The following is a 57,671-nucleotide window of genomic DNA, read 5'->3' on the forward strand; positions in this document are numbered from 1 at the left end:
AAGCATAGTGATATGTTTAGCGGACAGATACTAATCGGTCGAGGGCTTAACCACAAGGGTTTTTAAAGAACGTAGGGAAACACAATGATATAAGCTTTTATGTCTATAGATTTAGGAAGTGTAGTTGTAAAGTCTGGTGGCGATAGCGGAGGGGACACACACGTACCCATCCCGAACACGACCGTTAAGCCCTCCAGCGCCGATGGTACTTGGGGTGAAGACCCCTGGGAGAGTAGGACGTTGCCAGGCAATGAATATCCATAAAAAGCACTTATGATAGCAAACTAGCATTGTTATCATAAGTGCTTTTTTGTACATTACAATTAGCTGCACATCATGAAAAAATTTAAAAGATAGTTTTTAGTATTTATAGAAATTACTTATGGTATATAAAATTTAATAATACAAAGAGCTAATTATTAAGAAAAAACCGTTAAAGACAGCTGAGATTGCTATTTTATGAAAAGTAGGAATGCAAAGCAATATAACATGAAAATTTTTCATTGGACGAAACTATGATGCAACTTTATTATTAGTATTGAGTTAAAAATGCTAGATTACAAAAGGGGGATTGAGAAAGTGAAAAAGACATTATATCTTACGGTTTTATTAGCTGTTTCAATTGCATTAATCTTTACAGGATGTGGACAAAGCACAACGACAAATCCTGAAGGTGAAGAAATTCCATTTAACTACATCTCGACGTCAGAGTTTAGAGCTATGATTGATGCTGGTGATCTTGAGTCAGGAAAAATTATAGCTGTTTGCTCACAAACAGAAGCAGAGTTTGCTGAATCTAGTGTTCCAGGAGCTATCGTTACACATGCAAGACCTTTAGAGACGGCAGATGACTTTGCTAAGTTAAATCCAGCTCTAGAAGCAATAAACACGTCTGATGCTAAAGTTGTAATCCTTTGTCCGCGTGGCGGTAGTGGAGCTACGAGACCGTTTGAGTATTTCATGGAAAATGGTGTAGACACTGATCGTTTACTAATTTTGCAAGGTGGAGTAGAAGCATTCGCAATAGATTACCCAGATTATGTAGTAACTCAATAGCTTAATAAGAATAATAGTGCAGTTGCTCAATTTTGAGTGACTGCCTTTGTATTTCTAAAGAACATTTACATCTCAAGTACATTGATAAAATGTATAGTACGGAGGTTGTATTTAGATAATAAGCATGATAAGAACAAATAAAAGGATTATTATCGGAGGTGCAATCATGCTATTATCTTTGCTTGCATACTTAATTGGAGAGACCAATATACCAGATACTTCATATCAAACAGTTGATATTGAACTAGCCAAAGAGCTATTAGAAAGTGGAGAATATACTTTAATTGATGTTAGATCTCAAAGCGAATATGATGACGAACATATTATTGGAGCGCATTTGATACCCTGTGAGGAGTTAGAAACAAGAATAAACGAGCTAAATAAAGACAAGAATTATATGATTATCTGTAGAAGTGGAAATAGAAGTAAAAAAGCTTGTATGATTCTTGCTGCATATGGTTTTAAAAATATTTTGAATATAGATGGTGGTATAAAAAAATGGTATAATACAAATGAGAAGGTATCCAAGCATTAACAATGGGGTACCTTTTTATAGTATATATCGTTTAAATGGATGAATTTATAAATATAATGGGATAAGGAGAATAAAAGGAAATGAAAAAATCGTTGGTGTTTTTTATTTTAATAATACTCAGTATGACGGCTATAGTGGGATGTAGCTCCGTATCATATAAAAACGTCACATCAGACCAAGCGAAAACATTACTCGAAGATAGTACTTATATTCTACTAGATGTACGTACAACAGAAGAATATAGAGATAATCATGTCCCAGGATCGATTTTAATACCTGTACAGGAATTAGAGCTACGACTAGATGAGTTAGATAAGGATAAAAAATATTTAGTACTTTGCCGAAGTGGGAACAGAAGCGTAACTGCAAGTGAGATTTTAATCGAACATGGTTTTGGGTATGTATATAATGTGATGGGAGGAATAAACCAATGGTAGGTAAAGCCAATGGCATCAAGTTTAAGTTAAGTGTATTGTTTGTTGCTGTTGCCCTAATTGTTACAGGATGCTTTGGTGAAAATAATAAAGATGTAGACGCGCAAGAAGCTAACTCGTTAATGGAAAAAGAAAATTATGTGATGATAGATGTAAGGACACCAGAGGAATTTGCAGAAGGGCACGTGCCTGGTTCAATAAATATACCTGTTGGTGAGATTGAAGAGAGACTTGATGAATTAGATAGAGATAAGAGCTACCTTATGATGTGTCGTGTGGGAGTTCGTAGCGAGCGAGCTAGAGATATACTGGTTGAGAATGGTTTTGGAAATGTCTATAATATCAAGGGTGGCATCATAGAGTGGCCCTATGAGTTAGAACAATAGGAACAAATATATAAAAGCTAATTGAAGGTGTAAAAGCATGCAAACATATAAATTTATAAGTAATAACATAGAGTCGACCTTATTGATTGGCTCGGATCTTGGTCAATTATTACAACGAGGTGATGTGATTACCTTGACTGGAGATTTGGGGGCAGGCAAGACGACGCTAACTAAAGGGATTGCGCAAGGGTTAGGCATTAATGCTCCAGTTAGCAGTCCTACATTTACTATAATTAAAGAATACCAGCAAGGTCATATACCGCTATACCATTTTGATTTATATCGCTTGGGTGAGAGCGCACTTGATGAGGATCTAGGTTATGAGGAGTATTTGTATGGTGACGGTGTCTGTGTAATTGAATGGTCACAGTTTATCGCCGAGCTATTACCAGAAGACTGTTTAAATATAACAATAAACCATAGAGGGTCAGAGGAATCAGAGCGCGAAATTCAATTCTCATTTAAAAGTCAAAGATGGGAACCAATTATAAAGGAGTTAATGAATAAATGTGGTATTTAGCCTTTGATACGTCTACGCAGGTGCTTTCTGTTGCTCTTGGCAATGATGAAAGTGTAGTAGCGGAATATACAACAAATATAAAGAGGGATCACTCATCTCGGCTTATGCCTGCAATTGAGTCGCTAATGAAGGAAGCAAACATAGCAACAAAGGATTTATCAGGAATTATTGTAGGTAAAGGACCAGGATCATATACTGGACTACGTATTGGTGTTTCGACCGCTAAAAGTATGGCCTGGGCACTTAAGATTCCATTAGCAGGAGTCTCGAGTCTTTCTCTTATAGCTAGAACTGGCAAGTATTTTGGTGGTTTGATAGTTCCTTTAATAGATGCCAGGCGTGGACAAGTATACACTGGATTATACGGTATGCAGAACGAGCAGTGGACATCAATGGAACAAGACCGAATAGTACTAATGAAAGACTGGTTAGAACATTTGCAAGCAAATTATACAGGGTACAAGCTGTTATTTGTCAGCACCGACATTGAACTATACCGTGAGATGATTGAATCTGCCTTTGATTCAGAGAAGTATAAAATAGCAAAAATGGCCAGTCAATATAGTCGTTCTGGTGAACTCTTGGAATTAGGTATACCAATGCTAGATAATAATCAAATCCAAGAATCAAAGTCATTTGCACCTGAGTATCTGCGTTTAGCAGAGGCAGAGCATAACTGGCTCAAACAACAAAGCAAACTGTAAATGGGTTGAAGAAATGGAAGCCAACAATACTACTAAAATTAAGCATGAATATATATGTCGTTATATGGAAATGCGTGACGTCGATGCTGTCCATGAAATTGAAGTGGAAGCATTTACTTTGCCTTGGAGTAGGGCAGCCTTTGTGAGTGAATTATTAGATAACCGCATGGCTAAGTATTTTGTGGTTGAGAATTCAGAAGGCTATATTGTAGCTTATGCTGGGATGTGGTTTGTTCTGGATGAGGCGCACATTACTACAATCGCAGTAAGAAAGAGCTCGCGCGGGCTAGGGCTTGGCAATCTCTTGGTAGAACGGATTATTGCAGAGACACTGGCACTTGGTGGCACACAACTGACACTTGAGGTGCGAGTTTCTAATGCTGCAGCCATAGCCATGTACGAAAAATTTGGCTTTAAAGTCCATGGATTACGAAAGAAATACTATTCTGATAATCAAGAGGATGCATTGATTATGTGGGCGGTGATTGACGGAGATGAGTAATAAAAGCATAGCTAATAAACAGCATAATTCAGTGACGATACTAGGTATTGAAACAAGCTGTGATGAAACCTCGGCAGCAGTAGTCGTCAATGGTACTGAAGAGCTGTCGAATGTGATTTCATCACAAATCGAAATTCATCGACGCTATGGTGGTGTTGTGCCTGAGGTTGCTTCACGCAGGCATATTGAGAACATTCTATACGTGATTGATGAAGCGCTAGAAAAGGCAGGGAAAGCATTAGATGATATAGACGCGATTGCCGTAACACGTGGTCCAGGGCTGGTCGGTGCTTTGCTTGTGGGTGTTTCTGCAGCGAAGGCGATTGCCTTTGCTAAGAATAAGCCGCTAATAGGAGTTCATCATATTGCTGGACATATCTATGCTAATCAGCTTATTACTGAGGTTCAGCCTCCGTACTTGAGTTTAATCGTGTCAGGTGGACATACAGAGCTTGTGCTGGTTAAGGCAGATGGTCAATACGAGATTTTAGGTCAAACCCTTGACGACGCAGTGGGAGAAGCCTTTGATAAAGTAGCACGGACCTTAGAGCTTCCTTACCCAGGGGGGCCGCAGATTGATAAATTGGCACAGCAGGGTAGTACTTCAATCGATTTTCCGAGGGCATGGTTAGAGGAAGGGTCATTAAACTTCAGCTTTAGCGGACTGAAATCGGCTGTTCTTAACTACTTAAACCAATCCAAGCAGAAAGGCATAACAATTGCTCCTGCTGACGTAGCTGCTAGCTTCCAGGCCGCAGTAGTAGATGTTTTAGTTGGAAAGACTAAGCTCGCCATGGAGCATACAGGCATGAACAAGTTGATTGTTGCTGGCGGTGTAGCGGCAAACTCTGGGCTGCGCCAAGCCCTGCAGGAAACAGCTAAGGAACAGGACTGGCAATTACATATACCACCAATCCTATACTGTACAGACAATGCTGCGATGATAGCAGCAGCAGCCTATCCTTTATACCTAAAAGATGATTTTGCTGATATGAGCTTAAATGCGACAGCGTACTTACCTTTATAGATAAGTACGCTGTTTTTCTAGCTCTAGTGCTGCTTGCTCCCATTTTTCCATTAAAGTATCAAGTTCGAATTGCTTATTAGAAAGCTCTTCCTGTAGCTTCGCCACTTCAACATGGTTATCAAAAATCTCAGGATTGCATAGCTGTTTTTCTAAGTCCTCAATCTCTACCTCGGTTGTTTGAATATCGGCTTCGAAGGAATCATATTGTTTTTGCAGCTGTCTCTCTAGATTACGACGACGTTTTAGCTCTTCATGGGTTTCCTTTTGCTGAGCCGTTTTCTGTTTGGTTTCTTCTAGCTGCTGTTTTTCCTGGTGGTTTTTCTCAAGATAATAGTCATAATTACCAAGATAAGACTTAAGCTTATCGCGGGTCATATATATTACTCTCGTAGCGATCTGATTAAGGAAATATCTATCATGGGAAATGAATATCATGGTCCCATCATAGCTTAGGAGTGCTTGTTCTAGTGCTTCCTTAGCAGGTATATCAAGATGGTTTGTCGGCTCATCTAACAACAATAGGTTATCCTGGGCTAGCATTAGCTTCGTTAGTGTCACACGGGCTTTTTCACCGCCGCTGAGGGATGAAATGTGCTTGTCTACGTCTTCGCCCACAAATAGAAATTGCGCTAATGCAGAGCGAATCTCGGTTCGCGTCATATGGGGAAAGTCATCATGCACTTCTTCGAAGACGGTATTTGTTTTGGTTAAATCAGCCTGTTCCTGGTCGTAGTATCCGATTTGTACGTTACTACCATGTGTTATTTCACCTGCTGTAGGTTTTAGTTGTTCGGCAATAAGCTTTAGTAGCGTAGACTTGCCAGTACCATTTGGCCCGATGATAGCTATGCGTTCTCCTCGCTCTATCTGTAAGTTTAAGCCTACAAATAGATAACCAGCTGATGAGTCAAAAGTGATACCCAAGTTTTTTATATCTAAGACTATGTTTCCAGTGCGCTTTTTAGCGCGAAAAGAGAAAAAAGTTTCGTTTTGTTTAGTTGGTGAATCTAGCAGCTCCATATTTTCAAGCTGCTTGCGTCGACTTTTAGCTCGTGCTGATGTAGAGGCTCGTGCAATGTTTTTTTGTATAAATTCTTGCGTTTTTGCTATTTCTTCGTGCTGCTTTAGGTATAATTGCTCCTGCTCTAATAATCGCTGTTCTTTTGTAGAAAGATAATAGTGATAAGTGCCAGGATAAGCTGTTCCTTTGTTGTTATCTATTTCATACACTACATTGATAAATGAATCTAGGAAATAACGGTCATGGGAAACAACCATAAGTGCACCTGGGAAGTCTTTAATAAACTGTTCTAACCACGTTAAGGCATCGATATCGAGATAGTTAGTAGGCTCATCGAGTAAAATAATATCAGGCTGGGACAATAATATTTTTGCTAAAGCAAGTCTCGTCTTCTGACCACCGCTACATTGGTTTATAGTCATTTCTTTATAGTTAATATCTGAAAAACCTAAACCAGCAAGTACGTTACGGATATCTGCTTCAAGCTTGTGTCCACCTGACCGTTCAAAGGCTTCCTGAAGCTCGCTGTATTCCGCCATTATGGATTCTAAAGCCTCTGGGTCATCAGTACACTTGCCCATTTCTATTTCAAGTTGTCGAAGTCGCTGCTCCTGCTCGTGTAAAGTAGCAAATACAGATAGCATCTCATCCCAAATAGTAAGACGCGAGTCTAAGCCACTATCCTGAGCTAAATAGCATAATACTTTTCCTTTGGTTATTTGCACTTCTCCACTATCTGCAGGAAGCTTGCCAGCTATAATTTTTAGAAGTGTCGATTTACCTGCTCCATTAGGACCGACGACACCAATTTTATCTTTAGCTTGAACTTGTAAGCAAACTTTGGTTAAAATAGGTGTAACACCGTAAGACTTACTTATATTAATCGTTTGTAGAATAATCAAGGGTAACACCTCTTAAAAAAGATATATTCGATAGTAATCATATCAAAGTTTATTTGCAAACAAAAGGTGGTTTTGTTGATGAGACTAGAAAAGCGTAATCTAAGAAATGAAATGCTCTTGAAACGGAAAAAGATAAAAAAAGATTTGCGCGAAAAAAAATCTCAACAAATTTTTAAGAATCTTGTAAATCTTGATGAAGTTAACGCTGCGAAGCGCATAATGGTCTATGTTGACTTTCAAGAAGAGGTTCAAACAAGGCAGTTTATTGAGTATCTGTGGTCAAAAAATATTGATGTTGTTATTCCTGTATGTAAACCTAAAAATAGACAACTAAATCCGTCTCTATTGTATAGCTTTGATGAGCTTGAACCTGGCACCTTTGGTGTTCTTGAGCCTAAGAAGGAAGCTATCAGATACGTAGATCTCGACACCATAGATATAATTATTGTACCTGGACTAGCATTTGACCGACATGGTGGTAGGATTGGTTATGGTGCAGGTTATTATGACCGCTTTTTCGAGCGCACTCCTAATGCTCAGGTCATTGGTATCGCATATGATGAGCAGTTGGTTATGAAAATACCGATGGAGGATCATGACAAGCGTATTCCATTGATTATTACGGATAAAGAATTTATACAAGCTAAATATTTTTTGTAGGTTATTAGACAAAATAACCCCTGCATATGAATGTTATAACTTCAAATATAGGGGGGCAGGGAAATGTAATGAAAAAGTCCTGTCAGGTTTGTCAACGAGCTGGCAAAACGTCATCAAGCTATATCACGCGTCAAACACTTAAGGTTCGATTATACAGAATTCGTGTTGAAGTATCTGAAGGTTCACAAATAATTTTAGTGTGTACTAAATGTTTACAGAGGCAGCAACTGAATGGACGGACAATTAGCGGATATGATAGGGCTGTGAGCGCGACGTAAGTCGTGCTTCTAGCTTTTAATAACACATAGAAATTTATAATAAAGATTTAAGATAGAATAGGCACTTATACTAGGGGGAAAAGCAATGAATATTAAAGAGTTAAAGTTGGACAAGACGGAAGAGCTTGAAGTAATTCGCATTAAGGACGGAGAGGAACCAGATCCGTTTGATGACCAGCTAGCAGTAGAATACCCTGTTACCATCTTTTTTAATGACCAGGAGTTAGTAACACTGTTGTGTACACCGACCTATTTAGAGGAATTAGCTATTGGTTTTTTAAATTCTGAGGGTATGATTCGCTCTTATGACGATATAGCCTCTGTCGAGCTGGACTCAGAAAAAGGACTTATTTATGTCAAAACAAAAAAGAAAAAAGCATTGACGGAGAAGTTGTTTGCAAAGCGGACAATTACTTCTGGTTGCGGAAAAGGTACAATTTTTTACAACGTACTTGACTCCATGCGCGCGAATAAAATAGAGCGCCCTCTAGATATCACCTCTGAACAAGTAACGTCTCTTATGACGGAGCTACAACAGAACTCAATGATGTTCAAGGAAACTGGTGGTAATCACGCGTCCTCACTGTGTGATCCGACAGGAATGGTCGTTTATCATGAAGATATAGGCAGGCATAATGCAGTAGATAAAATTGTCGGCCATTGTGTAAAGCATAATATTAATATTGAGAACAAAGTGTTAGTTACAAGTGGACGAGTTTCTTCAGAAATACTTTTGAAGGTTGCTAAATTAGATATTCCAATGATTATTTCAAAATCAGCTCCAACTACCCTTTCTGTACGCTTGGCTAGAGAACTTGGCCTAACCCTAGTGGGATTTGTGCGTGGCCGCCGTTTCAACATCTATGCTAACGGTTGGAGGCTTACAGATGTACATGTAACTGACCACGATTCAATAAAAATTAAAGAAAGTATCCTTGACGAGATTAATAAACAAGTAGAAGATAAAGAGGAATAGGAAAGAGAATACGAATCAGTCATAACGAAAGGTATAATAGAGTTAATATGAGGTGCTAATATGCTTAATGGAGTTATATTATCTGGCGGTTTAAGTAAACGGATGGGACAAGATAAGGGTTTGCTTATGCTTGATGGTAAAACAACGGTAGAACGCTTGTATGAAAAAATTGCACCCCTTTGTCAAAGGGTGATTCTAGTTACTAATAAGCCCGATTCATATAGAAGCTTACTTAATAAAATGCCAAAGGCTACAATTATCACAGACGAAATCAAGCAATTAGGTCCACTAAGTGGAATTCACGCTGCCTTAGGTGAAACGGATATGGACTACAATCTAGTAATCGCCTGCGATATGCCCCTTGCTAATCCAGAGTGTTTTCTAAGCTTTGCAAAAAATCAGTTAGACTCAAAAAATGAGCTAATAATTGCCCGTACAGCTGATGGTAGACTGCAGCCCTTACATGCGATTTATCACAAAAGCTGCCGTAGCCAGATTGAACAAATGCTAACTAGTAATAATCTGCGAATTAGTTCCTTAGTTGATTATGTCACTAGTAAAATAATAGAAATTCCTACAAAAGAGCAAGAAATGTTTATGAACATGAACACCCCTGAAGAGTACAACGCGGCACTGGCTAGCACCAAATAACTAGTGAATAATATGAACAGAATTAGAAACATGCTTGTTTTTATTGTAATCCTATTGTAAAATAAATATCATAACTGCATGTCTCCGAGCTCTTTTGCCTAAGGTTTACTACGGTAAATTTGCCGATAGGGTTATACTGGAAACGGTATAGCCTCCCCATTGGAAAGGAGATACGGATGTAAGTAAGATACCCGTATATCCTTTGGGTATCTTTTTTTGTACTTATTACTTAGTTTTTGTACTTAATAGAAATAGAGAGGAGTATTCTCATGACTGCATTAATCGATAAGTTTGGTCGTAAGCATGACTACATGAGAATTGCCGTAACTGACAGATGTAATCTGCGTTGTCAATATTGCATGCCCGAGGAAGGGGTAAAAGCCCTAAATCATGTCAATATTCTAAGCTTTGAGGAAATTCTTTCTGTCGTAAAAGTTGCAGCAAGTTTAGGGGTTAGAAAAATCCGCTTAACGGGCGGAGAGCCACTAGTACGCAAGGATTTAGAAAAATTGATTTTTATGATTTCGCAGGTAGAGGGTATTGAAGATATAGCGATGACTACTAATGCTATCCACCTAGCAGAGCGTATTGATGACCTACAAGCCGCAGGCTTAAATCGCGTAAACATAAGCCTAGATTCATTAAACGCTGATAAATTCCGTGAGCTGACACGGGGTGGTGACCTTGATAAGGTATTAAAAGGCGTTGAAGCGGCAATCGATAGAGGTTTAGAACCAGTGAAGGTGAATGCTGTCGTTATCAAAGGCTTTAATGACGATGAAATAGCAGACTTTATCCGTTGGACTATTGATACACCAATTCAAATGCGTTTTATAGAATATATGCCAATTGGAGATTCGTTAGTTTGGAAGGACGGTTATTTTCCGCTTGAAGAAGTCCGTAAAATTGCCGAATCAATAGCTCCAGTTATCGACGTAGTAGGTGTTAAAGGTAATGGGCCAGCGAGTGTATTTAAGCTTGCAGGTGCAGCAGGTACAGTTGGTATTATCCACCCAGTAAGTCAGCATTTTTGTTCAAGTTGTAACCGTTTGCGCTTAACGGCAGATGGTAAGCTTAAGCCTTGTTTATTCTGGCAGAAAGAGGTTGATATTCGCCCGTATATCCATGACGAACAGCAGTTAGATAATGTATTTAGAGATGTATTAAATTTAAAAGAGGAAAAGCACCAAATGACAGAGGAGCTGCAGGGAGAGAAAAGAACAGTTCGAAAAATGTCGCAAATTGGTGGATAAAGTTTATAGCTGGAAAGGGGATAAATAATGGAATTAACGCATTTTAACGAGCAGGGTAGAGCAAAGATGGTAGACGTTTCCGAGAAGAAAACTACTAAACGCACAGCTACAGTCAGTGGCAAAGTCATCATGAAACCAGAAACCCTAGCGCGCATTAAAGAAGGTAAAATAGCAAAGGGAGATGTTCTTGCAGTAGCACAGGTTGCAGGGGTTATGGCTGCAAAGAAGACATCAGATCTTATACCAATGTGTCACCCATTAGCTTTAACAAGTGTAGATATATCCTTTGATACAGATAAAATAGAAAACACCATATACCTGGAAGCGACGGTAAGTACTCTAGGTGTAACGGGAGTAGAGATGGAAGCACTAACGGCAGCATCAGTTACAGCATTGACTATTTATGATATGTGCAAAGCAATTGATAAAGATATGGTCATTACAGATATTCAGCTAGAAACTAAAACTGGTGGTAAGAGTGGAGACTATTACCGAGGAGAGGGGAAATAGTAATGCAAAGAGGGAAAATTAAAGCTATTTCAATAAGTGATCGTAAAGGTATGCGTAAGACAAACGTAGAGCAGGTAGAAATTCGTCCAGACCATGGAATCGTAACTGATGCTCATGCAGGTGACTGGCATCGTCAGTTGAGCTTACTAGCCCAAGAGAGTATTGAAAAGATGGTAGAGATGGGCTTGACTGTTAAGGCTGGGGACTTTGCAGAAAATATTACTACAGAAGGCGTTGACCTATTAGCGATGCCTGTAGGTACTCGTGTGCGTATGGGTGAGACGATTGTAGAGATTACGCAAATAGGTAAAGAGTGCCACACCCGTTGTGCGATTTACTACCAGGCTGGAGACTGTGTAATGCCGAAGGAAGGTATTTTTGCGATTGTACTTAAAGGCGGAGTACTTCATGTCGGCGACGAAGTAGAGGAATTACCAGCAGACTACCTACGTGTAGGTGTTTTAACCGCAAGTGATAAAGGATCTAAAGGTGAGCGTGAAGATCAAAGTGGCCAGGTTATTAAAGACATGATTGCTAAAATAGGCGGCCAAGTTGAGAAATATGATGTGGTTGCTGATGAGCAGGAAATCCTTGCTAATACTATTAAACAGTGGGTTGACGAAGATAAGCTTGATCTAATCTTAACCACTGGCGGAACAGGGTTAGGGCCAAGGGATGTAACTCCAGACGCAACATTAGAGATAATCGAAAAGCAAATCCCTGGCATAGCTGAAGTAATGCGTATGCGTTCACTAGAAAAGACAGATCGTGCCATGTTGTCTCGTGCAGTAGCAGGAACTAGAGCTCAAGCAATGATAATTAATCTACCAGGTAGTCCTAAGGCCGTTGAGGAGTGCCTAGAATCTATTATTGATACATTGTCCCATGGAATTAGAATTTTACAAGGGAAAACGGGAGAATGTGCTAGAAAGTAGAAAATTGCTAGAAAGTAGCTAGGAATAAGCTAGAAAGTAGGGAAGCAATTGCGTGAGATAAAAACAAAGGACGCTATTGGACAGGTATTAGCCCATGATTTGACGAAAATCGTTCCTGGAAGATTTAAAGGTCGTGCCTTTAAAAAAGGCCACATCATTCGTCAGGGTGATGTTGAAGAGCTACTGTCCATGGGTAAAGAACATATCTATATTTTAGAAATAAAAGAAGGACAGCTTCATGAGGATGATGCGGCAATGCGTTTAGCTAATTGCCTAAAGGGACCAAATATTGAGCTGTCTGAGACATCTGAGGGTAAGGTTAATATTTTAGCAGGTATAAATGGGCTGTTAAAAATTAACCGCGAAGCAATTATCGCCATGAATACGGTTCCAGATATTGCGATTGCAACACTCCATAGTAATCGAGTAGTTAAGCAGGGGGAAAAGCTTGCTGGAACCCGCGCTGTACCGTTGGTTATAGAAGAAGAAAAGATAAGAACCGTCGAGACAATCGCCGACAACTTTGCACCAGTAATTTCTGTTATGCCGATTCGTTCTTTAAAGATAGGGATAATAACTACAGGCTCAGAGGTGTATAAGGGACGTATTCCAGATAAATTTGGCCCAGTGGTCAAGCGTAAAGTTGAAGCATTAGGCTCCAAGGTCATTGATCAAATCTTTGTACCTGACGATGTCAAGGAAATCCAGTCTGCAGTTAATAAATTAATCGATGTCGGTGCGGAGCTGATTATTACGACTGGAGGCATGAGTGTTGATCCTGATGACCGTACTCCAGGTGCTATTAAAGGCTTAGGAGCTGAACTAATCACATATGGAACCCCTGTATTGCCTGGGTCGATGCTATTACTTGCATATCATCGAGGAATACCAGTAATGGGCTTGCCTGGCTGTGTTATGTATGAAAAGTCAACGTCCTTTGATCTTATATTACCAAGGGTTTTAGCAAACGACCCAGTAAATCGCGAAGATATTGCTGAGTTAGGCTATGGTGGTTTGTGTACGACTTGTGATCCGTGCGTGTATCCACACTGCTCATTTGGTAAATAGGACAATAGAGGAGTTAATAGGATGTATAAACAATATATTTCTGTTGATGAAGCATTACAAGAAATCATTAACCACACACCGAGGGCAAATACGGAAATAGTTCCATTGGATCAAGCTGTTGGACGTGTCTTAGCTCGGGATGTTGTTGCGGACACACCTGTGCCATCCTTTGCTAAATCACCCTTAGATGGCTTTGCGGTACGTTTTGAAGATGTAAAAACAGCAACAAAGGAGAATCCCGTAGCGCTTACTGTGGTTGAAGAAATCCCAGCTGGTCACCTACCTAAAGTGACATTAACTTTAGGTCAAGCAGCTCGTATCATGACAGGTGCCCCATTACCAGAGGGTGCTGACACAATTATTAAGTTTGAAGACACATCATTAGTAATGTCAGAGAAACAACACTACGAAGCATGTGGTGATAAAGTCACGATATTCAATGTCCCTAAATCAGCTGGTAATTACGCTGAAATTGGAGAGGATATTAATAAGGGTGATGTCATTCTAAATGCAGGATGTGTTATAGAGCCCGCTGTGATTGCTGTACTGGCTACCTTTGGCTATGCCCATGTAGCAGTTTACACTCGTCCATCAGCGATAGTATTTGCAAGTGGTGATGAGCTGGTTAATGTAGATGATGATCCTATGCCAGGTAAGATTCGCAATAGTAATAGCCCAAGTATAGCAGCGCAATTACAGCTTTGGGGTGCTAATGTAGATGTAGGCAAGATTGTACAAGACCAAGAAGAAATCATTGCTGCCACACTAATACACGCGTTACAGCGTTATCAATTAGTTGTTACTACTGGCGGTGTTTCTGTAGGTGATTATGATGTGATGAAGGACGTTTTTCAGAAGATAGGTGCGGAAATTATCTTTTGGCGTGTCAATATGAGACCTGGAACACCAATGGTAGTTGCGAAATGGGATGATAAGCTGATTATTGGACTTTCAGGAAATCCTTCCGCTGCTTACATTAGCTGTGAATTGTTCGTCAGAGCCTATGTATATAAAATGCAGGGGCGCTTTGACTTCTGGCGTGAGCCTGTGACTGCAACGTTGGTTGAAGATGTCGGCAAAGCAGTTAATCAAGATAGATACCTAAGAGCAGTTGCAAATATAAATCAGGCGGGTAATTTAGTGGTAAAACCACTGGCAAAACAAAAGTCGGGCATATTAGGTAATATGATAGATGCAAATGCATTAGTATATGTTCCAGCAGACGATAATAAAATCTATAAAGGCGATCAAGTCAAAGTGATTTTACTAAAAGCGCCGAAGGGAGAGTCTGTTAATGACTGAGCCCATCTGCCATAAGGATGGTATACCGATTTTCTCTTTTGCTGGATTTTCTAATAGTGGCAAGACAACTTTAATGTGTAAGATTGTTAGCGCACTCAAGGATAAGGGTTATCGTGTGGCGACGGTTAAGCACGATGGACACGATTTTTCAATGGATCAGCAAGGCAAGGATACCTGGAAGCATCGTGAGGCTGGAGCGGATGTTGTGGCAATCACCTCTGCTAGTAAAGTTGCCATCATAGATTATCGAGCATATGAAAGAGAAAAACAATTGCTACAGGTTCTTTCCTATATTGAAAATGTTGATATTATATTAGTAGAAGGATTCAAAAATGTGCCGATGCCTAAGATATTCGTAGTTCGTGAGCAACAACAGCTCGAACAAATGGACAAAATACCGATGATCGAAGGAGTTGCCACAGATTTTTTGCTTGAACAGCAAAGGCTACCAGTGTATGATATAAATAATGTACAAGCAATGGCAGAGTATATTATTAAACGTTGTAATTTAGCATAGAATGATACAGCGGATATCCAATGGACTTGAATAACAGATTTAACATGTGTATACATTGGATTATACGACGTTAGATGGAGGTTAGTCTGGTGGCTGATCAAAGAATTCCTCAGGTAACGGCGAAGCGCCTACCGTTATATTATCGCTATATGGAAAAACTACAGGCATCAGGTAAACAACGAGTTTCTTCAAAGGATATAAGTGAAGCACTTCAGATTGACCCAGCAACTATCCGCAGAGATTTCTCCTATTTAGGGGAGCTTGGTAAAAAAGGCTATGGGTATAACGTCAATTATCTATTGAATTTTCTAAAGGACTTTTTAAAGCAAGATGTTATATCAAATGTTGTCTTGGTTGGAGTCGGCAATTTAGGAACAGCTTTACTTAATTATAGTTTGTATAAGAATAATAGTACTAAAATTGTTGCAGGTTTAGATACCGATAAACAGAAAATAGGAACTGTTATCAATGGTGTGCCGATACACCACATTTCTGAACTAGATAAAATTTGCAAAACACATAAGGTTGAGGTTGCGATTGTAACCGTTCCAGCGGCATATGCCCAAAATGTAGTCGATCAGTTAGTAATGGCGGGAATACGTGGGATTCTTAATTTCACACCAGCTAGACTCTACGCACCTAGTGAAGTCCGTGTGCATCATATAGACTTGACAGTAGAGCTGCAATCCCTTATTTACTTGTTAAAACATAATGAAGATAAGGACAGCTTGCTAGAGATAACTGATTAAAAATACATCAAAACAAAAACATCAAAAACAAAAAAACAACAAACGGAGGAATAAAACATGATAGGAAACATTGGTGTACCTGGATTAATTCTAATTTTAGTAATCGCATTAATCGTTTTTGGCCCTAATAAATTGCCTGAGCTTGGCAGAGCAGTAGGACGTACTTTGAAAGAATTTAAGGGAGCTACAAAAGATTTAACTAGTAGCTTAGATGACGAGGACGAGAAGCCAAGACCTAAGAAAAAAGTTGTAAAAGAAGAAGAGACAGTTGTTGAAGCTAAAGAAGATACAAACGAACAAAAGTAAACAGATATAAAACGCATGATGTAGAAAGGTCGTTGCCCCATGTCAGTTCAAGATCAATCTCTTACACTTGTCGAGCATCTTGCAGAGCTTAGAAACCGCCTAATAATAACATTCGCTGTTTTTATAGTCGGTATGGTTATTGGTTTTGTATACGCTAAACCGATTATAGAGTTTATTATTCGTGATATGCAGAACATGCATGTATTCAGGCCTATGGATACATTACGAGTGTATTTACAAATTGCTGTATACTTCGGTATAGTGGTCGCATTACCAATGGCACTTTACCAGGTCTGGGCATTTGTCAAGCCTGCTCTGACACCAGAAGAGCGCAAGAATACAGTATGGTTTATCCCAGCTGCAGTTATGTTGTTCATGGTTGGTTCCGCCTTCGCATTTTTTGGAATTTTCCCATTGATGTGGGGTTTTCTTGAAGGATTTACTGAGAGTATGGAAAAAGTCGAGAGTACAATTGGACTTCAAGAGTATATAGGTTTTATTGTTAACTTAGTGGTTCCATTTGGTCTATTGTTTGAAATGCCAATCGTTGTAATATTCTTGACTAAACTAAGGGTAGTGAATCCGCCTAGACTTAGAAAGCTTAGGAAGATGGCCTATTTAGCTTTAATATTAGTTGCGACCATGATTACGCCAGCTGACTTTATCTCCGCGATTGCGGTATTTATTCCATTGATTGGTCTTTATGAAATCAGCATTTTGTTGTCAGGTGTTGTCTATAAAAAACAATTAGCTAGAGAAGCTGAATTTGAAGCTGAATATGCTGATGATGAAGACGATGAAGATGATGACGAAGATGATGACAATGGTAACGATGAAGATACCAGTAAATCAACGGAAAACGTAGTAGGGAAGCCAGAATACAAGCAAGATAAGCAAGATAATTCAGAAGAAGATAAAAAATAGCACTTAAAAGATATCGAACAGAATTATAATAGAGTTTTATGTATGTGTAAGGAGCCTGATTTAATTGGCTCCTTTTGCTTTTTTTACTTTAAATAAGTTATGGTAGTTTCCAAAAAAACTACTAGTGATAGCGTTGCATTTACTATACTTATGTGCTATTATATCAATTAAGACACAGCTATATGTATAAATAGATATATGGTATATGTATAATTAGATACAAGGCATATGCTCGAACAGACATAGGGAGGGGAATAAACATGTCACGTTTACAATCTGTCGAAGAGTACGTTACACCAGTAGACACTATCAATCCTTTAAGAGTAGAATCGTATACAGAAAAAGATGAAATAGTAGAAGTGCTAAGAAGCTATGCTGTGAAGAATAGAATTGCCTGTGGGAGATTACGTAAAATTGCAAAGGAATTAGGATTGCCTAGTAATAAATTAGGTGCCCTTGCCAAAGAATATAATATTAAAATAGTTGCCTGTGAGCTTGGCTGTTTTTAATGATTTATAGGAATAATCATATATATAATTAAGTAGGTGACATTGTGAGGAAAGTATATTTGGACAATAGCCCACGTTTTGATGCACTGGATCAGTGGCTAAAAGCGTGTGCTTTTTCTATTGAAAAAGAGATTATAAATGTAGAAGATGCATTACATCGAGTGACATCCGAAGCGGTGTATGCACACAATTCAAATCCAAACTTTCAGGCCTCGGCTATGGATGGAATTGCAGTAAAAGCCTATAAGACATACGAAGCATCAGAGACAAACCCAGTCCAACTTGAAAAAGACCAGGACTTTACTCCAGTAGACACAGGAGATCCAATTCCTGATGAATTTGATGCCGTTATCATGATAGAGAAGGTAAACTATACAGATGATGGACATGCAATCATTCATCATTCTGTCGGTCCAGGACAGCATGTACGTGCAATTGGCGAAGATATAGTAAGTAAAGAGCTTATCATTACAGCAAATCATCAAATTCGCCCGATTGATCAAGCGGCTATGTTGGCAGCTGGGGTTTTAGAGGTTAGTGTTTTAAAAAAGCCGAAGGTTGCAATTATTCCAACGGGTGATGAAATTGTAAAGCCGAAAAAAGACCCAGCCCGTGGAGAGTTAATTGAGTTTAATAGTACGATATTTAAAGGCTATCTTACAGAGTGGGGTGCCGAAGTAACGGTCTTTGATATCGTCAAAGACGAACTACAGATAATAGAACAAGCTCTTGCACACGCAGCTAATGAGCATGACTTAGTAATCATAAATGCTGGTTCGTCAGCGGGTACAGAAGACTACACTGTGCACGCCATTAAGAATATTGGCGAAGTTATCCTGCATGGAATTGCTACGAGACCTGGTAAACCGACAATCCTTGGTAAAATTGCTGATAAGCCCGTGCTTGGATTACCAGGATACCCAGTATCAGCATGGTTATCTTTAGACTGGTTTGCAAAACCGATGGTTTACCATCTGCGCAAGCTTGTGCCGCCAGAGCGACCAATCTTAACAGGAATTTTATCGAAACGCGTAAATTCGGTATTTGGTTCAGAGGAATTTGTGCGAGTAAAAGTAGGATATGTTAACAGTAAATTGATAGTGACACCAATCGGAAGTGGTGCAGGTGTTGTAATGTCACTAGTATTAGCTGATGGCTTGATAACGATTCCACCTGAGCTTGAAGGATACGATGCAGGTACAAAGATAGACGTAGAGCTATTAACGTCCCCTGAGCTTATTAAAAACACTATGGTTGGTATAGGAAGCCACGATTTATCAATTGATATCTTAGTTGATGAAGCGAAGCAACGCTACCCTAAAACCCGTGTCTCTTCAGCCCATGTAGGCAGTATGGCAGGCTTAATGGCGATAGAGCGCGGCGAATGTCACTTTGCTGGTGTACACTTATTAGATGCAGAAACTGGCGAATACAATCGCTCTTATGTTGACAAATTTGTAAAAACTACTCCAGTGAAGCTTGTACATTTTGTCTATCGCCAGCAAGGGTTTATTGTAGCCAAAGGTAATCCTAAGGGTATTGAGAAAATAGAGGATTTAATTCGCGATGATATTGTATATGTAAACCGCCAAAAAGGTGCGGGTACGCGGATGTTACTGGACTATATGTTAAGAAAACACCGAATATCAGCAAGTCAAATAGCTGGATACACACGGGAGATGTTCACCCATAGCTCAGTAGCAGCCTCGGTAGCTTACGGAGCAGCCGATTGTGCAATGGGAATACGTTCAGCGGCAGAGGCTATGGACTGTGATTTCATACCACTATACGAAGAACAATACGATTTCGTCATGACAGAAAGCTTCCTAGATAGTGAGCAAGGTCAAATGTTTATGGAGTTAATTAAAGATCCAACAGTACAAAAGCGTATAGAAAGCTTAGGCGGATACTCTTGTCGAGATACTGGTAAGCTGAAATAGAGAACTACATTTTTACACCTGGAGCAATCTAGGTGTTTTTTGGCGCATTAGAATTTAATGTGCTTCCTAAGCTGTGCATGTTTACATCAACTACATTTTGGCAATCATTAGATAAAGAAAACTTAGTTCAGTAGAAGCGTTCTTACATGTTTACTAGTGTAGAATGTTTAAAATCGCAAAAAAAGCACATATAAAGAGAATTTTCAAGATAATCAGACATATGTTTAAAAATCGAGAAAAAATAATTTGATAAAATACATTTTTTTAGTTGCATTTTTTTGGGCAAATGACTATTATAATAATCGTTAGCACTCACTAATTAAGAGTGCTAACAACTAAATATAATAAAATTTAAAAATATCTAATATTTCAAGGAGGTTTTTTTCATGTTAAGACCTTTAGGTGATCGAGTTATCATTAAGGTTGTTGAGCTCGAAGAAAAAACAGCAAGTGGTATTGTATTACCAGATTCAGCAAAGGAAAAACCACAACAAGGTGAAGTTGTAGCTGTTGGAAACGGACGCATCGAAGATGGTAAGCGTGTTGAGTTAGATGTGAAAGTAGGAGATCAAGTTATCTACTCAAAATATGCTGGAACAGAAGTAAAGCATGACAATCAAGAATACCTAATCTTACGTGAAAGCGACATTTTAGCAATCGTTGAGTAAGCTTAGCTTTAAGTATTAAAAGTAATAAAAACACATATAATCGTAGTTCATACTTAGGTAGATTGAATTTTTTAGACAATTGATAAAGTGAATTTTTTTGAGACTTTTAATGATTAATATTATTTTAGGAGGTTTTTATTGATGGCTAAGGACATTAAGTACAGAGAAGATGCGCGTCGTGCTATGCTTCGTGGTGTAGACGCTTTAGCAAATGCAGTAAAAGTAACTTTAGGGCCAAAAGGTCGTAACGTAGTATTAGAGAAGAAGTTTGGTTCGCCACTAATCACTAACGATGGTGTAACAATCGCTAAAGAAATTGAGTTAGAAGACGCATTCGAAAACATGGGTGCACAACTAGTTAAAGAAGTTGCTACTAAAACAAACGATGTTGCTGGTGACGGTACTACTACGGCAACAGTATTAGCGCAAGCTTTAATCCGTGAAGGATTAAAGAATGTTGCTGCAGGAGCAAACCCAATGGTAATCAAGAAGGGTATCGAGAAAGCTACTAAAGCTGCAGTAGAAGAAATTCAAGCAATTTCTAAGAATGTAGAAAGCAAAGAATCAATTGCTCAGGTTGCCGCAATCTCAGCTGCTGACGAAGAAATCGGTCAAATCATTGCAGAAGCTATGGATAAAGTAGGAAACGACGGTGTTATCACTGTAGAAGAATCTAAAGGTTTCGCTACTGAGTTAGAAGTAGTAGAAGGTATGCAATTCGACCGTGGATACATTTCTCCATACATGGTAACAGATACAGATAAGATGGAAGCGGTTCTTGACAACCCATACATCTTAATTACAGATAAGAAAATCAACAACATTCAAGAAGTACTTCCAGTACTAGAGAAGGTTGTTCAACAAGGTAAGCCACTAGTAATTATCGCTGAAGACGTTGAAGGTGAGGCTTTAGCTACTCTAGTAGTTAACAAATTACGTGGAACATTCAACTGCGTAGCAGTAAAAGCTCCAGGATTTGGTGACCGTCGTAAAGCTATGTTACAAGACATCGCTGTCTTAACAGGTGGAGAAGTAATTACTGAAGAAGTAGGTTTAGATCTTAAGACTGCAGATGTTACACAGCTTGGTACAGCTCGTCAAATTCGCATTACTAAGGAAAACACAATCGTAGTTGATGGTGCAGGCAATGCTGACGAAATCGGTGCCCGTGTAAAACAAATTCGCATGCAAATCGAAGAGACTACATCTGAGTTTGATAAAGAAAAATTACAAGAGCGCTTAGCGAAATTAGCTGGTGGAGTGGCTGTAATTAAAGTAGGAGCTGCTACAGAGACTGAGCTTAAAGAGAAGAAGTTACGTATTGAAGATGCTCTTAACTCAACTCGTGCTGCAGTTGAAGAAGGTATCGTAGCTGGTGGTGGTACTGCATTAGTTAACGCTATCAAAGCAGTAGAAAAACTTGAGTTAAACCCAGAAGAGCAAGTAGGTGTACGCATTGTACTTCGCGCATTAGAGGAGCCAATCCGTCAAATCGCTAGTAACGCTGGATTAGAAGGATCAGTAATCGTAGAGCGCATTAAGAACGAGAAAGTTGGCGTAGGACTTAACATAGCAACTGGCGAGTGGGTTGACATGGTAGAAGCAGGTATCGTAGACCCAGCGAAGGTTACTCGTTCAGCATTACAAAACGCTTCATCAGTAGCGGCACTTCTATTAACAACAGAAGTTGTTATCGCTGATAAGCCTGAAGAGAACAAAGGCGGCGGAATGCCAGGTATGGACGCAATGGGCGGCATGGGTGGCATGGGTGGAATGGGCGGCATGATGTAATCTAGGCTCACTAAGCCTAATGCATCAGGCATCTATCCTAATGAAAGCCTATAATTAACAAGATAATAACAATATATAAAACGCAAGAAGCTTCTTATAGGTTCAACAGAACTTGTAAGAAGCTTCTTTTTTAGGATTTACGCTACTTTTCGATTATTAACCAACCAATATGTAAATAAAATCATAGCTACAAAAGTAAGTGTAGTAAGTGACATAGACATAATTTTGTATACTGAAACATCTGATGTACCAATTGGATCATCGGGATGCATGATGCGTCCGACACTAGGGCGAATAAAGAATATGACTACTGCAATTAAAATGTTAGCGACACTAGCCACCTTTAGACCCTTATCCCATATAATTAATTCTTTACCTACAACTAACGCTAAAACAATAAGTACAAAAACTGTTAGAGGTTCGGTTAGTATAATCTGCCCCCAAGCAAGCTGCATTGCGTATATCGATATAGCAACTGACACAGCCCATACTACGATTGTCACCCTTCCTAGCAGTAGAGACCAATAACCAAATACCTCAGCATCTTTTTTCATTGATCGCAATGTTAAATAAACAAGTCCAAGAAAAGCTGATAAGTAAAATGAATATATGCCAGCATAGCTTAAGGATACATGGAAGAATACGTATTTAATAACATGTCCAAGTGTTTTTTCTGCTGGTGTAAACCAAAGGATTAAGCCTGCAATTACCGCATAAATAGTAATTATTAATGTACCTCGATTTAACAATGAATTCATAAATTGTTTCCTTTCGACTAAATAAATGATGATTTTATATTATACGTTTTCATAATATCAGAAAAGGCATCATTATTCACTTGTCAGATGAAAATTATTTAGTTTGAGGAATCACACCACGACAAGTAAAGATGACTTGAATTCTCATATATAGATAAATTAACAACGCATGCCTCCCTATGGTGGTGTGTAGATTTATTAATGGTTTTAGGCGGCGTAAAAACAAAAGATCACATTCACACCTAGAGCATGATTTTTTGTAACAAATGTCATGCTCTCTACATATTGCGTCGACTACGTTTATAGGTCGCCCTGGCCCACTACATCCTGGTCCGCACCATCTATAACCAGGAAACACACAAAATTTAAATGAAGGCAAATTGGTTCTTTTTCCACGCATTTTCTTCTCCTCCAAACATATCAACCATATTTACTAGTATATGAAAACTTCATGGATAGGTACGGGCATATGTAATAGCGAGAAACAAAAACACAACTATGTACTTTTTCATTCGTAAAGAAAACTTTAACGTTATATAAAGTTTATTTTAGATAGACTTAAGATAGGTTTTAGATGCGTATTTTAAAATAGGATTAAGTGGTGCTTAATAGTATTCAATATTATCTAAAGAAAACTTAAGTTGTCTTTTAGAGGGGGATTTTGAAAATGAAAAAGATGCTTATTGTTTTAATGATTGTTTCACTAACATTATTAAGTTTAATCGGTTGCTCATCAAGTAAATATGCCAATTCACAAACTGAGGAAGAGATGAGAGAACAAATACGTGCTGAGTTGGAAGCACAACAGCAAAGCCCATCAAACACAACCATGAATCAAGATACTGAGTATATGGATAAAGTATTTCAATTTATTACAAGTGAGTACCCAGAATATACAAGAGAAGACTTTGACAAATGGGATTATTTTTCACTTGATATAACCTGTGATGGCACTGATGAAATCATTTTATCGACTACTTATTGGGATGGGAAGCTTGAGCGTGCCATTGTAATAATGGATGACCAAGGTCAGTTATCAGAAATACCTTCCTATATTCCTTTAGCAAAGTATGAGAATAACTTTGAAATGAAAGATGGATTTTTGGTTCATAAAACTAAATCAGGTGGACCTGGGGCTCATTATTATCATATGAATCTTTATATACATCACGATAGTTACAGTTATCTACTAAACACACTCGATTCCTCAATATTGATTGAAGAAACGGTTTCAGCTCCAATGGAAGATTATCAAACTAAGGGCGAAATAAAAGGTACATTAAAAGACTTTGTCATTGAATATACAAAAACAGACAATCAAACAGATGTTGAGGAAATCATAGCGAAAGATAGTTACAGATTTGACACAGGAGTATTATTTTTCTGGAAGAAACCAATAAGTATTTCTAATACAGCTAAAAATTTTGAACAAGTGTTCAATGGTAACAATTTATATGAGACAATTGAATACTTTTATAACAACCTATATCAATTTGATGATAATTCAAGGGAAGATTTCAGTATCAAACTAATGAATGCTATCGATCAAGATTTGCTGAAGATATTACCAATGGGTGACTTACCATATATTTCCGACGATGCGTATAATATTGCAACTAACGAGCTTGATCTTTCTATGATTGGTGAGTATGCAAAGGACAGCCTTGAATATATTAACAACAGCAGAGTGTATCAGTTAGCAAAATTATTTTATGCAGATGATGGTGAAGTTGTTGAAGGAGGCATTGGTCTTACTTTTGATTATTGGACGTTTCAAATGCTAAAACCAGCACTGAATTATGCTTATCCAGATCGACACTCACCATTTGAGTATAATGATCTGCACCCAATCATTGCTCCGCATTTCATATTCTATTCAGTAGAGCAAGTGGAGAACACGCATATTGGTTATCTGAATATCCTAGTGTATAGTTATGATGATGTAAAGAAGCTCGAAGGAGCAAACACATGGAAGGATATTCTGTTGCTGCCAGTAGAAGTTGTCGGATATTAGTAAGGCAAAAATGCTTTTAAAATATATTCTACAAGAAAATAGAGGGGGATTTAAAAAATGAAAAGAATACTAATTGCTTTGATGATTGTTTCACTAACATTTGTAAGTTTAATTGGTTGCTCATCAAGTGAGGACGCCAGCCAGAAATCAGAAGAAGACCTAAGGGCCGAAGTTCAAGCTGAGTTGGATGCTGAAAGAGCAGCGGAAGCAGAAGCGCGTGCAGAACTGGAAGCACAGATAAGAGCAGAGCTTGAAGCTGAACAAAAAAAGGAAGAACCAGCGTCCCAGCAACCAGCACAGCAACCAGCTCAGGCAACACAACCAACACAGCCAGCACAACAGAATCAACCAGAGCCAGCACAACCAAAACCAGTTGTCCCGAACCTAACTGGCTTTACTAATGAAACTATTAAAGGTAAAACGATTAATCATAGTAACCATACTGCTGTGATTATCCCTAACTATCTATATTATGGGGCAAATGCCAATGCCCTAAGTAGAAGACCTTTTAAAACTGGAGTAGCTGAAGGTTGGGAACCGCCAGTGGTGCCAGTTGCATTTTTTGGTAAAGCAGAGAATGTACAGGTAACCCACAACACTATAGACTTGATTCCACCTTATGAAGAAGAGCCTTATCTAATATGGGATATTGGGACACTAGAAAATACCATCCTAGATGTACAGTTCCTTGTAGCATCTGAAAGAGATAGTTATGTAATAACGGGAAAAGTCAAAACTAGCACAGGGGCTTATTCAGATTTTAAATTTAGAATTGGTCATATAGCTGTGGAAGATGGTTTTATATTCCATGTAGAAGATGATGTTATCCTATTTAATTAAAAATACCAGACTAATGATAGATTTAACTAGATGAAAAGAGGGGATTGCATTGAAAAAAATACTAATTGCTTTAATGATTGTTTCACTAGCATTAGTAAGTCTAGTTGGTTGCTCATCGAGTGAAGACGCTAGCCAAAAAACAGAAGAAGAATTGAGGGCTGAAGTTCAAGCCGAGTTGGAAGCTGAAAGGGCAGCGGAAGCAGAAGCGCGTGCAGAACTAGAAGCACAGATAAGAGCAGAGCTTGATGCTGAACAGAAAAAGGAAGAACCAGCACCTCAGCAACCAGCTCAATCAGCCCATACTCCATCAACTGTGTATCAACTTAAGCAATTATCTAAAGGTGATCGAGTCGGTCCATTTATCGTTGAAAGTAGTAATGTGACAAATGACGAATATGGTGTGGTATTCAGTGGGGTTGTCACTCTATCTGCTAAAATAATAGAAGACGAAATGTCTGGTGGTGTAGCTTTTAGTCGTACTGACTCAGAAAACACAATTATGATTGACTTTGGAAATGGTGTAACCAAGGATGTTTTGGGTGGCGGGGGTTTTGCTGATGGTCATCATCCAGGTTTAAGTGAGTCTACCAAGTTTACTATTGAAGGTTTCATGATAGGTGGCAATTACTATTATGGTGAGACAAATGTTATTTATAAAGGCCCGACGGCAAGCTCTAGTAATAATCAAGGGAGCACAGGCTCGAATCAAGGCAAGCTATCAGGATACACTGCTGAGACAATCAATGGTACACATATAAACTTTAGCGACTACTATGCAGTGATCGTACCAAGGTATGAAGGTGGGGTAAACAGCTTAGAGTTAGTTACTGTATACACAGGAAGCGTTACACAAGGTACTTGGGAATATCCAGCGAATTTCGGATTATTCGGGACATTAGAAGATGTTAAAGTGATTTATTATGAAGGTTATGGCTCAAGCGGCCATACATTCGAGCTAGGGAACTATAACGATGTAAATCTTAATGTTCACCTATTTTGGAATGATTCTCCTAACGACATGTCTTTTATGAGAATAACGGGCAAAGTCCCTACTGGCGGAGGTAATTACAAAAATGTCGATTTTACCCTTGATCAGATGAGGGATGCTGATGCTTACGATCTGATACTAGTTAGGTAAATAAGGGGGAATTAAAAGGATGAAAAAAATACTTATTGCGCTAATGATTGTTTCGCTAGCATTGATAAGTCTTGTTGGTTGTTCATCAAGTAAAGATGCCAGCCAAAAAACCGAAGAAGAATTAAGGGACCAGATAAGAGCAGAGCTTGAAGCAGAAGCGGCATCCCAGCAGTCAACTGAGTCCAGTCAACCAGAGAGGATCGAACTTCTTCCAATATACGAAATGGGTGAAAAGTACCCAATCAACTTTGACGCTAATGCACAGGAGCCAGACATTTTCTCGCTAGAAATATCTGACTATAAAATTTATTTAGTAGTAAATAGTGGTCAGGGGATTAAGGTCGAGTATTCTGATCTTATTGCAAGTCAATATAGAATAATAGAGTATGCTGATAAAAAGGGGTATGTATTTGTTTTTGCTTCAGCAAATCCGCCTTTTGGACCTGATTTATATGGTTTTTACCTGTATGTACATGGTCAAGGAGTAGAGAAGTTAGGTTATGTTCCAATTGGTAATTATAAATTTGAAGATATTAAAGAAATAAGTAATCGTGGCGTTAAGGTGGGTAATACATTATATGAAATAAAACAGCATAGTGAAATAAGACCAATTCCAGCTGATAAGATCCCGCTCGAACCAATTATTTACGAAATAGGTGAAATGTATAATATCAATTTTACCGACTGGGCACATGAACCTGACATTTTCTCAATAGAAGTAATAGATTATGAATTTTATTTAGTGGTAAATCATAGTAGTCAAGGTATCAAATTCGAGTATTTGGATTCTGTACTTACTGCAAATCTATATAGAGTAATAGAACATGCAGATAAAGAAGATTATGATTATGTATTTGTATTTATTTCAGCGAATCCGCCTTTTGGACCTGATTCTTTTGATTTTTACTTGTATGTAAATGGTCAAGGAGTAGAGTATTTAGGTTCTGTTCCAATTGGCAGTTATAATTTTGAAGATATTAAAGAAGTAAGTAATCGTGGCGTTAAGATGGGTAACACAATATATGAGCTTAAACATTCTAGAGAATTCAGTCAATAGAAACTGGCGTTTTAGGAGGAAATTATACTGAGAGGGGTTCGTGTAAATGAAAAGATTTCTATTTATCAGTCTGATAGTCTTAACAATAGTAGCTCTAATAGGATGCTCTAAACAGGCCTCTAATGAGTTATCTGAAGAAGAAATGCGAGAGCAGATAAGAGCAGAGCTTGAAGCGGAGCAACAGGGAGAGCAACAAACCGAACAAACTGAGCAAGAGTCGCAAGGTTCTCAGTCCAACCAACAAGCACCAACACAGCAACAGCAGCGAACACAGCAACAGCCAGCACAACAGCAACCAACACAACCAGCAGCAAAACCACAGCAATCAGGCAACCCGTTAATCGACTCCTATAACGAGCAGGGGAAAACGGTATTCTATAGGTTCAGGACAAATGAGACGGTTCTATTTGACCTTAATGACGATGGTAATAAAGAAGCAATCATCTATCGCACAGGAACTACGGAGTCCCCAGGTGAGTTAGTAGTTTCTGGATTTGAACCGATTGAAATATGGGATATGCCTTTTGGTGAAACGGAGTATTTCGTTATTATAAGATATAAGGATGAGTACAATTTAGAAATGAATATGATAGGAATCATTGACTACGGTCCAAGTATGGACTATACAACAACTTTCTATTCAATCATCGCACCTATGGGGGAAGATTGGTTTGGATATGTAGGTGATGTAGGAGGGAAGTTGGTTCCACCGACAGAATATAATGATTCCAACCAAGGTGGTATCGATACAGACTGGAATTACAAGGCAGTACTAAGATATGGTGAAGGTATAGAAGCGCCAGTAAGGTTGTCTGTAACACCAGGATCATGGTATGGCAGAAATATATTCACCTATTACACTACTTATAAGACCTTAATAGATAATATAGATAAGTATAATAGAGACTATAGAACTGATCTTGACCTAAAGGTTGAACGATCAATAAAGCTCTACGATGAGAAGAGCTTATCTTCATCAACTACTGTTCTTGAAGCGGGACAAATCGTTCAAATGGCTATGACAGATAACGCTGAGTGGATCTATATGATAGCAAGAGATGGAACAAAAGGCTGGGCTAGAGTAAGTGACGTAACAGAAAGCAACTTCTCTGGTTTCTTGATTTTTGGTTAGAAGCAATCAACAATAAATAATAAACTATTAAACATTATTAACAAGCTTATAGCCAACCCCTCGAACTGTGATGATATATTTCGGTTTAGAGGGGTCTTCTTCTATTTTTTTACGTAAATTACTCATATGTACCATGACTGTACGTAAATCACTGGTTCCGTTATGACCCCAGACTTTATCGTATAAGTACTCCAGACTGAAGATTTGATTGACGTTTTGGGCAAGTAGAACTAAAAGCTTGAATTCCTTAGCAGAAAGCTCAATTCTTTTATCTTCTAATGTTGCGAGCTGTTCTAGTAGATTGATAGTAAGTCCACCGACTTGGATGATGTGTTGGTTTGCTATATCTATTACATTTTCTGGTCTTCCTGTTCTACGTACAATCGCCTTCACTTGAGATACTAATACAGCAGGGCTAAATGGTTTAGTAATATAGCCATCTGCACCTAAGCCATAACCTAATACAATATCGATATCTTCTTTTATACAAGATGCAAATAATATTGGAACATCACTAAATCGCTTAATTTCTCTACATACTTGCCTGCCGTCCATATTAGGTAGCATAATATCTAGTATGATTAAATCATATTGGTTAATACGAGCCAAATCTAACGCCTTTATACCATCGTCACAGACAGCAACTTGAAAACCTTCACTTCGAAGATACAGTGATATAATCTCTAAGATGTCGGGATCATCGTCTACGACAAGAATATGCTTATAGTCCATTCTAACCACCAGCCTAATGGTTTTTAGTACATTCTACCACAAATCATTAAGTAAGTTGCAGGAAATTAGAAGTTTCTGTGGAAGTTTAAAAAAAGTAATCGTAAAGAGGGGAGCATATGGAATATATTCCTGCAAAAACGATAGTTACTAATGCTAAGGACTCTCAGTGGTTTGGTATTGATTACAATATGAATATTTATAAAGGCTGTTGTCACGGCTGTATTTATTGTGATAGTCGTAGTGCCTGCTATCGAATTGAGAATTTTGATCAGGTTCGGGCTAAGGAGAATGCTCTAAGAATTATCCGTGACGACTTAAATCGTAAGGTTAAACAGGGGGTTGTTGGCACGGGGGCAATGAGTGATCCCTACAATCCGTTTGAAAAGGAGCTAAAACTTACGAGAAATGCCTTAGAGCTAATCAATGCTTATGAATTTGGAGCTGCCATTGCGACTAAAAGTAATCTAGTAACTAGGGATATCGATATTTTAAAAGATATCAAAAAGCACTCACCGGTGCTGGTCAAACTAAGTATTACCGCCTACGAAGATAAATTAAGCAAAATCGTAGAGCCAAATGTATCTCCAAGTAGCGAAAGGTTTGACACTATCGAAAAACTAACAAACGCAGGTATATTTGCAGGAGTATTGATGATGCCGATTCTTCCGTTTATCGAAGATAATGAGGATAATATATTACAGATAATTCATAGAGCTAAAGAGAGTGGAGCGAAATTTATCTACCCAGCCTTTGGAGTTACTATGCGACAAAGGCAACGTGAATATTTTTATGAGAAACTAGAACAACATTTCCCTGAACTAAAAAAGAAGTACCAAAGTCGCTATGGGGACACGAGATATAGTTGCACTTCGCCAAAGGCAAAGAAACTATGGGGTATTTTCAATGAAGAATGTGATCGTATTGGTCTTTACTATAAAATGAAAGACATTATTTGGGCTTATAAATTAGGTTACAAGAAAAGACAGATGTCATTGTTTTAATTTAGAGTACTATAATCTAAAAGCCTCTAGAAAGGGTGCGCATATAAAAAATCATGGATATTAAAAGTAAATACGGACTAGTATGGGAAGAAGATGAAACATTGGATTGTTTTCTTCAAGATGAAAAAGCGTCATATCCAACGCTTAAATATATAGAACAAAAAAGCATTGTTAAGCATCAGGATGCCGTAGATCATATGTTAATTGAAGGGGATAATCTACATGCTCTAGCGGCATTAAAGGCTACTCACCTAGAGTCATTTAATTTAATATACATTGATCCCCCGTACAATACTGGAAGTAACGACTTCGGTTACTTCGATGCGTTTGTAGATAAAGCTAATACATACAGTCACAGTAAATGGTTATCTTTCATGGACAAGCGTTTGCGTCTTGCTAGCAGTTTGTTAAGAGATGACGGTTGTATCTTCATATCAATTAATGAGGAAGAATTAGCACATTTAAAGCTGCTTTGTGATCAAGTGTTTGATGAAAAGAACTATTTAGCAATGTTTACAATCAAGGTGCGGCATGAAGACAGGATATTAACGGGAGATAAAGACTTTCAGGAAGTGGTTGAATATCTTCTAATGTATAGGAAAACCTCTGAATTCAAACCTAGTAAAATAGTAAAAGATAACACTTCAATAGATGACTACATATATGAGGTAAAAGAATTAGCAAAACCAGCTCAAATTGTAACAATGGATAATAAGACCGTACATATTTTTACTGAAGGAAGCTATCAGATAATAAAATCTGAACCAGCGGATAATAAATTAAAAAGAATAAACATACGAGGGACAATAAGAAAAAGTAACACAAGTGGTCGTTTTTATGTAAAGCACATAGAGCCAAAGTATAAGTACAAGCCAGGTTATCTCTTTAAAGTGCTAAATATGGGAAGAGATGGTGTGGGTCATCGCTACTTCCTATCTCCGCCAAAGGGACGGAATAACGGAGATTACTTTCAAGGCGTGCCAGTCGATAGACCAAATATAAAAGCAGTGCCGCACCCTAATTATTTTGATTTTGAAAAGGACTTTAACAATGTTGGGTATGAAGGCGGAGTAGAATTTAAGAATGGTAAGAAGCCAATCAATTTTCTGTTGAAGGTATTTGAGCTTGCGGGATTAAAGGATATAGAAGATGCTAAAGTGTTAGATTTTTTTGCTGGGTCAGGATCAATAGCACATGCGTTAATGGAATTCAATGAAATGTATGGTGGCAGTAGACAGGCAGTACTCTGTCAAAAAAACAAAGAAATAAAGATGAATGTTGTTGATGATGCGACTCTACCGAGAATGCAAAATGTAATTAATGGCTATAGAATAAACAGAAAAGAAAGCTATGTAATAGAGCAAATAAAACTGACAAAGAAAAATATTAAAAATGTGTCAGAAATTTATCAGCACTTAGAGAAAAGGTTGCTGGAGATAGAGGAATTAGGATTATACGATGAAGTTCAGATAGACTTCGAAGAGCAAACTCTAAAGGTAGTCGGCATTAGAAAAAAATCTACATACCATAATGGGTACTTTGCTAACCTACGTTATTTTGAAACGGTGTTAAAGCAGGAAGAACCTTACGGCAGATCAATTGAGGATGGTAGCAGTGGTAGATGAGAAGAGCTTAAAAGAAAAAGAAACACTTCAAATGATTTTAGATTATTCTGAGATATTTATTCAAGGACATGAACTTGATTATGAGCAAATCACTGCTGATTTTTCTCGCATATGTGAAGCTAAGGCTGCGGCATTTAATTTGTATGAGCCTGATGGTGAGTATTTTACTACTAAAGCGTTTAACTGTGAGCAGTGGCTAGTTAATAAAGCTAAAGATTTATTAGGTATAGATGTTGTAGGGAAACGCTGGATGCATGATTCAATTAAAGCTGAAAAAATTAAAGCTAAAACAATTACCCGCTTCCAGTCGCTCGTCGATTTATCTGGAGATGTATTGCCGCGGACAATTGTCAAACAATTAGAGAATGCACTAGATTTAGGAGAAACAATAGTTATCAAAATCACGAAGAACAATAAAATGCTAGGTGATTTTACACTAATTATGCCAAAGGATAAAGCCTTTGAACAGGAAGGTATAGCAGAAATATTTTGCAATCAGCTCGGATTAGCGATTGAACGTCAAAGGGCTGAAACGCTGCTATTAAAAGAAAAGGAAAGTAGTCAGAAAATGCTTGAGCTGTTCTTTAAGCAATCCCTAAGCGGATTTTTCTTTATGATGCTTGACGAACCAATTGAATGGAATGACAACATAGATAAAGAAAGAACATTGGATTATGTATTTGCCAATCAAAGGATTACGAAGTTTAACCAAGCTATGTTAGATCAATACAGGCTGAAAGAGGATGAAATCTTAGGACTTACACCAAACGATTTCTTTCAACATGATATTGAACGAGGTAGGGATGTGTGGAGGGAGTTTTTTGACAAGGGTCATCTGCATATTGATACGAATGAAATGCGCTTTGATGGAACGCAAATGTGGATAGAGGGGGATTACATTTGTCTTTATGATGATAAAGGACGAATCATTGGCCATTTTGGTAATCAACAGGACATAACTGCCCGTAAGCAAGCTGAACTACAATTAGCGCAACGTGACCAACTATTATCAACACTATCAAAACAAGTTCCTGGAGTAATATATCAATACTTGTTACGACCTGACGGTAGTGGTTACCTTCCATATGCTAGTGATGGGATTTGGGATGTTTATGAAGTAACACCTGATGAAGTAAAAACAGATGCGTCTAAAGCATACTCACGCATTCATCCAGAGGATTATGACAGGGTTATAGAAGCAATCCAGCAATCCGCTAGGCAGCTTAATATATGGGACGATGAGCATCGAGTTAATTTGCCTGATAAAGGTATACGCTGGCTAAAAGGGCTTGCCCGCCCAGAGAAGTTGCCCGATGGAAGTATACTATGGAATGGGTACATAAGAGATATTACAGAAGACAAGAAAACGCAAGATGCTGTAAAACATCAGAATGCACTGATTACCTCGTTATTAGATTCAATACCAGATATGATATTTTTTAAAGATAATAACGGTGTGTTTTTGGGTTGCAATCCTGCTTTTGCAGAATTTGCTGGTAAAGATCGTGCGGAGATTATTGGTAAAACAGACTATGACATATTTAGTGAAGAAGTTGCTGACTTATATGCGAAGCAAGATAAGTTAATGCTTGCAAATCAGAAACCTCTACGTGTTGAAGAATGGTTAACTTACCCAGATGGTAGGCATATACTAGTTGATAAATTGAAAACACCGTACTGGGGACAGGATGGGGAACTGATTGGCATTTTAGGTGTTAGTCGTGACATAACTGCTAGAAAGCATGAAGAACAAATGATTATTGAAGCCAAAGAACAGGCGGAAAAGGCAAGCCGTGCAAAATCAGAGTTTTTAAGTAACATGAGTCATGAAATTCGGACTCCATTGAATGCAATATTAGGCTTAACGGAAGTATTGGAAGCCGAGCTTGATAAACCCACTAATAAAAACTACTTGCGAATAATCAAGAATAACGGTACTAATTTACTGCGCATCATTAATGACACCCTTGATCTCAGTAAGATTGAAGCTGGCAAATTAGAGGCTCACAGTACAAGGTTTATTCCATGGGAGTTATTGCAGGAGATACATACCACATTTTCGATTCAAGCAAGAAAGAAGGGTCTAGAATTCGAAATAGAAACCAATATAAAGACTCCTGAGCAACTTCATGTGTATGCAGATAAGGATAAGCTACGTCAAATTCTAATTAACATTATTGGTAATGCTATTAAATTCACCCATAACGGACATGTGAAATTAATTATGGAACAATATGCAAACGGTACGGATGGAGTTCGTTATATAGTTCGTGATACGGGGATTGGGATTGCAGAGGAGGATTTGGAGAAAATCTTCGATAGCTTCGAACAGGCTGAAACTGGCACGAGTAGAACCTATGGCGGGAGTGGCTTAGGTTTGGCGATAGCTAGAGAATTAACAAAACTATTGGAAGGACGGTTATACGCTGTAAGTAAGGTTGGCGTTGGTAGTCAATTTATCGTCGAAATTCCCTGTAAGCAGGGTGAGGATGTAGCTAAACAAATAGCGGCTAAATCGGATAACGATGATATAGCTGATAAACAAATAGCTGATAAACAAACAACCATACTGGAGCATGATAGTGACAATCTTAAAATTCTATTAGTAGATGATAACACAGATAATCGCTTACTAGTTGAATTATACCTTAAGAGTCAGCCAGTGACTATTGATATAGCTGAGAATGGGCAGCAAGCAGTTGACTTGTTTTTAAAGAATGATAAATATGATTTAATACTGATGGATATACAAATGCCGGTTATGGACGGGTTAGATGCAACCCGTAAAATTCGTCGTTTAGAGCAGGATAGGCGCTTGACAGAGACTTATATTGTTGCCTTTAGCGCATATGCAATGCAGCAGGATATAGACAAGAGTATACAAGCGGGATGTAATGAGCACATTGGTAAGCCTGCTAGGAAAAAACAAATACTAGAGCTATTGGAACGTATACAAAATATTAGTAAAGACGACTCGGAATAGAAGAGTCGTTTTTTTATATAAATAACCATTGATTTTTATATACCCCCTATGGTATATTTAAAACACAAAACAATATACCCCGAAGGGTATGTGTGGGAGGAATTTTTATGGAAAAGTCAGCTCAATTTAATAGACGTTCGTTTATCAAGAAATCAGTACAAGCAACTGTAGTTGCTGGTGTGATAGCTACAGCAAATAATTCTGTAGTAGCTGCTGTTACTGAAGAACAGGGCAGCAAAGGCTATGTTGGCTCCATTATCGATTTAACAAAATGTGATGGTTGCGCTAACTATGGCATGCCATTATGTGTTTCGGCATGTAAACAGAAGAATGAACACCGTTTCCCAGAACCTACAGAGCCAATTAAGGATTACTGGCCACAGAAAAGGCATGAAGATTACTCGAGGGAGCGGGATCGTTATGATCGCTTAACTCCATACAACTGGACTTATATAGAAGAGGTAAAAGTTGAGCACGAAGGTGTAATAGAACCCGTGTCGATACCGAGACGCTGTATGCATTGCGTAGATGCACCTTGCCAAAAACTCTGTCCATTTGGTGTAATTAGCAAATCTGACCAAGGCTCAGTAATGATTGATGAGTTTTTCTGTATGGGTGGAGCGAAATGTCGTGATGTATGTCCGTGGGAAATTCCACAACGACAAGCTGGTGTCGGAGTATATATGCATATTGCACCAGATTTAGCTGGCGGCGGTGTAATGTACAAATGTGATATGTGTAATGATTTACTAGCCAAAGGACAAAAGCCAGCCTGTGAAACAGCGTGTCCTACTGGCGCTATAGAATTTGGACCTGTAGAGGAAATGAGAAAACGTGCTCTTGAAAAGGCAGAGCAAATTAGTGGATATGTATACGGCGATGAAGAAAATGGTGGTACGTTAACATTTTATGTTTCAAAGGTACCATTTGATAAAATAAACGACGCAATCGTTAAAAGTAAAGAAGAAACCTTATCGCAAGATAAGCGCCCAAGCGGAAGACCTAATATGGAACCAGATGTTAAAAATGTGTTAGACAGCACAAAGGGCTTGATGATGGCAACACTAATTGCCCCAGTAGCAGGGCTAGCAACTGCAGGCATCACTGCATATAAAACGATGCAAGGAAGTAAGCGCGAAAGTGGTGATGAAAATGAAGATTCTTAGGCAATCATTGTCGAATCGCATCGTTCATTGGGTATCGGCCATCTCAATATTAATGCTGATTATCACTGGCTTTGGACAAATGCCCTTATACGGTAGGTACTTAGTAGTTCAACCTCCAGGCACCCGTTGGCTAACCAGCTACGAAATCACACTATATATGCATTATATCTTTGCTGCCGTATTACTGTTTATTATCTTTTACCACCTTGCCTACCACTTTCTTCGAAAGGAATTTCATATTTTGCCGAAAAAAGGTGATTTGAAAGCATCTTTTGAAATTATTAAAGCCATGATTTTACGCAGACCTGAACCAGCAAGTGAAAAATATTTGCCTGAACAGAGGCTTGCATACGCTTATTTTGCCTTTGCTATAGCTATGGTAGTTATCACGGGTATATTTAAAGTTATAAAAAACATCCAAGGGGTTAACGTAAGTAATAGTTTGATACTCTGGGGTGCGCAATTACACAACCTGGCAACGATGTTAATAATACTGGGAATCATTATGCATTTAGCTGCATTTGCATTTAAAGCTAATAGGAAAATGCTTTCTGGAATGTTTACAGGCTATGTAAATAAAGAATACGTGCAAGAACGCCACTCTATTTGGTATCATGAATTAGAAGGTCAAGAAGAGAAAAAAGAAAATTAACCAACGGAGGGTGTGTTAATGGAATATAATAAGCAATTGAAAAATCGCCTAAAACGTGTAGAGGGTCAAATCAATGGGATTTTACGAATGATAGAAGAAGGAAAGGATTGCAGAGAGGTAGTAATGCAATTGTCTGCAGCTAGGAGCGCTTTAGACAAAACAATTGCGGTTGTTGTTAGTGAGAATCTGGAGGCGTGTATTCGCGCGCAAATGGAGAAGGGTGAAGGTACGGAGGAACTAATTCAGGAAGCAGTCAACATGTTGGTGAAAAGTAGATAGTAGAAGTAGATAGCAGTATATAAAACTTCGACACTAGCTATAAAAGCTTAGTGTCGGAGTTTTCTTATTTAATGTTTACAACAGCCGTACATAATAGTACGATGGAACTAGCAACTTAGATAAAGCGCAGATTGATAGTTTTACAGACCGCAGCATACATATGTAATAGCACTTGCCATTAAAATTGAAAAGGAGGTTTTTTGCAATGAAGGCTTATGAGGCTGAGAAGATTAGAAACATTGCATTATTGGGGCATGGTGGTAGCGGAAAGACATCAATTACGGAAGCAGCTTTATTCACGGCAGGACTTACTACGAGAATCGGCAGAACGGAAGACGGCAACACGGTATCAGATTTTGACAAAGAAGAGACATCGAGAAACATTTCGATTAGCACATCACTAATTCCTATTGAATGGGAAGGCTACAAAATTAATTTCCTTGATACACCAGGGTATTTTGACTTTATTGGCGAAGCACAAAGTAGCGTCAAAGTAACAGGCGGTGTTATTATTGCCGTTGATGCTACCAATGGAGTTGAGGTAGGAACGGAAAAGGCCTGGGAGATGGCGATGGCTAGGAAAATTCCTACATTTATCTTTGTTAATAAGATGGATCGTGAGAATTCGAATTTTGAGAAAGTATTAAGTGATTTAAGGGACACATTTGGTAAAAAGGTTGCCCCTTTTCAAATCCCGCTAGGAGCAAACGACTCCTTTGTTGGTAATGTTAATGTTGCTAAGATGATCGCCAGGGAATACACGGGCAAAGACTGCATTGATATTCCGATTCCAGAGGAACTTAAGGATAAGGCTATGGAAATCCGCGAGATGCTGATGGAATCTGTAGCTGAAAGTGACGACGAGCTGATGGAAAAATATTTTGCTGGTGAGCCATTTACTGATGAAGAAATGCAGAGTGGACTACGGGCAGGTATTATCGCTGGTGAAATCGTCCCAGTCATTTGTGGTGCTGCTACAAAAAATATAGGCATACATACATTGTTAAATGTAATTACTGATTACTCTCCTTCCCCGAAAGACATGCCTGCTAAAGAAGGCGTAAACCCTTATACAAAAAAGAAGATAACAAGAACCTTAGAAGCAGATGAGCCTTTCTCTGCACAAGTCTTTAAAACAATCGTAGACCCCTATGTGGGCAAAATATCTCTCCTGAAAATTATATCTGGAAACCTAACCCCTGATATGGAAGTATATAATTCGAATAAAGATGAAAAAGAAAAAATCGCAAACTTGTTCTCGTTACGTGGTAAAAATCAAATTGATGTGCAAGCTGCCCGTGCAGGCGATATTGTTGCCGTTGCAAAACTGCAGCATACCATCACAGGGGATACACTTTGTAGTGTTAACGCGCCAATAATGTATAGTAAAATTGATTTCTCTGACCCACAGCTGTATCTTGCAATAGAGCCAAAGGCTAAGGGTGATGAAGAAAAAATTAACATGGGGTTGGTTAGGCTAACAGAAGAAGACCCGAGCTTTTCCTTCGAACGAAATGTAGAGACGAAGCAGACCTTAATCAGAGGGCAAGGCGAATTACATATAAAAGTTATCGTAAGCAAGCTAAAAAGTAAATTTGGTATTGATGTTGAGCTTAGTGATGCTAAAGTACCTTACCGTGAAACTATCAAAGGTAAATCGGATGTTCAAGGGAAGCACAAGAAGCAATCAGGTGGGCACGGTCAATATGGAGACGTTAAAATAAAATTTGAGCCTTCCACGGAAGAGTTCGAATTCAATGAGACGGTCTTCGGTGGCGCTGTGCCGAAGGCATATATACCAGCAGTAGAAAAGGGCTTAAGGGAGTCAATGGAGCAAGGGGTATTGGCAGGATATCCAGTAATCAACGTAAAGGCGACACTATTTGATGGTTCCTACCATGATGTCGATTCCTCGGAGATGGCCTTTAAAATTGCTGCAGGAATTGCCTTTAGAAAAGGGATGGAGCTGGCAAAGCCAGTAATCTTAGAACCAATTGTTGAATTGAAAATCATTGTCCCAGAAGCGTATATGGGTGAGGTTATGGGTGATATGAACAAGAGACGCGGCAGAATTAACGGTATTGAGCCACAGATAAATGGTGATCAACTAATAATCGCCGAAGCGCCGCAATCGGAAACATTCAAATACGCAATAGACCTACGCTCAATTACGCAGGCTAGAGGCAGCTTTACCTCGAAGTTTGTTCGTTACGAGGAAGCGCCACCTAATGTTAGCGAACAGGTAATTGCAGCTGCGAAAGCAGAGAAATAAATTTATCAATTTTATTTGAAATAATTGATTTCATGTTATAATAAGAAAATTCAAACTAATGAAAATTTTATTGGATTAACGGAGGGTAACATGGAGCAATTTGAAAATGTAACAATTGTAAAGAAGGCAAACGTGTACTTTGATGGGAAGGTGACGAGTAGAGCTGTCCTATTTCCGAACGGAGAAAAGAAAACATTAGGAATTATGATGCCAGGTGAATATGAGTTTGGCACATCAGAGAAAGAGATAATGGAAATTCTTGCGGGTGATTTAGAAGTTCAGTTTCCAGGGGATGATAGCTGGATACATATTACAGGTGGCCAATCTTTTGAAGTACCAGCCAATGCAAGCTTTAAGTTAAAAATCAAAGAGCTTACGGATTATTGCTGCTCCTATATTAAATAATCATAAATACCGCAAACGTCTGTTGAGATGTTCTGCGGTTTTTTCTTGAGGTGACATATGATAGATTACTACAAAGTTAACAGCTCTAGTTTTTTTGAAATTAAAGAATGCCACAATAGAGTACACGCAGAGCAAGAGCATTTCCATGAGGAGCTATCAATTGCAGTCATACATAAAGGTCAGACGACAGTTCAATTTGAGGGAAGGCCTTATCTTTTCTGTGCAAAGGATTTAATTGTAATTCCTCCTAGGCTTATTCATAACTGTTGTCCAGAAGTAATAGAAGATTGGAAATTTAGTATGATTTATATCAATTATCAATGGTTTATGAACTCATTTAAATTAATGATTGATAAACATAAGCTGTTTCATTGTAGCCTCGCAGACGACGAATTTCAAGTGCTACATCAATATATAGAGTCCCTAAAAAAAGTTGATGATAAATCATTTCTTGAATCCCAATTGATAGAGTTACTTGATACGTTTTTTGTTCAGAAGAGCAATGACTTTGAATCGGTCGTAATTCATTCAAAAGAAAAACAAGAAATTGCAATCGTTAAAGAATACATAGAAGAGCATTTTGCAGATAGACTTACTTTGGAAGATTTAGTGAATATATCGTCCTTGAGCAAATTTCATTTATTACGAGTATTTAAAAATATTTACAAAGTATCGCCATTATCGTATCAGCGGAATTTGCGTTTTAACTTTGCCAAGAATGAGCTGCGTAAGGGGAAAGCGCTAGCTGATGTAGCAGTCGCGCTCGGATATTACGACCAGAGTCATTTTACCAATGAATTTCAAAAATTTACTGGTACAACCCCTATGGAATATCGGAAAAACATATAAAATAGCAACCATTTACAATACAACTGAATTGAAAGCAACTAAGATAATAAGAAAACTACACAAGGGAGAAATAAAGAGAAAATGAACAAACAACATGTAAATGGTTATTTATTAGCGTTTTTAACAGTGTTAATTTGGGGGACAACGTATATTTTTACAAAGAATTTACTCAACCATCTGAGTCCTTTTGAAATACTAATGTACCGCTTTCTTATTGCTTATGGATTATTACTACTAATTTATCCCAAGTTTGATTTTTCCTTTGCCTGGAAGGTAGAGGGGTTATTCTTTTTGTTAGGGTTATTAGGAGTTACCTCATATTTTTTACTAGAAAACATAGCTCTTAGTTTCACGCAGGCGTCTAATGTTGGCTTAATCGTGTCGGCCATTCCTTTGTTTGCTGCGATTGTCGCCCATTTTATGCATAAGGATGAACGCTTCCAGAAAGATCAATTATTTGGCTTTATGGTTGCTATTACAGGAATTTTTCTTGTTATCTTTAATGGTGCATACCTGTTGGATGTAAGTCCTACTGGAGATCTACTAGCGTTATTATGTGCGGTAATTTGGGCAGTTTACTCTAACTTATTGAAAAAAGTAGACAATAGTATGTCGCCAATACTAATGGCGAGGAAGACTTTTTTCTACGGGATTTTGACAATGACACCTATTATGCTTTTCAATGGGGTTTCGGTACAATTTGCTAGCATACGTTCAATGGAGGTAATTGGTAGCATATTATTTTTAGCATTATTGGCGTCAATACTGGCATTTGTCATGTGGAACAAAGCAATTAAACTGATAGGGTCTGTAAAAACAACGACCTTTATTTACTTAGTACCACTTATTACGATGGTTTCTTCTGCGATTTTTTTAAAAGAACAGATTACAGGTATTATGATAATAGGTGCTGTCCTTATTCTATTTGGTGTTCATTTGGGGACGAATAGAACAATAGCAAAGCCATAATAAAATGATTGACACATTGATATATGTAGTGTAAATTCTAAACAAAGGGTGTCAAGAAGACACTTATGCTAATAAGCATACGAGCCGCGAACGGCTTTTGATTACAGATAACCATATAGCAAATTGATGCTAGCTCCACTATGGAGATTGGCTTATGTTTGCCAGGTTATTATTAATTGTCAAAAGTGTTCTGCGGTTTTTTGTTTTTTTACAACAATATAGATAATAAAAAGGGAGAGCGGAAGAATGCAAACAAGTAGAGTTTATAAAATGATTTGTATGTTTTTAGTAATTGCTGTTGTGGTTGCTGCCATTGTAGGCTGTGGTAAATCAAGTCAAACAAGTCAACCATCAGAACAAGAAAACCAACAAGAAAATATACAGACAGAAAACACACAAAAAGACGAATTAGTGTTAGCGGTACGCTCTGAGCCAGATGATGGATTCGACCCGACTACAGGCTGGGGACGCTATGGTTCACCATTATTCCAAAGTACCTTACTTACATTTGATGACGAATTAAATGTTGTTAATGATTTAGCAGTTAACTATTTAATCAGCGAAGATGGACTGACATGGACTGTAGAAATCCGTGATGATGTTGTGTTTTCTGATGGAGTTCCATTAACAGCACAAGACGTTGTCTATACATTTGAAACAGCAAAAAGTAGTGGATCTGTAGTTGATTTAAACGTTCTTGAAAGCATAGAAGCAGTAAGTGATTATACAATAGAGTTTACTTTAGAAAGAACTCATTCTGCATTTATAGACATATTAATAACACTTGGGATTGTTCCAAAACATGCCCATGGGAGTGGATATGGGGAACATCCTGTAGGTTCAGGTCCATTCACATTCGTACAATGGGATAAGGGTCAGCAATTAATTATCGAACGAAACCCTAAATACTACGGCAAACAGCCTAATTTTAGAAAAATTACGTTTCTTTACTTAGATGAGAATACTGCGTTAGCAGCAGCTAAGGCTGGGCAAGTAGATTTAGCAGCAGTACCAGCAGCATTTGGCTTACAGATTGTTAACAACATGCGCGTTGAAGCTCTTCAAAGTGTAGATAATCGTGGTATTTTATTCCCGTTTGTTCCTGCTGGGCAAACATCAGCGGATGGTTTGCCAGTTGGTAATGACGTTACAGCAGATTTAGCCATTCGCCAGGCAATTAACGTTGGTATTAATCGTGCAGCATTAGTGGAAGGCGTATTAGAAGGATTTGGTACACCTGCCTACACGGTGGCAGATGGTCTTCCGTGGTGGAATTCAGATACAGTAATAGAAGATGCCGATTTTGAAGCGGCGAAAGCAATTTTGCGTGACGGTGGTTGGGAAGAGACGGCTGCAGATGGTATTTTGCGTAAAGGGGATATAAAGGCTGAGTTTAGATTGGTTTATCCAATTAGTGATAATACGCGTCAATCATTAGCACTAGCTGTAGCTGATTTAATTAGACCACTAGGTATTAACATCATACCAGAAGGTAAAAGTTGGGACGATATTGGAAGAATTAAGCATTCAGATGCTGTGTTGTTTGGTTGGGGCGCCCATACACCACTAGAGATGTATCATTTACACAGCTCGGAGATGGCAGGGAGCGGTTGGTTTAATAGTGGTTTTTACAGTAATCCTCAGGTAGATGAATACATGGCTAAAGCGTTAGCGGCAGGAACTGTTGAAGAAGCTAATCAATACTGGCAGAAAGCTCAGTGGGATGGTAGCACAGGTATTAGTGCCAAAGGAGATGCTCCGTGGGCGTGGCTGGTAAATCTTGATCATGTATATTTTGTTCATGAACAATTAGATATAGGAAATCAAAGAGTTCAGCCCCACGGACATGGCTGGCCGGTAACAGCGAACATTGTGGATTGGCAATGGAAATAATTAAGAAACTGGTGCGGTTGGCTACCTTGTTGGTAGCCGTCTGCATTCTTTCATTTACATTAGTCTATCAATCACCAGTAGACCCAGTGTCAGCGTATATTGGCGCTGATATGCTGCTTGTCGGTCAGGATCAACGACAACAAATTGCAGAATATTGGGGACTTGACCGCTCAGGACCTGAACAGTTCTTGCGTTGGTCGGGGGCGTTGCTGCAGGGGGATTTTGGTACATCGATGATTTATCGAAAACCTGTAGCAGAAGTTATTGGTGAGAAGTTTATTGCTTCCGTAGCACTCATGAGCGTGGCATGGGTATTATCGGGAGTGATTGGTTTCATATTAGGAGTATGGGCCGCTTATAAGCGGGACACCATTATAGATAGATTGATTAAGTGGTATTGCTATACATTAGCGTCAACACCAACCTTTTGGATGGGATTGCTTTTGCTAATGGTATTTGCTGTTTGGTTGCAGTGGTTTCCTGTTGGAATGGGTGCGCCAGCGGGGGTGTTAGCGGCAGATGTTACAATTTGGGACCGTATTAAGCACTTAATCCTGCCTGCTCTCACATTAAGTATTATTGGTATAGCACCAGTAGCACTGCATACAAGACAGAAATTAATTGATGTTTTATCTAGTGACTATGTATTATTTGCTAAAGCTCGTGGAGAGAGTGGAGTTACCATTATCCGTAGGCATGGAATTAGAAACGTAGCAATTCCGGCACTAACATTGCAATTTGCTTCCTTTAGTGAGTTGTTTGGAGGTGCGGTACTCGCAGAAGCGGTGTTCTCTTATCCAGGGCTAGGGCAGGCAAGTGTAGAAGCAGGACTGCGTGGTGACGTGCCATTGTTACTTGGAATTGTGATCTTTAGTACGGTGTTTGTGTTTGTAGGGAACCTGCTTGCAGACATCTCCTATCGTTTACTTGACCCAAGAATACGGAAGGGGGATTCAATGTAATGAAGACTCCTTTACCTAATAGTTCAACCCGTAATAATAGTTCAACTCGTACAGGTCTATTGTTTTCGAGCTGGAATCGTAGGAAGCGGACACTGGCAGCAATCATTGTTGCTAGTATCTTTCTGACTACGCTTCTGGGAACAGGATTACTTTTATCTGATGATGGGTTGAAAACGCAGTTACAACTGCGAAATCAAGCACCATCACTAGAACATCTCTTTGGCACTGATTGGCTTGGTAGAGATATGTTAACCCGTACATTGAAAGGTTTATTGTTAAGCTTCTGGGTTGGTGTGATAGCTTCCTTTAGCAGTGTAATAATATCAATAATTTTAGGGATTATGGCTGGAACGCTAGGGCGTTATGTTGATGCATTTATTTCTTGGTTGATAGATTTGTTTTTAAGTGTTCCTCATTTATTGGCACTAATACTTATATCATTCGCACTTGGTGGAGGTTTTAAGGGTGTCGTCATTGGTGTGGCGCTGACGCATTGGCCGAGATTAGCACGTTTGATTAGAGCAGAGATATTACAGCTGCGTTCTTCGGAGTATATTCAAATATCAAAGCGCTTAGGTAAGTCAAACTGGTGGATTGCCAGAAAGCATATGATGCCACATATTGTTCCGCAAGCGTTAGTTGGGTTCTTATTACTGTTCCCCCATGCGATTTTACATGAAGCGGGCGTGACATTCTTGGGTATGGGCTTATCATCTTCGCAGCCTGCCATTGGTATCATTCTATCAGAATCAATGCGCTATCTATCGGCAGGTATGTGGTGGCTAGCTTTATTCCCTGGATTATGCTTACTGTTAATGGTTCGGATGTTTGATATTATCGGTGAAAACCTTAGACTGATGCTTCATCCTCATGAGGCTCGTAAATAATAAATTTAAAAGAATGTTTAGCTAGAAGACTAGTAGTATAGATTTTAAACAAGTAAAGAAAACTGATTGTGAAATATAGAGGGAGGGAAATGTATATGTCAACGGCAGTTTCAAATGCACGGTCGTATGTAGCAGACAACCCTTTAACAAAACATAAGCATGTTTCTAAACCAAATTTGAAGGTAGTCCCAGCAAAGGCAAAGCAATCCGTGCCAGTATTACAGGCTAAGGATATTTCTATATCGTTTTGTCAATACACGAAAGGTCTTGAGCAAAGTTATCAAAAGGTCATTACAAGCTTGCATTTAGATGTGCATGCTGGTGAAGTTGTTGCTATAGTAGGCTCAAGTGGATCAGGTAAGAGTTTATTGGCCCATTCTATCCTAGGGATTCTACCAGATAATTGTCAGTTATCGGGAGAGCTTTATTACAAGGGAGCTCCGCTGTCTGAAGTTGAACTGAGTAAATTGCGTGGAAAAGAGATATCCCTTGTACCCCAATCAATTAACTACTTGGACCCGTTAATGAAAGTTGGAAAACAGGTAGAAACTTCTGTGCCGAAAGAAAAAGGAAACAAGAAGTCTGTTGTTCGTCAACTGTTCTCTAAGTTTGGTTTAGCTCCAAAGGTAGAAGAAATGTATCCGTTTCAACTTTCAGGGGGAATGGCGCGCAGGGCGATTGTGTCTGCAGCTATAGCTGGAAATCCAAAGCTATTGGTAGCAGATGAACCGACACCGGGATTAGATGAAGAAGGTGTTAAGGAAGCACTATCCTTCTTTAAAAAACTATCAAACCAAGGACATTCTATTATAATGATTACACATGACTTGGAAGCAGCCTTGCAAATTGCTGATAGAATTGTAGTCTTTTATGCTGGGACTACGGTCGAAATGGCACCTGTACGTGACTTTGCTGGTGCTGGAGAGAATCTACGTCACCCTTATTCTAAGGCACTGTGGAATGCATTGCCACAGAACGGCTTTCAGCCCTTAGCAGGTTCGCAGCCATTACATGATCAACTTCCTAAGGGATGCTTTTTCGGTCCGCGCTGCTCTCTGAAAACAGAAATGTGCGAGCAACATTTGCCAGAGCTACGGGGACTTAGGGATGGTAGTGTGAGGTGTATCCATGCAACTTAAAGCTGAAAAGGTTGGCTATTACTACAAAGATAATGAATGGTTGTTCCGCGATTTTCAGATTACTGTAGATCCTGGAGAGATTATAGCAATTCAAGGTAAGAGCGGCAAAGGGAAGACAACTCTAGCACAAATCCTAGCAGGTTATCAAAAGCCTATGGAAGGTAGTGTGTTGCTAGGAGAGCAAGAGTTGATCTCTAGCAAAAACCGAATTTCCTATACTGGGTTTTATCCAGTTCAGCTTGTATGGCAGCATCCAGAGAAAGCCGTCAACCCACGCTGGAAATTAAGAGAGACACTATATGAAGCAGGGGAACTTGACGAGATAATTATTGAACAATTAGGGATTGAAAAGCAATGGCTTGAGCGTTGGCCTAATGAACTATCTGGTGGAGAGTTACAGCGTATTTGTGTAGCTAGGGCATTGCATAAGGATACAAAATATCTAATAGCTGATGAAATGACAAGTATGCTAGACGCATTAACACAGTCTCAAATTTGGAATGTAGTCCTTGATGTGGCTAGGGATAGGAACATTGGGATTATTGTTATAAGTCATGATAAACATTTAATAAATAAACTTTGTAATCGAATCGTACAACTATAATTTGGTATTGCCAATTCCATTTTAAAAAAAGTATTTCATTTTTATCATAGTGATTGCCTGCTCATGCTTATGCTATTGGGCAATAGTTTGAGCCACCATGTCCTAAGAGACTGACTTCTAGTTCTGTATTTTCACTAGAAGCATAGATATTTGCAAGCTCGGGCCCCTCTATAAAGCCTGTAAAAGTCACCTGGGGGAGGAGTTTTTTCACATAAGTATTATATAGGGGGCCATCGCCTACAACCAATAAATGGGTATCTTTTTTTAGGATATCAGGTAAAGCCTGATATGTTTGAATAACAATATCTATATCTTTCTCAGGAGCAAGACGACCAACGTATAAGATGATGTTTTTTTCATAATCTTATATTTTTGTCTGATTGCTTCTGTTTTTTTGCTAGGAGAGAAATGAGACGTATCAATACCCCACCCAGAGTATATAGCCCCAGTAAGCCAACATTAAAAGGCATGGCTATATGGATTAAATCTATGTCCTTGTCTATTACATTAACAGATATTTATAAAGTAAATGTTAAGTAATGGTTAAAGTAATCTAAACCTTTTACCACAAAAAATTTACAATAGCACAACGTTAGCTTAATATTGATAGCTTATGATAGTACTGTAATCTATAAACAGTGTAAATAGGGAGGCGTTATCATGAGTCGCTTCGTCAGTTGGTTGTCTGTATATGATCAAAGAGCCTTTTATCTGGTGAATCAGCATATTCGGTGCAGAATACTAGATAAGTTGCTCCCTTTTGTTACCCGTTTAGGTGGCGCTACATTTACGATAGCATTAATGCTTGCGATGCTATTATTATCACAGGATCTAATTCGAATTTGGTCAATTCAAGGGCTAATATCCCTGGGTGCAAGCCATATTGTAGTACATGTAATTAAAAAGCTATATGGTAGGGCACGTCCCTATGATTGTCTTGCTGGGGTAACTTTAAATGCCAATCCTTTAAAAGATTACTCATTTCCCTCGGGGCACACAACAGCAGTTTTTTCAATTGTCACTGTGTTCATACTACACATCCCGTTTTTAGCTATTTTCCTCTTGCCACTTGCTATATTAGTAGCACTATCCCGAATGTATTTAGGCCTACACTATCCAACAGATTGTATTATTGGAGCGTGTATTGGCATAGTTAGCTCCGTATTTGTTGTTTGGGCTTTCCCAATATTTTTTTAGTACATCAGAATTCATCAATTTTATCTATTGAGGTGTGGGGATTAAATGGATTCGATTAAGGTTAGTGTAATGCCTAAGCGAATACTCATATTGTCTGAGGCATTTGGGTTGGGTCACACAATGGTGGCAAAGGCAATTAAGGACTCCATGCTAATGCATGAGCCTTCGTGGCACGTTGATGTGTTTGAAGCAAGCACGTTAGTTCGGCCTACAACAAGTCGGATAATGTCATTACTATATCTTAAATCACTACAGTACACACCGAGCCTATGGGGCAAAATTTATCATAAGTCACAGCACAAACCACTCAACCAACAGTTGCAATTTCTTATGCAACATATGATATATACTAGATTTGATAAGTTGATTGCTGAATATAAACCAGATTTAATTATTTGCACACATCTATTTCCGAGCTTGATAGTATCTAAGCTAAAGAAAAATGGATTAAGGACTAAGCTGTGCACGGTTATTACAGACTTTTGCTTGCATGGTTCATGGCTAAGTAACGAGGTTGATCATTATCTGCTTCCTACAGAAACAATTCGCAATGAGTTACTTCTAAAAGGTATTAAAACAGAAAAGCTACACGTAACAGGTATCCCAGTACATCCTAAATTTCAAATTGAAAGCTCGAGTTTATCTAGTAAAAAAGCATTTAGAGAATTATTGCAATTACAGGATATGCCAACCCTAATATGCATGGGAGGGGGATTAGGGGTCGGACTTTCTGAGTCAATGGTGAAGGTTTTAGAGAAGTATTTAGGCCAAATGCAAGTATTATTTATTGCTGGTAAGAATCATAGTTTGTATAGAAATATCATGAACTTGTCAGTATGCAAGCATGAGAATTTTCACTTATATTCGTTTGTGGACTACATTGACAGACTGATGAAGGCATCTGATGTTATGGTTACAAAACCAGGTGGAGTTACTTGTTCAGAAGCGATTCGCATAGGATTGCCAATGCTGATATTAAATCCACTGCCAGGTCAAGAACAAGGAAATCTGCATTATATGCTTGAGCATAGGCATGGTCTATTTATAGAAGATGAACGCACACTAGATTTACAGTTACAGTCACTTATATTAAAGCCTGAAGATTTTTCACAACAGTTTTCAGTAGCTGTTACTAAAAAAAGTGCTATATTTCCTCAAGGGGTGGAACAAGTGGTAAAATCTATGCTTTTTTAAAAACGTTACTATAAATAAGTAAATTGCCGCGAACTTCAATTAGAAGGTTTCGTGGTTTTTTATAGGCGTCAAAAAATGATTGTTTTAATATTTTGCTATAAGTATGAATAGATATATAGTATTATATATTTGTGGAATATAGGACTTCAGGCGGAGGTTTGATTGGATGATTTACGTATCAATAGACAATATACAGTACGGAACTATACTAGCAAGAAACATATACAACGATAAAGGTGATGTACTTTTAAAAAAAGGCACACCTTTGACTGTTGGGTTATTAGCTCGCTTACGTAGATTAGGTGTTTATGCACTTTATGTTGAGAACGAGCATTTCAATGATATAGAGATGGAAGACGCAATATCTGAGCAGACAAAAATTGAGGCACTTACGAGTATTGCGCTAGCTATTGAAAAAACTCAGGCTGGAAAAGATTTCGACATAAAGAATATATCTAAAGCTGCTAAAAACATAGTAGCAGATATAACGGAAAAAAATGATATTCTAGTTAGCTTAAATGATATTAGGACTAAAGACAATCAGCTATTTGTACATTCACTTAATGTTTGTATGCTATCAGTATTAATGGGATTAAAACTGGAGTTAAACAACATGCAATTAAATGATTTAGCTGTGGGTGCTTTGCTACATGACATCGGACTAGGCAATTATGAGAATGAAGAAGTGGATAAGTCACATGCATTAAAGGGATTTAGCATTTTAAAAAAGAAACATGAGATCAATCTTCTGTCTGCGCACGTTGCATTACAACACCATGAAAATGTAGATGGATCAGGTTATCCTCGAGGGATGAAGGGACCAGAAATTCCTTTGTATGCTAAGATTGTAGCTGTTGCAGATTATTTTGACAGAAGAATGGCAGCAGGAGATGTTAAGCCATATGAAGCTTGTGAGGAAATCATGGGCTACACTGGCAAGCGCTTTGATATAAATATTGTTGTTTTATTTTTGAAATCAGTTGCATTATATCCGACCGGTAGTTCTGTCCAATTAACAACAGGTGATACTGGAGTAGTTATTTCTCAACATCCAGGGATTCCGATGCGTCCAAAAGTGAGGCTACTAAAAACAAAGTCTGTCAGCTCTAGTGATTATGACGAGGAATCACTATTATCTGAAGATACGGAAACATTTGATGTAGACTTATACAAAAAAACGACGGTATTTATCAAATCTATACTTAACGAGTAGCACGTATCTTGCCCTTTCAGGTGTTTTATGAGAGGGCATTTTTATTTCTTGAAAACGAACAGAAGTTCCTATATACTTTGTGGTAGAATCATCTATGTAGTAGGTGAGATTTTTAAGGAGGTGGCGACTTGAAATACAGAACTATTGATCTGTTTGCAGGGATAGGTGGAATTCGAAGAGGTTTTGAAATGACAGGGCACTTTGAAAATGTTTTGTCTGCAGAAATTGACCGATATGCCTGCATGACGTATAAACACCTCTATGGACAAGACCCATTCAATGATGTAACTTCAGCTACTTTTAAAAATCAATTAGCCAATATATCTTATGACGTACTGCTAGGGGGCTTCCCTTGCCAAGCGTTTAGTATAGCTGGAAAGAAAGAAGGATTTAAAGACAAAACCAGAGGCACGTTATTTTATGATATTGCAGAGATAATAGAAATGACTCGGCCGAAGGCATTTTTGATTGAAAATGTGGAAGGACTTTTGCGACATCAAAAAGGAGAAACATTTAAGGTTATTTTAGAAACCTTAGTAAATGACTTACAATATAAGGTTGTTGGAGTTTCTACCAATCCAATAACTAACGAATTAGAATACAATCCCAAAAGCTTCATACTAAATTCCAAAAATTTTGGCGTTCCACAAAATCGACCACGAGTATACATATTAGGATATGACAAGCGTCGCTATGGAGAGTCTAGTTCTCTGGATGCAATTGCTCTTCCTCAGAAAAATAATAGATTTCCTATATATAGAAACCTCCATGATTTATTAGAGTATGGAGCTGATCCTGAATATTACTTATCTTCAGGATATCTTGAAACGCTAAAAAGGCACAAAGCAAGACACAAAGGCAAAGGCAATGGTTTCGGATACATGGTTGTGAATGCTAAGAATATAGAGAATCCCATATCCAATGCTGTCTTAGCAACTGGTGGTTCAGGGAAAGAGCGAAATCTTGTATACGATCCACAGGAGGGCATTGCGGGATTATTGGTAAAATCAAAGAAAACTCCATTGAATGGCGAAGGGATTCGTCAGATGACACCAGGAGAATGGGGAAGGCTTCAAGGTTTTGTCGACTATGCTTTTAAAGATTTCCAAACTGGTATAGATGAATTTTCGTTTCCGCAAGGAGTAAGTAAAGCGCAGCAGTATAAGCAATTTGGCAACTCAGTCACGATTCCAGTAATTGAAACTATAGCGGCTAGTATGTATGACGTACTCTATGAGTTAGAGGTAAACTTAAGTGAGGCTATAGATAATTTGCAAAATAAATCACTTTCGAAAATAGTTTAAATCGAAAAAGAAAGGTCGAGTTATATGTTTACTGGTAACAAAGGGGAATGGAGTGAGTGCTATACATTTTTAAAACTCTTAGGCGAAGGTAGGTTATATGCTGCAGATGCGGAATTGAACAAGATTCCAGACATCTATTACCCTATTATTAAAATTATCAGAGATGAAGCATGTGGGAAAAAAGATTATATACACAGAGAAAATGTTATTGTTGTTGACGGTGATACAAACCGAACAGTATTGGAGATATCTGCAGACGATTGCGTTAGAAAGGCAACTTATATTTATGATAGAATTATTAAGTCTAAGGGACCTTCGTTTGCAATTCCTCAAATCGAGGCTTTTTTAAACGAGCTTAAATTTAAAAAGTTAAAAGCTAAGTCGGCTGATAAAAGTGATATTCGTATCGTAGTATATGACTTGAATACAGGCATGAAGCCAACACTTGGGTTTAGTATTAAATCCAGGCTCGGTGGATTATCGACATTATTAAATGCAGGGAAAACAACCAATTTTATATATAAGGTAACAGGGGTAAATATAGATGCAAAAATGGTAGAGGAGATAAATTCTATTGCTACTAAATCTAAGATAAGAGATAGAATTAGTGCTATTAAAGAATTGGGAGCTAAAATAGAGTTTATCGAAATGGCGAGTGATATGTTTGAATTAAATTTACAGGTAATTGATAGCTTGCTACCTAGTATATTGTCAAACTTTGTACTTAACTTTTATCAAGGCAGAGGATCTTCGTTAGAAGAGTTATTGAAAATTATGAAGGAAGAGAATCCTTTCAATTTTGACACACGCTTTAATCATAATTTTTACGAGTATAAGTTGAAGGGATTTATTCGTGATGTTGCGTTGGGTATGACTCCAGCAAAATGTTGGGACGGAAAATTTGACGTCATAAGACTGAATTTACAAATACGCTTTATTTAATGGTAACGAGGTGTTGTAATTGACTGTACATAAAGAGTATTGGCCTAATGGGAATGTAAAGTACGATGGGGAAATGGTTGATGGGAAATGGCAAGGCGAAGGAAGGTTATTTTATGAAAATGGAAAAATACATTATAAAGGTGAATTTGAGAATGGTGAAATGCATGGTTTTGGAGAGCTTTATAATGAAAACGAAGCATTAATATATCGTGGTCATTTTGAATTTGGTGAAAAGGCACCCAAATCATATAATGCTAAGCAATTTTTGAATACTCTCGTATCTAGTATCGACTTCTATGGATGGCTCAAAAAAACAGCTTTCTTTGCTGTATATTTTGCTATTTTTGTAGCGATTGATTATTGGTATGGTGCAAGCTGGGCGATGTATTTAGTATCGCTTGTATTGTTTACACTAGCAATTACATTTACTATTAGAAGAGATTTGTACTATAGATATGCTAGTTTTTTTAATAGTTACTCCATGGATATGATTGAAGAAAAAGGTGAATTGTTTAAAAAGAAGAATACAAGATCAAATATTATTGGCTTGTATTTTGTTGCTACTATAATGATGTTTAATGGCTCTGTACAGCCAGATAATCGTTCATTAATCGAATATATCGGTTTAGCTAATATCTTAGTATTTTTTGTGTTTTTTCTATTGTTATTACTATTGCTAGATATATTAAGTAATGCTGCTTTAAAGCATAGCGATGATAACGACCAATTCATAGGTTACTCTATTGTTTTTGGATTTTTAGTTGTGCTAATTGTGTTTGTTTTTCTACAAATATTATTTTAATAAGATCATAAGAGGCTTCAAACGTATGTAAGGAGAGGAAGATTTACAAACGAAAATAGGAAGTATATAATTGTAAATAGTAAAAAAGAATCATGGGGTTATATGCATCCATGATTCTATTAATGTAGACAGTGCGTACAAATCAATAATATCAATAATCAAGAAATCGAGGGGAGTTTTCCGAAATGAGTGCAAATCAAGATTACCTTAATATGCATAACAAAATAACAGAGACAGTAGTTGAAAAAGCGAAAAATATTGCTGTTGACTTAGAGGTAGACTCAGCTAAGCTGCAGGAGTTAGTTGACGGGGTAACGCCAATTACTTCTGTAGTTAATGTGCCAATAGATAAGGATGAGTTCTTAGCGCTGGCTGAGGAGATTACAAATCATATTAGTACTCATCAACCACAATTAAGTGAGGTTGTACAAGCAATCATAAAGACACTGAAAACTACAGACCGTTTAGACGAATTTGTTACAGCGTCAAAAAAATTAGACTTAGATTTTTTTGTGGAATTTGGCGAAGAACATAATATAAATCCATCTATAACTCAGTTTTTAGGGGAAATGGCATACCGCTCTTATGCTATTGCTTTTGCTAAGCTAGTGCTTCAAGATATAGATTTGGCTAACTACAGGAATAATCTATGTCCAGTATGCGGTGAGAAAGTACGGATTATGAGTGCGCATGGGGATGATAAGCGCGAAGCTTGCTGTACCCGTTGTGATACAGTGTGGGAACTAAATCCCCTGCAGTGTCCGCATTGTAAGAATGACGACCACGAAAAGCTCCATTATATTAAAGCAGGGGCTGATGAAGGTCGGAAAGTTTATGCATGTAATGTGTGCAAAGAGTATGTTAAACAAATTGATGCTAAAGATTTCATGAATAAACCCAGTCATTTTATTGTCGACCTAGAGACAATTTATTTAGATATGTTAGCTGCTCAACAAGGTTATGGAGCAAAAGTAAAATAAAGAAAAACGAGGAGTGGGAAAAATGGCTGAAAAGCAAAGTAATAGCCATGCGAAATCAAAGGTATGGCTAGTAAAAGGAGAAAATGTTGTTTATGGTGACGGTAGACAAGCCTTGCTAAGTGCGATTAAGGATACTGGCTCGATAAGGCAAGCGGCAAGTAGACTAGGAATGTCCTATCGGGCGGCATGGGGTAAGATTAAAGCGACGGAAGAGCGATTGGGACTCGAGCTTGTTAGCACAAAAGCAGGTGGAAATGATAGTGGAACGAATCTTACTGAGGCTGGCATAGAGTTCATGAAGAAGTATGAGCAGTTTAAGGCAGAGTCAAATGATGCAGTTGACGAAATTCATCGGAAATATTTTGGATAGATTGACGAACAGTTTTTCAGTTGATAAAATAACTCTTAATGTTAACTTAAGGAGTGTTTAAACAGTGCAAAAGCCTGAACAAAAGGTAATCGTCCTTGATTTTGGAGGACAGTATAACCAGTTAATCGCGAGGCGAATTCGTGAGCTAGGTGTATATAGTGAACTAATGTCTCATAAAACAACAATTGAACAAATTAAAGAATTAAACCCAAAGGGGATTATCTTCTCAGGCGGACCAAACAGTGTCTATAGCGAGAAAGCGCCAAAGGTTGATTCGGAAATTTATGAGCTTGGAATACCGATACTTGGAATTTGCTATGGCATGCAAATGATGTCGTACCATTTCGAAGGTAAGGTAGAACGTGCTAGTGTTAGGGAATATGGCAAGGCAACCATCACTGTTTCAAACGAGTCAAGCCTATTATATACAGGACTGCCAAAGGAGCAGCAGGTATGGATGAGCCATAGCGACCTTGTAATAGAGCCACCTAAGGGCTTTGTAGTCGATGCAAGCACCAATCACGCCCCTGTAGCGGCGATGAGCAATGAAGAAAAAAGACTGTATGCAGTACAGTTCCATCCTGAGGTACTACATACCGTCCATGGCAACGATATGCTTAAAAACTTTATCTTACACGTTTGTAAGTGTGATTTAAATTGGACAGCTAGTAACTTTGTAGAATTTGCTGTAGAAGATATAAAAAGTCGTGCAGGAGATAAGAAGGTTCTATGCGGACTTAGCGGCGGTGTAGATTCTTCAGTTGCTGCGGTGTTAACACATAAGGCAGTAGGGGATAATTTAACTTGTATCTTCGTAGATCACGGTCTATTACGTAAAAATGAAGCAGAGCAGGTAATGGAAACATTCAAAGATGGTTTCAACATGAATATTATTCTTGTCGATGCGAAAGAACGTTTTATGACCAAATTAAAAGGGGTCAGTGATCCTGAGACTAAACGTAAAATTATTGGTGAAGAATTTATCCGTGTATTCGAAGAAGAGTCTAAGAAACTAGGGCAATTCGATTACCTTGTACAGGGCACATTGTATACAGATATTATTGAAAGTGGAACAGATACGGCGACAACTATTAAATCCCATCACAACGTTGGTGGATTACCAGAAGATATAGATTTCGAGATAATTGAACCGTTAAACACATTATTTAAGGATGAAGTTAGACGTGTAGGGGAAGAAATGGGATTACCTGAGACGATTGTATGGCGCCATCCATTCCCAGGACCAGGTCTTGCAATTCGTGCAATAGGGGAAGTGACGGAAGAAAAGCTGCACATTCTCCGTGAGTCAGACGCTATTCTAACAGAAGAAGTGCGTAAAGCTGGCTTATATCGTGAAGTATGGCAAATGTTTACTGTTGTACCGAACGTTCGTAGTGTAGGTGTTATGGGGGATGAGCGTACCTATAACCATGCGGTGGCTATTCGTGCTGTGACTAGTACTGATGGTATGACGGCTGATTGGGCGCACCTTCCTTATGAGTTACTACAAACCCTATCTTCAAGGATGATTAATGAGATTCCAGAAGTAAACCGAGTTGTATATGATATTACATCAAAGCCACCAGCAACAATCGAATGGGAATAATAGATTAGTGGCAAAAATTAGAATATAATTTGTTTGTATTTGGCAGAATAACCTTTGTGGATAATACCACAAGGGTTATTTTTATGCATTCAGTTAAAAGTTAAATACACGAACATTTAAATAAAATACCCATAGAACGTTCGTGTTTTTTGTTGACTTTTGTCGAATATGCTGGTACACTATGGTTGCAATAATCGTATTTAGATTAAACCAATATTGAAACAAGGTTCGTATAATCCTGAGAATATGGCTCGGAAGTATCTACCAGGCAACCGTAAATTGCTTGACTACGAAACAACTTACGTATCACATGATGTTGATACGCTTGTTTTCGTAGAGCCTAGTGTATATAACTATATCACTAGGCTCTGCTGTTTCCAAATTTATCCAAAAAGGAGATGTACGAGTTGGTAAGCAAAGACAGTGCAGTAGGTAAGTTTTTTAAGTTTGAAGAACACAACACGAATTTCAGAACAGAAGTAATTGCAGGTCTTACAACATTCTTAACTATGGCTTACATAATATTTGTAAACCCTGCGATTCTATCAGACGCCGGTATGGATTTCGGAGCAGTATTCGTAG

60 protein-coding genes, 1 rRNA gene and 2 riboswitches (1 of these 63 running past the window's edge) are annotated in these 57,671 nt (G+C 38.3%); of the genes, 56 read left to right on the plus strand and 5 right to left on the minus strand.

The genetic code is table 11. The annotated features are described in order from the left end of the window. Positions 1–132: 132 nt before the first annotated feature. The 9 genes from rrf (at position 133) to tsaD (ending at position 5,164) form a co-directional block, all read left to right on the plus strand. Positions 133–249 (plus strand): 5S ribosomal RNA (gene rrf, locus BHF68_RS07325). Positions 250–579: 330 nt separating this feature from the next. Next, the gene (locus tag BHF68_RS07330) at positions 580–1,056 is read left to right on the plus strand and encodes a rhodanese-like domain-containing protein (RefSeq protein WP_069643005.1); all 477 of its coding nucleotides are present in this window, start codon (positions 580–582) and stop codon (positions 1,054–1,056) included. A 166-nt stretch (positions 1,057–1,222) separates the two neighbouring features. Further along, on the plus strand, positions 1,223–1,591 hold the full coding sequence (locus tag BHF68_RS07335; protein WP_176719898.1) for a rhodanese-like domain-containing protein: 369 nt from the start codon (positions 1,223–1,225) through the stop codon (positions 1,589–1,591). Between the two features lie 80 nt (positions 1,592–1,671). After that, on the plus strand, positions 1,672–2,028 hold the full coding sequence (locus tag BHF68_RS07340) for a rhodanese-like domain-containing protein (RefSeq protein WP_069643006.1): 357 nt from the start codon (positions 1,672–1,674) through the stop codon (positions 2,026–2,028). Next, the gene (locus tag BHF68_RS07345; RefSeq protein ID WP_069643007.1) at positions 2,022–2,411 is read left to right on the plus strand and encodes a rhodanese-like domain-containing protein; all 390 of its coding nucleotides are present in this window, start codon (positions 2,022–2,024) and stop codon (positions 2,409–2,411) included. Before BHF68_RS07340 ends, BHF68_RS07345 begins: the two co-directional genes overlap by 7 nt. Positions 2,412–2,448: 37 nt before the next feature. Further along, positions 2,449–2,931, plus strand: a complete 483-nt coding sequence (gene tsaE / locus BHF68_RS07350) for a tRNA (adenosine(37)-N6)-threonylcarbamoyltransferase complex ATPase subunit type 1 TsaE (RefSeq protein ID WP_069643008.1) — start codon at positions 2,449–2,451, stop codon at positions 2,929–2,931. Next, positions 2,919–3,635, plus strand: coding sequence for a tRNA (adenosine(37)-N6)-threonylcarbamoyltransferase complex dimerization subunit type 1 TsaB (gene tsaB / locus BHF68_RS07355; protein ID WP_069643009.1), 717 nt, complete (start codon positions 2,919–2,921; stop codon positions 3,633–3,635). The genes tsaE and tsaB overlap by 13 nt, the downstream gene beginning before the upstream one ends. Before the next feature lie 13 nt (positions 3,636–3,648). Beyond that, positions 3,649–4,137 (plus strand): ribosomal protein S18-alanine N-acetyltransferase, encoded by a 489-nt coding sequence (gene rimI, locus BHF68_RS07360; RefSeq protein WP_069643010.1) that lies wholly within the window; start codon positions 3,649–3,651, stop codon positions 4,135–4,137. Beyond that, entirely contained in the window at positions 4,130–5,164 is a 1,035-nt protein-coding gene (gene tsaD, locus BHF68_RS07365) for a tRNA (adenosine(37)-N6)-threonylcarbamoyltransferase complex transferase subunit TsaD (RefSeq protein ID WP_069643011.1), read from the plus strand. The genes rimI and tsaD overlap by 8 nt, the downstream gene beginning before the upstream one ends. On the opposite strand, the gene BHF68_RS07370 is transcribed toward tsaD, so the two are convergent. Continuing rightward, positions 5,159–7,087: an ABC-F family ATP-binding cassette domain-containing protein gene (locus tag BHF68_RS07370; protein WP_069643012.1), complete on the minus strand. Its 1,929-nt coding sequence runs from the start codon at positions 7,085–7,087 to the stop codon at positions 5,159–5,161. The two genes, tsaD and BHF68_RS07370, sit on opposite strands and share 6 nt — an antisense overlap. A 78-nt stretch (positions 7,088–7,165) precedes the next feature. Between BHF68_RS07370 and BHF68_RS07375 the strand changes: the two genes are divergently transcribed. The 17 genes from BHF68_RS07375 to groL all read left to right on the plus strand — a co-directional run bounded on the left by BHF68_RS07375 (position 7,166) and on the right by groL (position 22,124). Further along, positions 7,166–7,747, plus strand: a complete 582-nt coding sequence (locus tag BHF68_RS07375) for a 5-formyltetrahydrofolate cyclo-ligase (RefSeq protein WP_069643013.1) — start codon at positions 7,166–7,168, stop codon at positions 7,745–7,747. A 68-nt stretch (positions 7,748–7,815) separates the two neighbouring features. Next, positions 7,816–8,025: a hypothetical protein gene (locus BHF68_RS15230; RefSeq protein ID WP_141706250.1), complete on the plus strand. Its 210-nt coding sequence runs from the start codon at positions 7,816–7,818 to the stop codon at positions 8,023–8,025. A gap of 85 nt (positions 8,026–8,110) precedes the next feature. Beyond that, the gene (gene fdhD / locus BHF68_RS07380; RefSeq protein WP_218070333.1) at positions 8,111–9,001 is read left to right on the plus strand and encodes a formate dehydrogenase accessory sulfurtransferase FdhD; all 891 of its coding nucleotides are present in this window, start codon (positions 8,111–8,113) and stop codon (positions 8,999–9,001) included. Positions 9,002–9,061: 60 nt separating this feature from the next. Further along, a complete protein-coding gene (mobA, locus tag BHF68_RS07385; RefSeq protein ID WP_069643014.1) occupies positions 9,062–9,652 on the plus strand; it encodes a molybdenum cofactor guanylyltransferase in 591 nt (196 codons plus the stop codon). Between the two features lie 70 nt (positions 9,653–9,722). Beyond that, positions 9,723–9,838, plus strand: a riboswitch (molybdenum cofactor riboswitch). An 83-nt stretch (positions 9,839–9,921) separates the two neighbouring features. Then, the gene (gene moaA / locus BHF68_RS07390) at positions 9,922–10,905 is read left to right on the plus strand and encodes a GTP 3',8-cyclase MoaA (RefSeq protein ID WP_069643015.1); all 984 of its coding nucleotides are present in this window, start codon (positions 9,922–9,924) and stop codon (positions 10,903–10,905) included. A 27-nt stretch (positions 10,906–10,932) separates the two neighbouring features. Continuing rightward, positions 10,933–11,415, plus strand: coding sequence for a cyclic pyranopterin monophosphate synthase MoaC (moaC, locus tag BHF68_RS07395; RefSeq protein WP_069643016.1), 483 nt, complete (start codon positions 10,933–10,935; stop codon positions 11,413–11,415). A gap of 2 nt (positions 11,416–11,417) precedes the next feature. After that, the gene (locus tag BHF68_RS15630) at positions 11,418–12,350 is read left to right on the plus strand and encodes an MOSC domain-containing protein (RefSeq protein WP_069643017.1); all 933 of its coding nucleotides are present in this window, start codon (positions 11,418–11,420) and stop codon (positions 12,348–12,350) included. Positions 12,351–12,398: 48 nt separating this feature from the next. Beyond that, positions 12,399–13,418 (plus strand): molybdopterin-binding protein, encoded by a 1,020-nt coding sequence (locus BHF68_RS07405; protein ID WP_069643018.1) that lies wholly within the window; start codon positions 12,399–12,401, stop codon positions 13,416–13,418. A gap of 21 nt (positions 13,419–13,439) precedes the next feature. Beyond that, positions 13,440–14,720 (plus strand): molybdopterin molybdotransferase MoeA, encoded by a 1,281-nt coding sequence (locus tag BHF68_RS07410; RefSeq protein WP_069643019.1) that lies wholly within the window; start codon positions 13,440–13,442, stop codon positions 14,718–14,720. Then, positions 14,713–15,237 carry a molybdopterin-guanine dinucleotide biosynthesis protein B gene (gene mobB / locus BHF68_RS07415; RefSeq protein ID WP_069643020.1) on the plus strand — a complete coding sequence of 175 codons (525 nt, stop codon included), beginning with the start codon at positions 14,713–14,715 and terminating at the stop codon, positions 15,235–15,237. Before BHF68_RS07410 ends, mobB begins: the two co-directional genes overlap by 8 nt. Positions 15,238–15,326: 89 nt before the next feature. Beyond that, positions 15,327–15,986 (plus strand): redox-sensing transcriptional repressor Rex, encoded by a 660-nt coding sequence (locus BHF68_RS07420; RefSeq protein ID WP_301553611.1) that lies wholly within the window; start codon positions 15,327–15,329, stop codon positions 15,984–15,986. A gap of 57 nt (positions 15,987–16,043) precedes the next feature. Continuing rightward, positions 16,044–16,292, plus strand: coding sequence for a twin-arginine translocase TatA/TatE family subunit (gene tatA, locus BHF68_RS07425; protein ID WP_069643022.1), 249 nt, complete (start codon positions 16,044–16,046; stop codon positions 16,290–16,292). Between the two features lie 39 nt (positions 16,293–16,331). Then, complete coding sequence (tatC, locus tag BHF68_RS07430; RefSeq protein WP_069643023.1) at positions 16,332–17,216, plus strand: twin-arginine translocase subunit TatC; 885 nt, start codon at positions 16,332–16,334, stop codon at positions 17,214–17,216. Between the two features lie 260 nt (positions 17,217–17,476). After that, entirely contained in the window at positions 17,477–17,725 is a 249-nt protein-coding gene (locus BHF68_RS07435) for a hypothetical protein (protein ID WP_084019279.1), read from the plus strand. 44 nt (positions 17,726–17,769) lie between these two features. Next, the gene (locus tag BHF68_RS07440) at positions 17,770–19,665 is read left to right on the plus strand and encodes a molybdopterin biosynthesis protein (RefSeq protein WP_069643024.1); all 1,896 of its coding nucleotides are present in this window, start codon (positions 17,770–17,772) and stop codon (positions 19,663–19,665) included. Positions 19,666–20,051: 386 nt separating this feature from the next. Further along, complete coding sequence (gene groES, locus BHF68_RS07445; protein ID WP_069643025.1) at positions 20,052–20,333, plus strand: co-chaperone GroES; 282 nt, start codon at positions 20,052–20,054, stop codon at positions 20,331–20,333. 141 nt (positions 20,334–20,474) lie between these two features. Continuing rightward, complete coding sequence (groL, locus tag BHF68_RS07450) at positions 20,475–22,124, plus strand: chaperonin GroEL (RefSeq protein WP_069643026.1); 1,650 nt, start codon at positions 20,475–20,477, stop codon at positions 22,122–22,124. A 137-nt stretch (positions 22,125–22,261) separates the two neighbouring features. On the opposite strand, the gene BHF68_RS07455 is transcribed toward groL, so the two are convergent. Further along, positions 22,262–22,882 (minus strand): hypothetical protein, encoded by a 621-nt coding sequence (locus BHF68_RS07455; RefSeq protein WP_069643027.1) that lies wholly within the window; start codon positions 22,880–22,882, stop codon positions 22,262–22,264. Between the two features lie 94 nt (positions 22,883–22,976). Further along, positions 22,977–23,282, minus strand: a complete 306-nt coding sequence (locus BHF68_RS15825) for a phospholipase (RefSeq protein ID WP_084019280.1) — start codon at positions 23,280–23,282, stop codon at positions 22,977–22,979. A 267-nt stretch (positions 23,283–23,549) separates the two neighbouring features. On the opposite strand from BHF68_RS15825, the gene BHF68_RS07460 reads away from it, so the two are divergent. Genes BHF68_RS07460 through BHF68_RS07480 form a run of 5 tightly spaced genes read left to right on the plus strand, consistent with a single transcriptional unit; the run spans position 23,550 to position 29,063 of the window. Then, positions 23,550–24,896 carry a hypothetical protein gene (locus BHF68_RS07460; RefSeq protein ID WP_069643028.1) on the plus strand — a complete coding sequence of 449 codons (1,347 nt, stop codon included), beginning with the start codon at positions 23,550–23,552 and terminating at the stop codon, positions 24,894–24,896. Between the two features lie 57 nt (positions 24,897–24,953). Then, the gene (locus tag BHF68_RS07465; protein WP_069643029.1) at positions 24,954–25,736 is read left to right on the plus strand and encodes a hypothetical protein; all 783 of its coding nucleotides are present in this window, start codon (positions 24,954–24,956) and stop codon (positions 25,734–25,736) included. Between the two features lie 49 nt (positions 25,737–25,785). Beyond that, positions 25,786–26,874 (plus strand): hypothetical protein, encoded by a 1,089-nt coding sequence (locus BHF68_RS15235; protein WP_069643030.1) that lies wholly within the window; start codon positions 25,786–25,788, stop codon positions 26,872–26,874. Positions 26,875–26,893: 19 nt separating this feature from the next. Then, positions 26,894–27,931 carry a DUF4148 domain-containing protein gene (locus tag BHF68_RS07475; RefSeq protein ID WP_069643031.1) on the plus strand — a complete coding sequence of 346 codons (1,038 nt, stop codon included), beginning with the start codon at positions 26,894–26,896 and terminating at the stop codon, positions 27,929–27,931. 46 nt (positions 27,932–27,977) lie between these two features. After that, positions 27,978–29,063, plus strand: a complete 1,086-nt coding sequence (locus BHF68_RS07480; RefSeq protein WP_069643032.1) for a hypothetical protein — start codon at positions 27,978–27,980, stop codon at positions 29,061–29,063. A 27-nt stretch (positions 29,064–29,090) separates the two neighbouring features. Here the strand turns inward: BHF68_RS07480 and BHF68_RS07485 are convergent, their stop codons facing one another. Continuing rightward, positions 29,091–29,795, minus strand: a complete 705-nt coding sequence (locus BHF68_RS07485; RefSeq protein WP_069643033.1) for a response regulator — start codon at positions 29,793–29,795, stop codon at positions 29,091–29,093. Positions 29,796–29,911: 116 nt separating this feature from the next. Between BHF68_RS07485 and BHF68_RS07490 the strand changes: the two genes are divergently transcribed. The 15 genes from BHF68_RS07490 (at position 29,912) to BHF68_RS07560 (ending at position 47,481) form a co-directional block, all read left to right on the plus strand. Next, on the plus strand, positions 29,912–30,796 hold the full coding sequence (locus BHF68_RS07490) for an SPL family radical SAM protein (protein WP_069643034.1): 885 nt from the start codon (positions 29,912–29,914) through the stop codon (positions 30,794–30,796). 53 nt (positions 30,797–30,849) lie between these two features. Next, the gene (locus tag BHF68_RS07495) at positions 30,850–32,421 is read left to right on the plus strand and encodes a DNA methyltransferase (protein ID WP_069643035.1); all 1,572 of its coding nucleotides are present in this window, start codon (positions 30,850–30,852) and stop codon (positions 32,419–32,421) included. Continuing rightward, positions 32,411–35,404, plus strand: a complete 2,994-nt coding sequence (locus BHF68_RS07500; RefSeq protein WP_069643036.1) for a PAS domain-containing sensor histidine kinase — start codon at positions 32,411–32,413, stop codon at positions 35,402–35,404. The genes BHF68_RS07495 and BHF68_RS07500 overlap by 11 nt, the downstream gene beginning before the upstream one ends. A gap of 107 nt (positions 35,405–35,511) precedes the next feature. After that, positions 35,512–36,570 (plus strand): 4Fe-4S dicluster domain-containing protein, encoded by a 1,059-nt coding sequence (locus BHF68_RS07505; RefSeq protein ID WP_069643037.1) that lies wholly within the window; start codon positions 35,512–35,514, stop codon positions 36,568–36,570. Further along, positions 36,557–37,222 carry a formate dehydrogenase subunit gamma gene (locus BHF68_RS07510; RefSeq protein ID WP_245669647.1) on the plus strand — a complete coding sequence of 222 codons (666 nt, stop codon included), beginning with the start codon at positions 36,557–36,559 and terminating at the stop codon, positions 37,220–37,222. Before BHF68_RS07505 ends, BHF68_RS07510 begins: the two co-directional genes overlap by 14 nt. An 18-nt stretch (positions 37,223–37,240) precedes the next feature. Beyond that, the gene (locus BHF68_RS07515) at positions 37,241–37,501 is read left to right on the plus strand and encodes a metal-sensitive transcriptional regulator (protein ID WP_069643039.1); all 261 of its coding nucleotides are present in this window, start codon (positions 37,241–37,243) and stop codon (positions 37,499–37,501) included. A 205-nt stretch (positions 37,502–37,706) separates the two neighbouring features. Continuing rightward, positions 37,707–39,773 carry an elongation factor G gene (gene fusA, locus BHF68_RS07520; RefSeq protein WP_069643040.1) on the plus strand — a complete coding sequence of 689 codons (2,067 nt, stop codon included), beginning with the start codon at positions 37,707–37,709 and terminating at the stop codon, positions 39,771–39,773. Between the two features lie 90 nt (positions 39,774–39,863). Next, positions 39,864–40,178 (plus strand): pyrimidine/purine nucleoside phosphorylase, encoded by a 315-nt coding sequence (ppnP, locus tag BHF68_RS07525; protein ID WP_069643041.1) that lies wholly within the window; start codon positions 39,864–39,866, stop codon positions 40,176–40,178. Positions 40,179–40,235: 57 nt separating this feature from the next. Further along, positions 40,236–41,027 carry an AraC family transcriptional regulator gene (locus BHF68_RS07530; RefSeq protein WP_069643042.1) on the plus strand — a complete coding sequence of 264 codons (792 nt, stop codon included), beginning with the start codon at positions 40,236–40,238 and terminating at the stop codon, positions 41,025–41,027. 81 nt (positions 41,028–41,108) lie between these two features. After that, complete coding sequence (locus tag BHF68_RS07535; RefSeq protein ID WP_069643043.1) at positions 41,109–41,996, plus strand: DMT family transporter; 888 nt, start codon at positions 41,109–41,111, stop codon at positions 41,994–41,996. Positions 41,997–42,242: 246 nt separating this feature from the next. Continuing rightward, positions 42,243–43,889 carry an ABC transporter substrate-binding protein gene (locus tag BHF68_RS07540; protein WP_218070334.1) on the plus strand — a complete coding sequence of 549 codons (1,647 nt, stop codon included), beginning with the start codon at positions 42,243–42,245 and terminating at the stop codon, positions 43,887–43,889. Then, positions 43,880–44,851, plus strand: a complete 972-nt coding sequence (locus tag BHF68_RS07545) for an ABC transporter permease (protein ID WP_069643044.1) — start codon at positions 43,880–43,882, stop codon at positions 44,849–44,851. Before BHF68_RS07540 ends, BHF68_RS07545 begins: the two co-directional genes overlap by 10 nt. Further along, complete coding sequence (locus BHF68_RS07550) at positions 44,851–45,738, plus strand: ABC transporter permease (RefSeq protein WP_084019282.1); 888 nt, start codon at positions 44,851–44,853, stop codon at positions 45,736–45,738. The genes BHF68_RS07545 and BHF68_RS07550 overlap by 1 nt, the downstream gene beginning before the upstream one ends. Before the next feature lie 95 nt (positions 45,739–45,833). Beyond that, positions 45,834–46,877, plus strand: a complete 1,044-nt coding sequence (locus BHF68_RS07555; protein WP_084019283.1) for an ABC transporter ATP-binding protein — start codon at positions 45,834–45,836, stop codon at positions 46,875–46,877. Further along, entirely contained in the window at positions 46,867–47,481 is a 615-nt protein-coding gene (locus BHF68_RS07560) for an ABC transporter ATP-binding protein (protein ID WP_069643045.1), read from the plus strand. Before BHF68_RS07555 ends, BHF68_RS07560 begins: the two co-directional genes overlap by 11 nt. Positions 47,482–47,548: 67 nt before the next feature. Here BHF68_RS07560 and BHF68_RS15830 read toward each other — a convergent pair whose 3' ends face one another. Next, positions 47,549–47,830, minus strand: coding sequence for a glycosyltransferase (locus tag BHF68_RS15830; RefSeq protein ID WP_084019284.1), 282 nt, complete (start codon positions 47,828–47,830; stop codon positions 47,549–47,551). A gap of 311 nt (positions 47,831–48,141) precedes the next feature. On the opposite strand from BHF68_RS15830, the gene BHF68_RS07565 reads away from it, so the two are divergent. The 10 genes from BHF68_RS07565 to BHF68_RS07610 all read left to right on the plus strand — a co-directional run. After that, positions 48,142–48,678 carry a phosphatase PAP2 family protein gene (locus BHF68_RS07565; RefSeq protein ID WP_069643046.1) on the plus strand — a complete coding sequence of 179 codons (537 nt, stop codon included), beginning with the start codon at positions 48,142–48,144 and terminating at the stop codon, positions 48,676–48,678. A 45-nt stretch (positions 48,679–48,723) separates the two neighbouring features. Beyond that, positions 48,724–49,872, plus strand: a complete 1,149-nt coding sequence (locus BHF68_RS07570; protein ID WP_069643047.1) for an MGDG synthase family glycosyltransferase — start codon at positions 48,724–48,726, stop codon at positions 49,870–49,872. Between the two features lie 166 nt (positions 49,873–50,038). Beyond that, positions 50,039–51,085: an HD-GYP domain-containing protein gene (locus BHF68_RS07575; protein ID WP_069643048.1), complete on the plus strand. Its 1,047-nt coding sequence runs from the start codon at positions 50,039–50,041 to the stop codon at positions 51,083–51,085. Positions 51,086–51,213: 128 nt separating this feature from the next. Then, positions 51,214–52,389: a DNA cytosine methyltransferase gene (locus BHF68_RS07580; protein WP_069643049.1), complete on the plus strand. Its 1,176-nt coding sequence runs from the start codon at positions 51,214–51,216 to the stop codon at positions 52,387–52,389. A gap of 24 nt (positions 52,390–52,413) precedes the next feature. Further along, positions 52,414–53,331: an HpaII family restriction endonuclease gene (locus BHF68_RS07585; RefSeq protein WP_069643050.1), complete on the plus strand. Its 918-nt coding sequence runs from the start codon at positions 52,414–52,416 to the stop codon at positions 53,329–53,331. A gap of 19 nt (positions 53,332–53,350) precedes the next feature. After that, positions 53,351–54,133, plus strand: coding sequence for a toxin-antitoxin system YwqK family antitoxin (locus BHF68_RS07590; protein WP_069643051.1), 783 nt, complete (start codon positions 53,351–53,353; stop codon positions 54,131–54,133). Between the two features lie 185 nt (positions 54,134–54,318). Next, the gene (locus BHF68_RS07595) at positions 54,319–55,113 is read left to right on the plus strand and encodes a formate dehydrogenase accessory protein FdhE (RefSeq protein ID WP_069643052.1); all 795 of its coding nucleotides are present in this window, start codon (positions 54,319–54,321) and stop codon (positions 55,111–55,113) included. Positions 55,114–55,135: 22 nt separating this feature from the next. Continuing rightward, complete coding sequence (locus BHF68_RS07600) at positions 55,136–55,483, plus strand: winged helix-turn-helix domain-containing protein (protein ID WP_069643053.1); 348 nt, start codon at positions 55,136–55,138, stop codon at positions 55,481–55,483. Between the two features lie 64 nt (positions 55,484–55,547). Beyond that, complete coding sequence (gene guaA, locus BHF68_RS07605; RefSeq protein WP_069643054.1) at positions 55,548–57,089, plus strand: glutamine-hydrolyzing GMP synthase; 1,542 nt, start codon at positions 55,548–55,550, stop codon at positions 57,087–57,089. Between the two features lie 208 nt (positions 57,090–57,297). Continuing rightward, positions 57,298–57,399: riboswitch (purine riboswitch) on the plus strand. Between the two features lie 97 nt (positions 57,400–57,496). Further along, positions 57,497–57,671, plus strand: partial view of an NCS2 family permease gene (locus BHF68_RS07610; RefSeq protein WP_245669648.1) — the 5' portion only. It continues 1,151 nt past the right edge of the window; 175 of the gene's 1,326 nt are visible here — the first part of the coding sequence; it begins with the start codon at positions 57,497–57,499; its stop codon lies beyond the right edge, outside the window.

Source organism: Desulfuribacillus alkaliarsenatis (assembly GCF_001730225.1).
GTDB lineage: Bacteria > Bacillota > Bacilli > Desulfuribacillales > Desulfuribacillaceae > Desulfuribacillus > Desulfuribacillus alkaliarsenatis.

Coding starts and splice junctions, on each gene's coding strand:
- BHF68_RS07335 (WP_176719898.1), top strand. CDS start 1,223: ATGCTATTATCTTTGCTTGCATACTTAATTGGAGAGACCAATATACCA.
- BHF68_RS07340 (WP_069643006.1), top strand. CDS start 1,672: ATGAAAAAATCGTTGGTGTTTTTTATTTTAATAATACTCAGTATGACG.
- BHF68_RS07345 (WP_069643007.1), top strand. CDS start 2,022: ATGGTAGGTAAAGCCAATGGCATCAAGTTTAAGTTAAGTGTATTGTTT.
- tsaE (WP_069643008.1), top strand. CDS start 2,449: ATGCAAACATATAAATTTATAAGTAATAACATAGAGTCGACCTTATTG.
- tsaB (WP_069643009.1), top strand. CDS start 2,919: ATGTGGTATTTAGCCTTTGATACGTCTACGCAGGTGCTTTCTGTTGCT.
- rimI (WP_069643010.1), top strand. CDS start 3,649: ATGGAAGCCAACAATACTACTAAAATTAAGCATGAATATATATGTCGT.
- tsaD (WP_069643011.1), top strand. CDS start 4,130: ATGAGTAATAAAAGCATAGCTAATAAACAGCATAATTCAGTGACGATA.
- BHF68_RS07375 (WP_069643013.1), top strand. CDS start 7,166: ATGAGACTAGAAAAGCGTAATCTAAGAAATGAAATGCTCTTGAAACGG.
- BHF68_RS15230 (WP_141706250.1), top strand. CDS start 7,816: ATGAAAAAGTCCTGTCAGGTTTGTCAACGAGCTGGCAAAACGTCATCA.
- fdhD (WP_218070333.1), top strand. CDS start 8,111: ATGAATATTAAAGAGTTAAAGTTGGACAAGACGGAAGAGCTTGAAGTA.
- mobA (WP_069643014.1), top strand. CDS start 9,062: ATGCTTAATGGAGTTATATTATCTGGCGGTTTAAGTAAACGGATGGGA.
- moaA (WP_069643015.1), top strand. CDS start 9,922: ATGACTGCATTAATCGATAAGTTTGGTCGTAAGCATGACTACATGAGA.
- moaC (WP_069643016.1), top strand. CDS start 10,933: ATGGAATTAACGCATTTTAACGAGCAGGGTAGAGCAAAGATGGTAGAC.
- BHF68_RS15630 (WP_069643017.1), top strand. CDS start 11,418: ATGCAAAGAGGGAAAATTAAAGCTATTTCAATAAGTGATCGTAAAGGT.
- BHF68_RS07410 (WP_069643019.1), top strand. CDS start 13,440: ATGTATAAACAATATATTTCTGTTGATGAAGCATTACAAGAAATCATT.
- mobB (WP_069643020.1), top strand. CDS start 14,713: ATGACTGAGCCCATCTGCCATAAGGATGGTATACCGATTTTCTCTTTT.
- tatA (WP_069643022.1), top strand. CDS start 16,044: ATGATAGGAAACATTGGTGTACCTGGATTAATTCTAATTTTAGTAATC.
- tatC (WP_069643023.1), top strand. CDS start 16,332: ATGTCAGTTCAAGATCAATCTCTTACACTTGTCGAGCATCTTGCAGAG.
- BHF68_RS07435 (WP_084019279.1), top strand. CDS start 17,477: ATGTCACGTTTACAATCTGTCGAAGAGTACGTTACACCAGTAGACACT.
- groES (WP_069643025.1), top strand. CDS start 20,052: ATGTTAAGACCTTTAGGTGATCGAGTTATCATTAAGGTTGTTGAGCTC.
- groL (WP_069643026.1), top strand. CDS start 20,475: ATGGCTAAGGACATTAAGTACAGAGAAGATGCGCGTCGTGCTATGCTT.
- BHF68_RS07455 (WP_069643027.1), bottom strand. CDS start 22,882: ATGAATTCATTGTTAAATCGAGGTACATTAATAATTACTATTTATGCG.
- BHF68_RS15825 (WP_084019280.1), bottom strand. CDS start 23,282: ATGCGTGGAAAAAGAACCAATTTGCCTTCATTTAAATTTTGTGTGTTT.
- BHF68_RS07460 (WP_069643028.1), top strand. CDS start 23,550: ATGAAAAAGATGCTTATTGTTTTAATGATTGTTTCACTAACATTATTA.
- BHF68_RS07465 (WP_069643029.1), top strand. CDS start 24,954: ATGAAAAGAATACTAATTGCTTTGATGATTGTTTCACTAACATTTGTA.
- BHF68_RS07475 (WP_069643031.1), top strand. CDS start 26,894: ATGAAAAAAATACTTATTGCGCTAATGATTGTTTCGCTAGCATTGATA.
- BHF68_RS07480 (WP_069643032.1), top strand. CDS start 27,978: ATGAAAAGATTTCTATTTATCAGTCTGATAGTCTTAACAATAGTAGCT.
- BHF68_RS07485 (WP_069643033.1), bottom strand. CDS start 29,795: ATGGACTATAAGCATATTCTTGTCGTAGACGATGATCCCGACATCTTA.
- BHF68_RS07490 (WP_069643034.1), top strand. CDS start 29,912: ATGGAATATATTCCTGCAAAAACGATAGTTACTAATGCTAAGGACTCT.
- BHF68_RS07495 (WP_069643035.1), top strand. CDS start 30,850: ATGGATATTAAAAGTAAATACGGACTAGTATGGGAAGAAGATGAAACA.
- BHF68_RS07505 (WP_069643037.1), top strand. CDS start 35,512: ATGGAAAAGTCAGCTCAATTTAATAGACGTTCGTTTATCAAGAAATCA.
- BHF68_RS07510 (WP_245669647.1), top strand. CDS start 36,557: ATGAAGATTCTTAGGCAATCATTGTCGAATCGCATCGTTCATTGGGTA.
- BHF68_RS07515 (WP_069643039.1), top strand. CDS start 37,241: ATGGAATATAATAAGCAATTGAAAAATCGCCTAAAACGTGTAGAGGGT.
- fusA (WP_069643040.1), top strand. CDS start 37,707: ATGAAGGCTTATGAGGCTGAGAAGATTAGAAACATTGCATTATTGGGG.
- ppnP (WP_069643041.1), top strand. CDS start 39,864: ATGGAGCAATTTGAAAATGTAACAATTGTAAAGAAGGCAAACGTGTAC.
- BHF68_RS07530 (WP_069643042.1), top strand. CDS start 40,236: ATGATAGATTACTACAAAGTTAACAGCTCTAGTTTTTTTGAAATTAAA.
- BHF68_RS07535 (WP_069643043.1), top strand. CDS start 41,109: ATGAACAAACAACATGTAAATGGTTATTTATTAGCGTTTTTAACAGTG.
- BHF68_RS07540 (WP_218070334.1), top strand. CDS start 42,243: ATGCAAACAAGTAGAGTTTATAAAATGATTTGTATGTTTTTAGTAATT.
- BHF68_RS07545 (WP_069643044.1), top strand. CDS start 43,880: ATGGAAATAATTAAGAAACTGGTGCGGTTGGCTACCTTGTTGGTAGCC.
- BHF68_RS07550 (WP_084019282.1), top strand. CDS start 44,851: ATGAAGACTCCTTTACCTAATAGTTCAACCCGTAATAATAGTTCAACT.
- BHF68_RS07555 (WP_084019283.1), top strand. CDS start 45,834: ATGTCAACGGCAGTTTCAAATGCACGGTCGTATGTAGCAGACAACCCT.
- BHF68_RS07560 (WP_069643045.1), top strand. CDS start 46,867: ATGCAACTTAAAGCTGAAAAGGTTGGCTATTACTACAAAGATAATGAA.
- BHF68_RS07565 (WP_069643046.1), top strand. CDS start 48,142: ATGAGTCGCTTCGTCAGTTGGTTGTCTGTATATGATCAAAGAGCCTTT.
- BHF68_RS07570 (WP_069643047.1), top strand. CDS start 48,724: ATGGATTCGATTAAGGTTAGTGTAATGCCTAAGCGAATACTCATATTG.
- BHF68_RS07575 (WP_069643048.1), top strand. CDS start 50,039: ATGATTTACGTATCAATAGACAATATACAGTACGGAACTATACTAGCA.
- BHF68_RS07585 (WP_069643050.1), top strand. CDS start 52,414: ATGTTTACTGGTAACAAAGGGGAATGGAGTGAGTGCTATACATTTTTA.
- BHF68_RS07595 (WP_069643052.1), top strand. CDS start 54,319: ATGAGTGCAAATCAAGATTACCTTAATATGCATAACAAAATAACAGAG.
- BHF68_RS07600 (WP_069643053.1), top strand. CDS start 55,136: ATGGCTGAAAAGCAAAGTAATAGCCATGCGAAATCAAAGGTATGGCTA.